45 protein-coding genes and 3 pseudogenes (1 of these 48 running past the window's edge) are annotated in these 57,671 nt (G+C 66.5%); 20 read left to right on the forward strand and 28 right to left on the reverse strand.

The window, feature by feature from the left end; genetic code table 11:
* The 11 genes and pseudogenes from DIE13_RS24940 to DIE13_RS24990 form a co-directional block, all read right to left on the reverse strand.
* Window positions 1-95 (reverse strand): annotated as a pseudogene (locus tag DIE13_RS24940) (Asp/Glu racemase); the annotation flags it as partial.
* A 49-nt stretch (window positions 96-144) separates the two neighbouring features.
* Window positions 145-1,110 carry an amidohydrolase family protein gene (locus tag DIE13_RS24945; RefSeq protein WP_233410004.1) on the reverse strand — a complete coding sequence of 322 codons (966 nt, stop codon included), beginning with the start codon at window positions 1,108-1,110 and terminating at the stop codon, window positions 145-147.
* 79 nt (window positions 1,111-1,189) lie between these two features.
* Entirely contained in the window at window positions 1,190-2,407 is a 1,218-nt protein-coding gene (locus tag DIE13_RS24950; protein WP_124829765.1) for a 2Fe-2S iron-sulfur cluster-binding protein, read from the reverse strand.
* Window positions 2,408-2,429: 22 nt separating this feature from the next.
* A complete protein-coding gene (locus tag DIE13_RS24955; RefSeq protein ID WP_124829766.1) occupies window positions 2,430-3,260 on the reverse strand; it encodes a xanthine dehydrogenase family protein subunit M in 831 nt (276 codons plus the stop codon).
* Entirely contained in the window at window positions 3,257-5,668 is a 2,412-nt protein-coding gene (locus tag DIE13_RS24960; RefSeq protein WP_124829767.1) for a xanthine dehydrogenase family protein molybdopterin-binding subunit, read from the reverse strand. The genes DIE13_RS24955 and DIE13_RS24960 overlap by 4 nt, the downstream gene beginning before the upstream one ends.
* Before the next feature lie 55 nt (window positions 5,669-5,723).
* The gene (locus tag DIE13_RS24965; RefSeq protein WP_124829768.1) at window positions 5,724-6,233 is read right to left on the reverse strand and encodes an aromatic-ring-hydroxylating dioxygenase subunit beta; all 510 of its coding nucleotides are present in this window, start codon (window positions 6,231-6,233) and stop codon (window positions 5,724-5,726) included.
* Window positions 6,233-7,525 carry an aromatic ring-hydroxylating dioxygenase subunit alpha gene (locus tag DIE13_RS24970; RefSeq protein WP_124829769.1) on the reverse strand — a complete coding sequence of 431 codons (1,293 nt, stop codon included), beginning with the start codon at window positions 7,523-7,525 and terminating at the stop codon, window positions 6,233-6,235. Before DIE13_RS24970 ends, DIE13_RS24965 begins: the two co-directional genes overlap by 1 nt.
* Window positions 7,526-7,568: 43 nt before the next feature.
* Window positions 7,569-8,894, reverse strand: a complete 1,326-nt coding sequence (locus DIE13_RS24975; protein ID WP_244108846.1) for an NAD(P)/FAD-dependent oxidoreductase — start codon at window positions 8,892-8,894, stop codon at window positions 7,569-7,571.
* Window positions 8,819-9,124 (reverse strand): non-heme iron oxygenase ferredoxin subunit, encoded by a 306-nt coding sequence (locus tag DIE13_RS24980; RefSeq protein WP_124829770.1) that lies wholly within the window; start codon window positions 9,122-9,124, stop codon window positions 8,819-8,821. Before DIE13_RS24980 ends, DIE13_RS24975 begins: the two co-directional genes overlap by 76 nt.
* An 83-nt stretch (window positions 9,125-9,207) precedes the next feature.
* Window positions 9,208-9,696 carry a hypothetical protein gene (locus DIE13_RS24985; protein WP_124829771.1) on the reverse strand — a complete coding sequence of 163 codons (489 nt, stop codon included), beginning with the start codon at window positions 9,694-9,696 and terminating at the stop codon, window positions 9,208-9,210.
* Between the two features lie 22 nt (window positions 9,697-9,718).
* On the reverse strand, window positions 9,719-10,423 hold the full coding sequence (locus DIE13_RS24990) for an SDR family oxidoreductase (RefSeq protein ID WP_124829772.1): 705 nt from the start codon (window positions 10,421-10,423) through the stop codon (window positions 9,719-9,721).
* A 130-nt stretch (window positions 10,424-10,553) separates the two neighbouring features.
* On the opposite strand from DIE13_RS24990, the gene gcvA reads away from it, so the two are divergent.
* A complete protein-coding gene (gene gcvA, locus DIE13_RS24995) occupies window positions 10,554-11,456 on the forward strand; it encodes a transcriptional regulator GcvA (RefSeq protein WP_124829773.1) in 903 nt (300 codons plus the stop codon).
* A gap of 94 nt (window positions 11,457-11,550) precedes the next feature.
* Here the strand turns inward: gcvA and DIE13_RS25000 are convergent, their stop codons facing one another.
* The 4 genes from DIE13_RS25000 to hflK all read right to left on the reverse strand — a co-directional run bounded on the left by DIE13_RS25000 (window position 11,551) and on the right by hflK (window position 17,599).
* A complete protein-coding gene (locus DIE13_RS25000) occupies window positions 11,551-13,536 on the reverse strand; it encodes a cation-translocating P-type ATPase (protein ID WP_124829774.1) in 1,986 nt (661 codons plus the stop codon).
* Entirely contained in the window at window positions 13,533-14,576 is a 1,044-nt protein-coding gene (locus DIE13_RS25005; RefSeq protein ID WP_124829775.1) for an SPFH domain-containing protein, read from the reverse strand. Before DIE13_RS25005 ends, DIE13_RS25000 begins: the two co-directional genes overlap by 4 nt.
* Window positions 14,573-15,610: a protease modulator HflC gene (hflC, locus tag DIE13_RS25010; protein WP_124829776.1), complete on the reverse strand. Its 1,038-nt coding sequence runs from the start codon at window positions 15,608-15,610 to the stop codon at window positions 14,573-14,575. The genes DIE13_RS25005 and hflC overlap by 4 nt, the downstream gene beginning before the upstream one ends.
* Window positions 15,611-15,703: 93 nt before the next feature.
* Window positions 15,704-17,599, reverse strand: coding sequence for a protease modulator HflK (gene hflK / locus DIE13_RS25015; RefSeq protein WP_124829777.1), 1,896 nt, complete (start codon window positions 17,597-17,599; stop codon window positions 15,704-15,706).
* A gap of 330 nt (window positions 17,600-17,929) precedes the next feature.
* Between hflK and DIE13_RS25020 the strand changes: the two genes are divergently transcribed.
* The 4 genes from DIE13_RS25020 to pal all read left to right on the forward strand — a co-directional run bounded on the left by DIE13_RS25020 (window position 17,930) and on the right by pal (window position 21,639).
* The gene (locus DIE13_RS25020) at window positions 17,930-18,526 is read left to right on the forward strand and encodes a hypothetical protein (protein ID WP_124829778.1); all 597 of its coding nucleotides are present in this window, start codon (window positions 17,930-17,932) and stop codon (window positions 18,524-18,526) included.
* Window positions 18,527-18,730: 204 nt separating this feature from the next.
* The gene (locus tag DIE13_RS25025) at window positions 18,731-19,984 is read left to right on the forward strand and encodes a porin (protein ID WP_124829779.1); all 1,254 of its coding nucleotides are present in this window, start codon (window positions 18,731-18,733) and stop codon (window positions 19,982-19,984) included.
* A gap of 232 nt (window positions 19,985-20,216) precedes the next feature.
* Window positions 20,217-20,843, forward strand: coding sequence for a ubiquinol-cytochrome c reductase iron-sulfur subunit (gene petA / locus DIE13_RS25030; RefSeq protein WP_124829780.1), 627 nt, complete (start codon window positions 20,217-20,219; stop codon window positions 20,841-20,843).
* 304 nt (window positions 20,844-21,147) lie between these two features.
* Complete coding sequence (gene pal / locus DIE13_RS25035) at window positions 21,148-21,639, forward strand: peptidoglycan-associated lipoprotein Pal (RefSeq protein ID WP_124829781.1); 492 nt, start codon at window positions 21,148-21,150, stop codon at window positions 21,637-21,639.
* A 321-nt stretch (window positions 21,640-21,960) separates the two neighbouring features.
* Here the strand turns inward: pal and DIE13_RS33525 are convergent, their stop codons facing one another.
* From DIE13_RS33525 to DIE13_RS25055, 4 genes are read right to left on the reverse strand one after another with little or no spacing between them, the layout of a single operon-like run.
* Window positions 21,961-22,965 carry a hypothetical protein gene (locus DIE13_RS33525; protein ID WP_260435137.1) on the reverse strand — a complete coding sequence of 335 codons (1,005 nt, stop codon included), beginning with the start codon at window positions 22,963-22,965 and terminating at the stop codon, window positions 21,961-21,963.
* Window positions 22,911-24,170, reverse strand: a complete 1,260-nt coding sequence (locus tag DIE13_RS25045) for a cytochrome c (RefSeq protein WP_124829783.1) — start codon at window positions 24,168-24,170, stop codon at window positions 22,911-22,913. The genes DIE13_RS33525 and DIE13_RS25045 overlap by 55 nt, the downstream gene beginning before the upstream one ends.
* A complete protein-coding gene (locus tag DIE13_RS25050; protein ID WP_124829784.1) occupies window positions 24,167-24,853 on the reverse strand; it encodes a (2Fe-2S)-binding protein in 687 nt (228 codons plus the stop codon). The genes DIE13_RS25045 and DIE13_RS25050 overlap by 4 nt, the downstream gene beginning before the upstream one ends.
* Entirely contained in the window at window positions 24,850-27,726 is a 2,877-nt protein-coding gene (locus tag DIE13_RS25055; protein ID WP_124829785.1) for a xanthine dehydrogenase family protein molybdopterin-binding subunit, read from the reverse strand. The genes DIE13_RS25050 and DIE13_RS25055 overlap by 4 nt, the downstream gene beginning before the upstream one ends.
* Before the next feature lie 513 nt (window positions 27,727-28,239).
* Here DIE13_RS25055 and DIE13_RS25060 point away from each other — a divergent pair.
* From DIE13_RS25060 to DIE13_RS25070, 3 genes are all read left to right on the forward strand, one after another.
* Window positions 28,240-29,790: a sensor domain-containing diguanylate cyclase gene (locus tag DIE13_RS25060; RefSeq protein ID WP_124829786.1), complete on the forward strand. Its 1,551-nt coding sequence runs from the start codon at window positions 28,240-28,242 to the stop codon at window positions 29,788-29,790.
* Window positions 29,791-30,050: 260 nt separating this feature from the next.
* Entirely contained in the window at window positions 30,051-30,338 is a 288-nt protein-coding gene (locus DIE13_RS25065; RefSeq protein ID WP_124829787.1) for a hypothetical protein, read from the forward strand.
* 231 nt (window positions 30,339-30,569) lie between these two features.
* Window positions 30,570-31,604: a succinylglutamate desuccinylase/aspartoacylase family protein gene (locus DIE13_RS25070; protein WP_124829788.1), complete on the forward strand. Its 1,035-nt coding sequence runs from the start codon at window positions 30,570-30,572 to the stop codon at window positions 31,602-31,604.
* Window positions 31,605-31,796: 192 nt separating this feature from the next.
* Here the strand turns inward: DIE13_RS25070 and DIE13_RS25075 are convergent, their stop codons facing one another.
* Both DIE13_RS25075 and DIE13_RS33530 read right to left on the reverse strand, forming a co-directional pair.
* A complete protein-coding gene (locus DIE13_RS25075) occupies window positions 31,797-34,175 on the reverse strand; it encodes a plasma-membrane proton-efflux P-type ATPase (protein WP_124829789.1) in 2,379 nt (792 codons plus the stop codon).
* A 286-nt stretch (window positions 34,176-34,461) separates the two neighbouring features.
* Window positions 34,462-34,818: pseudogene (locus DIE13_RS33530) on the reverse strand (tyrosine-type recombinase/integrase); the annotation flags it as partial.
* Between the two features lie 311 nt (window positions 34,819-35,129).
* Between DIE13_RS33530 and DIE13_RS33535 the strand changes: the two are divergent.
* Window positions 35,130-35,219 (forward strand): annotated as a pseudogene (locus DIE13_RS33535) (class II aldolase/adducin family protein); the annotation flags it as partial.
* Between the two features lie 57 nt (window positions 35,220-35,276).
* On the opposite strand, the gene DIE13_RS25090 reads toward DIE13_RS33535, so the two are convergent.
* The 5 genes from DIE13_RS25090 to DIE13_RS25110 all read right to left on the reverse strand — a co-directional run bounded on the left by DIE13_RS25090 (window position 35,277) and on the right by DIE13_RS25110 (window position 40,680).
* Window positions 35,277-36,596: an MFS transporter gene (locus tag DIE13_RS25090; protein ID WP_124829790.1), complete on the reverse strand. Its 1,320-nt coding sequence runs from the start codon at window positions 36,594-36,596 to the stop codon at window positions 35,277-35,279.
* A gap of 55 nt (window positions 36,597-36,651) precedes the next feature.
* Entirely contained in the window at window positions 36,652-37,860 is a 1,209-nt protein-coding gene (tcuB, locus tag DIE13_RS25095; RefSeq protein ID WP_124829791.1) for a tricarballylate utilization 4Fe-4S protein TcuB, read from the reverse strand.
* Complete coding sequence (tcuA, locus tag DIE13_RS25100; protein ID WP_124829792.1) at window positions 37,847-39,256, reverse strand: FAD-dependent tricarballylate dehydrogenase TcuA; 1,410 nt, start codon at window positions 39,254-39,256, stop codon at window positions 37,847-37,849. The genes tcuB and tcuA overlap by 14 nt, the downstream gene beginning before the upstream one ends.
* A gap of 96 nt (window positions 39,257-39,352) precedes the next feature.
* A complete protein-coding gene (locus DIE13_RS25105) occupies window positions 39,353-40,273 on the reverse strand; it encodes a LysR family transcriptional regulator (RefSeq protein ID WP_124829793.1) in 921 nt (306 codons plus the stop codon).
* Between the two features lie 20 nt (window positions 40,274-40,293).
* Window positions 40,294-40,680 carry an ATP-dependent protease gene (locus DIE13_RS25110; RefSeq protein ID WP_233410006.1) on the reverse strand — a complete coding sequence of 129 codons (387 nt, stop codon included), beginning with the start codon at window positions 40,678-40,680 and terminating at the stop codon, window positions 40,294-40,296.
* A gap of 268 nt (window positions 40,681-40,948) precedes the next feature.
* Here DIE13_RS25110 and DIE13_RS25115 point away from each other — a divergent pair, with 268 nt between their 5' ends.
* The 5 genes from DIE13_RS25115 (at window position 40,949) to DIE13_RS25135 (ending at window position 46,768) form a co-directional block, all read left to right on the forward strand.
* Complete coding sequence (locus DIE13_RS25115) at window positions 40,949-41,509, forward strand: GNAT family N-acetyltransferase (RefSeq protein WP_124829795.1); 561 nt, start codon at window positions 40,949-40,951, stop codon at window positions 41,507-41,509.
* A 51-nt stretch (window positions 41,510-41,560) separates the two neighbouring features.
* On the forward strand, window positions 41,561-42,502 hold the full coding sequence (locus DIE13_RS25120; RefSeq protein WP_124829796.1) for an ABC transporter substrate-binding protein: 942 nt from the start codon (window positions 41,561-41,563) through the stop codon (window positions 42,500-42,502).
* Between the two features lie 101 nt (window positions 42,503-42,603).
* Window positions 42,604-43,962: an LLM class flavin-dependent oxidoreductase gene (locus DIE13_RS25125; RefSeq protein WP_124829797.1), complete on the forward strand. Its 1,359-nt coding sequence runs from the start codon at window positions 42,604-42,606 to the stop codon at window positions 43,960-43,962.
* A 57-nt stretch (window positions 43,963-44,019) separates the two neighbouring features.
* Window positions 44,020-45,801 carry an amino acid ABC transporter permease/ATP-binding protein gene (locus DIE13_RS33710; protein WP_124829798.1) on the forward strand — a complete coding sequence of 594 codons (1,782 nt, stop codon included), beginning with the start codon at window positions 44,020-44,022 and terminating at the stop codon, window positions 45,799-45,801.
* A 34-nt stretch (window positions 45,802-45,835) separates the two neighbouring features.
* Window positions 45,836-46,768 carry an ABC transporter substrate-binding protein gene (locus DIE13_RS25135; RefSeq protein WP_124829799.1) on the forward strand — a complete coding sequence of 311 codons (933 nt, stop codon included), beginning with the start codon at window positions 45,836-45,838 and terminating at the stop codon, window positions 46,766-46,768.
* Between the two features lie 102 nt (window positions 46,769-46,870).
* On the opposite strand, the gene DIE13_RS25140 is transcribed toward DIE13_RS25135, so the two are convergent.
* Complete coding sequence (locus DIE13_RS25140; protein ID WP_124829800.1) at window positions 46,871-47,965, reverse strand: LLM class flavin-dependent oxidoreductase; 1,095 nt, start codon at window positions 47,963-47,965, stop codon at window positions 46,871-46,873.
* A gap of 100 nt (window positions 47,966-48,065) precedes the next feature.
* Window positions 48,066-49,031, reverse strand: coding sequence for an ABC transporter substrate-binding protein (locus DIE13_RS25145; RefSeq protein WP_124829801.1), 966 nt, complete (start codon window positions 49,029-49,031; stop codon window positions 48,066-48,068).
* A 299-nt stretch (window positions 49,032-49,330) separates the two neighbouring features.
* On the opposite strand from DIE13_RS25145, the gene DIE13_RS25150 reads away from it, so the two are divergent.
* From DIE13_RS25150 to DIE13_RS33025, 6 genes are all read left to right on the forward strand, one after another.
* Window positions 49,331-50,248, forward strand: a complete 918-nt coding sequence (locus DIE13_RS25150; RefSeq protein WP_124829802.1) for a serine aminopeptidase domain-containing protein — start codon at window positions 49,331-49,333, stop codon at window positions 50,246-50,248.
* Window positions 50,245-50,676: a MarR family winged helix-turn-helix transcriptional regulator gene (locus tag DIE13_RS25155; RefSeq protein ID WP_124829803.1), complete on the forward strand. Its 432-nt coding sequence runs from the start codon at window positions 50,245-50,247 to the stop codon at window positions 50,674-50,676. The genes DIE13_RS25150 and DIE13_RS25155 overlap by 4 nt, the downstream gene beginning before the upstream one ends.
* A 499-nt stretch (window positions 50,677-51,175) precedes the next feature.
* Window positions 51,176-53,203: a TonB-dependent receptor gene (locus DIE13_RS25160; protein WP_124829804.1), complete on the forward strand. Its 2,028-nt coding sequence runs from the start codon at window positions 51,176-51,178 to the stop codon at window positions 53,201-53,203.
* Between the two features lie 440 nt (window positions 53,204-53,643).
* A complete protein-coding gene (locus tag DIE13_RS25165; RefSeq protein WP_124829805.1) occupies window positions 53,644-55,281 on the forward strand; it encodes a methyl-accepting chemotaxis protein in 1,638 nt (545 codons plus the stop codon).
* Between the two features lie 600 nt (window positions 55,282-55,881).
* A complete protein-coding gene (otsA, locus tag DIE13_RS25170) occupies window positions 55,882-57,288 on the forward strand; it encodes an alpha,alpha-trehalose-phosphate synthase (UDP-forming) (RefSeq protein WP_124829806.1) in 1,407 nt (468 codons plus the stop codon).
* A gap of 109 nt (window positions 57,289-57,397) precedes the next feature.
* On the forward strand, window positions 57,398-57,671 hold the 5' portion of the coding sequence (locus tag DIE13_RS33025) for a hypothetical protein (RefSeq protein WP_175760021.1). Its footprint extends 8 nt past the window's final position; only the first 274 of its 282 coding nucleotides appear in the window; the start codon lies at window positions 57,398-57,400; the stop codon falls past the right edge of the window.

Below are 57,671 nucleotides of genomic sequence, written 5' to 3' on the forward strand. Positions count from 1 at the left end.
ATCGTTTCGCGCAACCGCAGCATCGCGGGAATCTCGGTTTCCATCGTCGTGTTGGAACTCGGCACGATCTGGCCGATACGGAATTGCTTGCTCATTTCATGTTCCTGCATTTAAGGAAAAGGGTCTTGATGTCGGTGCCCGGCATCACAGCTTGAAAATCCGCGCCGCATTGCCGTGGCAAACGCGTTGTCGCGTCGTATCGTCGAGCGGTGCGCGTTCAATGAAGTCAGCCGCAGCGGCCGTCGATTCGTACGGGTAGTCCACCGAGAACATCACCGCATCGGCCCCCATTTCGCCGATCGCGCCGACCAGCGCGGGCGCCGAACACACGCCAGACGTCGTGATCAGGATGTTTCGGCCAAAATATTCGGAGGGCCGGCGTGCGAGCGTCACGCCGTGCGAATAAACGGCGAACCGGCTGTCGAAACGCCAGCGCAGGAACGGTAGCCCTTCGCCCATGTGACCGAGAATCAGCTTGACGCGCGGGAAACGGTCGAACACGCCGCCAAACAGCAGCCGCAGCGCATGGGTGCCCGTTTCAACGCCCCACCCCCACGCCGCGCCCGCCAGTTCCGGATGTCCGTCGAACACCCGCGGCATCACGTACGCATCGGTCGGATGCAGGTACAGCGGCACGTCGAGTTCCTGCAGGCGTGCCCAAAACGGGTCGTAGGCCCGATCGTCGTAGTAGGTGCCGAACGTATGTCCGTTCACCAGCGCGCCTTTGAAGCCGAGCGTGTCGACCGTGCGAGTGAGTTCCTCGACGGCGGCGCCCGGCGAATGCATCGCCAACGTCGCGAACCCGCCAAAGCGGGACGGGTGTCGCGCGATCTGCGCTGCAAGATAGTCGTTGCTTTCCCGTGCACGGCTCACCGCGACAGCGCTGTCGTGCTCGCCCTGCACGCTTGGGCCGGTCTGCGACAGGATCGTGTAGTCGATCCCCGCGCGATCCATCTCCGCCAGCCGAAGCTCGTCGAAGTCGGCCAGACGCGCGCCGAGATCGGCCAGAACCTCCGGCGCAATATGTTGCGTAAAGCTTTTCGAGTACGCCTGAAACCCGGGCGTCGAAAAATGTTCTTCCAGTGCGATCTTGCGAATGCGGTCGGTCACTTCAGGCTCCATTTACTCAGCATACTGACAATTAAGTCGGCGTTTGACGGACGACTGTCCGTCTGCGGGCATCCCACTCTCAGTTCCGTCCGAACAGGCGCTTGATACGCCCCCAGACGACACTCCAGATCATCGCGCCGACATTGAATTTCGACGATGCCAGCTCCGTCGCCGGCGCGGCGTCGCCGCCCAGTTGCGCGGTGATTCGCGCGCCGAAATCGGCGATCATCCGCCGCACGAAATCCTTGACGAGCCCCGATCGGGAAAACTGCGCGAGCGGCCCTTGCAGCATGTATTCAAGCGTCACTGCGACGCGCGTTTGCGCACCACCCTGCTCCGGTGTCAGCGCATACGTGACGTCGCCGTTCGCGCGCGAGCGGCTGATATTGTCTTGGCCGGCACCGCGCATGACTGCGCGATGATTGGCGTCGTCGCGCTCGAGCCGCGCGGAGCCTGCAAAATTCGCGGACATCGGACCGAACTTGATCGCGATGCGCCCCTTGACCTTCTCAGCATCGTGCTCGATGAGTTCCGCCCCGGGCAGACACGCCGTCACCGACGGCAGATCGCCCATGAACGCCCATACGCGGTCAAGCGGAAATGGAGCGATGAAGCTGTCGTCGATCGCGGTCCACCCCTTGCGGTCGGTGGTGGCCGGTGCGGACGATGACGCGTCCGAGGTCCGTCCCGCAGATGCCTGCAGGGCGGCAGCGCCCGGACCGGGACCCGTCTGCTTCGCATCGAAGGTCGTGAATCCGGCCGCTGCGCGCACACCGCGGTCGATTGCCGCGACTGCCGGCGATGCCGGTGAAACGGGCTGCGCAAGCGGGCTGTGCTTGAGGTCTTCGAGCACCGAGCGGATCGCAGCGACAATGCCCATATAGCCGGTGCAGCGGCAAAGATTGCCCGACAGTTCGAGGCGCACATGGGCTTCATCGGCGTCCGGGAAGCGCCGCACGATGTCGCGTGCGGTGATCAGCATTCCCGGGGTGCAGTAGCCGCACTGAAGCGCATGGTGCTGCGAGAACGCGCGGCGCAACCGAGTCATCAACGCGTCATCGTCGAAGCCCTCGATGGTCCGGACTTCGCGTCGATCGCATGCCACCGCGAACGTGATGCACGAGCGCACTGGCTCGTCGTCGCATAGCACCGTGCATGCGCCGCAGACGCCATGTTCGCAGCCCAGATGGGTACCGGTCAGGTGTTGGGTGTCACGCAAAAAATCGCCGAGATGCACGCGCGGCGCGACGTCGCTGCGGATCGGCTTGTCATTGATCGTCAGTTCGATGGCAGACATGAATTCTTCCTGTCAAAGCGGTCTATCGGCCGAACGCGGAGGCAAGGCAGCGTGCGACCGCCGCCTCGTGCATGCCGCGGTCTATCGCGTCGGCATTGGGCATCACGCTCGCGACCGCTGCGGCAATCGCAACGGGCGTGGCCGCGGCAGGCCCATGGCGCGCAATCTCCGTCGCGAGGGCGTCGAGCGCCGCCGGCGGGCCGTCCAGTGCGCCTGCCACGACGCGCGCCAGGCCCGTCTGCGGATCGAACGCGGCGGCCGCACTCGCGTGCGCGAACTCGCCGGTCTTTCGGCACAGCTTGTGGTATCCCCAGCGTGCCGCTTCGCTTGTCTTCGGCACCAGCACCGCAGAGATGATTTCGCCATCGGCCAACTGGGTCGTGAATGCACCGAGCATGAATCCCGCGGCATGCACCTGCCGAACACCGGACGGCCCGCTCAGCTCGATCCGCGCGTCGAGTGCGCTCAGCGCAAGCGGCCAATCCGCTGCCGGATCGGCATGCGCGAGACTGCCCCCGATCGTGCCTCGATTGCGGATCGCTCGATAAGCGATACCTCCTGCAACGAACTGCAGCATGCCGCCGCGCAGCAGCGCAAACTTGCCGTCCTCGATCTCGGCGTGCGTGACCGCCGCACCGATCCGGACGTCGTTGCCAGCGTCGCCGACCTGACGCAACGCGTCGATGCGCGAAACGTCGATCACGCGCGCGGGCCGGGCCAGGCGCAGATTCAGCATCGGCCCCATCGACTGACTGCCGGCGATCGGCTTCGCATTTCCCGCTGCCTGCTGCAACGCATCCAATGCGTCGGCAATCGACGTGCACGCAACATATTCAAACGCCGCAGCCTTCATCGAATCGCCTCCTCTGTTGCGCCGACCGGTTGCTCGCCGGACGCCCGTGCCGCCTTCGCCGCTTCGATTGCCTGCAGCAACCGGCGCGGTGTGAGCGGCGTTTCCGATACCCGTGCGCCCAGCGGCCGAAGCGCGTCGTTGACTGCATTGAACAGCGCGGCAGGCGGTGCGATTGCGCCGCCCTCGCCGACGCCTTTCGCACCGAACTCCGTGTACGGCGATGGCGTTTCCATGTGATGAATCCGCAGTGACGGCAATTCGGTCGGCCCCGGCAACATGTAGTCGGCGAGCGTCGAGGTCAGCGGCTGCGCGTTGTCGTCATAGAGCGTTTCTTCGTAGAAAGCGGTGCCGATGCCTTGTGCCGTGCCGCCGATCGTCTGCCCTTCGACCACCATCGGATTGATCATCGTTCCGCAGTCCTCGACGATGACGTAGTCGAGAATGTCGACCTGTCCCGTTTGCGTATCGACAGCAACGACCGCCGCATGCGTCGCGTAGCTGAATGCGCCCGTATCGACTGCCGGCTTGAAGCCCTGGGTTGTCTCCAGGCCAGCCAGATCGACACCTTTCGGCAACAGGTCCGGCCGCATATACCAGGCCGCGGCGACGTCGGCGAGCGTGACGCAGCCGCTTGCGCCGACCACGCGCCCCGCATCGAATCGCACGGCGCTCTCCGCTTCGTTCAGCAAATGCGCGCCGATCCGGATCAGTCTCGGGATCAGCTCGCGGCAGGCCGCGGCGACCGCTCCGCCCGCCATCACGATGCTGCGCGACGCGTAAGTGCCCGTCGAATACGGCGTCAGCGCCGTATCCCCATGCACCAGCTTGATTTTCTGCACCGACACGCCGAGGACTTCGCTGGCAATCTGCGCGAGCGTCGTCTCCATGCCCTGCCCGTGCGAATGAATACCGGCACGCAGTTCGATTCCACCGTCGGCCGTAATGCGAACCGTCGCGAGGTCGTAGCCCGGGACGACAGGAAGCCCCCACGACGCGAACACTGATGTGCCGTGTGCCGATTGCTCGGTGAAGGTCGCGAAGCCGACGCCGACCAGCCGCCCGTCCGCCTCGCCCTGCGCCTGACGCTGTCGCCAGCGGGGCACGTCGATCTGCTCGACGGCCCGCCTCAGGCTCTCCTGGAAATCGCCGCTGTCGTAGTGCTTCTTCACGACATTCGTGTACGGCATGTCGGCACCGCGCACGAGGTTGTCGTGCCGAACCTCCCACGCTTCGCGGCCGACCGCGTGTGCAATCGCGTCCATCGTCAACTCGATCGCGAAGCACACACCCGTGCGCGCAACACCGCGATACGGCAGGAAACCCGGCTTGTTGGTCGCCGCGCACTGCGTACGGCACCGATAGCCGCGGAAGTCGTAAGGTCCGGGCAGGTTGCCAAGCGCCTGTCCCGTCTCGAGGCCGATGGTGAACGGCCACGCCGAATAGGCACCGCCATCGATCAACAACTGCGCATCGAGGGCCAGCAGTCGGCCGCGATCGTCCGCATACGCGGTCAGCTCGTAGTGGTGCTGACGCGTATTCGCGCCCGCGATCAGATGCTCCCGTCGATCCTCGATGAACCGGAACGGCCGCTTGTAGGTCAACGCGAGCCATGCAATGCACAGCTCTTCCTGCTGGAGCACGCACTTGTAGCCGAATGCACCGCCTACGTCCGGAGAAATGACCCGGACCTGCGCCTGATCCAGCCCGAGACACTGCGCGAGAATCGTGCGGATCATGTGCGGCACTTGCGTCGACGTAATCACGACGAGCTGCGCCTGCGGATGATCCCAGTATGCGAGGACTGCCTTGCCCTCCATCGGCACCATGCACTGGCGAGCCAGGTCGACCTTTTGCGTCACGACCACGCTCGCGCGTTGCGCATGCACGTCGAAATCGACGTCGGCCTGCATGTCGAGAAACAGATTGTCCGGCCAATGCTCGTGCACGCGCGTGTCCGTTCGCTCGCGCGCCGTAAAGGCGTTCGCGAATGCCGGCAGCTCGCCCAGATCGAGCTCGATCTCCTCTGCGATGTCCTCGGCTTCCGCTCGCGTACCCGCGAAGCACATCGCGACCGGCTCGCCGACGAAGCGGACTTTTTGCGCGGCCAGTGGCGGATGGGCGGACGATTTGTAGCTGGGCAGGCTCGAATCCGCAACGATATCGGTCGCCCCGACCATGTCTTCACGCACGATCACCCGGTCCGCGAATCGCTCGGGCTTGCCGATCTGCCGAATGACCGCATGCGCGACAGGGCTGCGCAGGAACGCAACATCCTGCAGATCGGGAAATGCGTAGTCCGCGACAAATCGGCCTTTCCCGTGCAGATGCCGTTCGTCCTCGCGGCGCCGTACGCGTGCGCCGACGCCGCCGGTATCGACCGGCGCTTCCGTCTTCGCAGTTTCGTTCATGTGCTTTCCTCCCGGGCCGTCCTCGTCGAACGGCCGCTCGTTTGCCTTCCCGCCGTCAGACGGGGTACGCGAGATCATTGGCAATCAGCGCCGTGTCGTACACGGCCTGCCGCTCCTTCAGCAGCAGGGTGCTGCCATTGCGCGCGAAACGATCGTACAGCCGCCCCGCCTGATGAACCGACGTCGCGCCCTCGACAAGCGTTTGCAGCAGCACATAGTTGCTCTGCGCGACGATCTCCTCGTCGTTCGCGTCGAGAATCCGCACGTTGGTGACGAGATGCAGTACCCGGCGCGGTGCGAACATCTGCGTGCGCGAAATCGCGACCGCGCGATCGCGCAACATGTCGCGCCCTTCCGCATAGACGAGCCCGACCGGCAACCCGAGTTCCGCATTCTCGTATTCGGTCACGCGATACACGCACTGTTCGGCAAAGAACTCGGGCCAGCGTTCGATCTCCCCTCCGTCCAGCGTCGCGCAGTACTCGGCATGGAACGCCTCGACCGCCATGCGGGCCGCGATCGCAGCCTCGTATGCGATCGGCTTTTTGTCGAATCCTTTCAGCATCAGAACCCCATCACTTCCCGATAGTGTTTGTACATGGCGCGAATCGCCGCTTCCGAGATCAGGTTGTCCGCGGTGCCGATCTTGTCGCCGTCCAGCTTGATCACGCTGCGATCGGTCACGGAACGGCGCACGCCCTCCTGAACGAACTTCATCGCCTCGTTGTCCTCCAGCCCCAGAAAGCCCGACGGGCCCATCAGATTGCCCTGGCGCAGCCGATGGCGGACCATCTCGTCCGTGTCATCCTCGTAGCCGAACATCGTCCAGAGCATGATCATGCTGTTCGGCCCGTTCGGCACGATGTGGCGCACGCCCAGCGTGTTCATTTCGCGCTGCACGACCAGGTTCGGCCAGATCGTCTGCATGGTCACCGACCATTCCGAATCGAACTCCTTGACGAATTCCAGGAATCGCTCGTCGCGCAGCACCATCCCTTCGTGGAACGAGCGCATTTCCTTCTTTTTGTCTTCGTCGACCTGTGCGTAAAGATCGTCGCTCTTGGCCGATGCCATCGTGCCGTGAATGCCGTACTTGCTGTCCGCGATCATCGCGGAGCGGTTTCCCGCCACCAGCAGTCCGAACACCACGAGAAAAGAATGCAGCAGCGTCGCGTGATAGGGATCCTTCAGATTCTCGTGGTACATCTTCCAGTTGCACGGCAGCTCGTTCTTGTAGAAGCCGAGAATGCGCAAGCGCTTGCCGTTGAACACCGTATCGAAATCGTCGAGGATCTCCGGGGTCAGGTATTCCTCGAGCGGCTCCATGTCGAGCACGAACGACGCGAACACGACGCCGTTTCGTGTCGCGACCGCAAGCTTGCGCAGCCCGTGCGCGTCGTTGCGGAAATCCTTCGGCATGCCGCCCAGCTTGTTCACGCCGCGCTTGAACGGAATTCCCTGCAGGTTGCCCTTCAGGTCGTACGACCATTGGTGGTACGGGCACACGAATTCCTTGTTGTTGCCGCGGCTGTGCCGGCAGAATTCCGCACCGCGATGTGCGCACCGGTTCTCGAATACGTTGACGGAACCGTCCTCGGCACGCGATACCACCACCGGCGTCGGTCCCACATACGAACGCTTGTAGTCGCCGGCGTTCGGTACCTCGGCTTCGAGCGCGACGAAGTTCCAGGTGCGGCCGTGAAAAATGCGCTCGACCTCGCGCGCATACACGGCGTCGCTCGTATAAACCCAGTCGGGAATCGCATGAAGGCCTTCGTCAGGCCATACGAGCGATGCGACCGGAAGATTTTTTGCTTGCGGCGTCCCGCCGCCGATGATGGTTTCACACGAATACACGTTGTTCTCCGCTGAGGCGCGGCTCGCACGCCCGAATTGATGACTACGCCGCCCGCTGGTCGAGTTGCCGCAATTTGATCGCGGGATCCGCGAGCGCGGCCGGATCGACGGAAATCCCGCGCTCGACCAGCCTGCGCAACGCCCGCAACTCACCGCCCTGGTTGACCGCCAGCGCGTACGCGATCACGCCCTCGCGCAGTCCGATCAACAATGTCTTCCCGTCAGGAGACGGGCGTTCGATCCAATGTGCGATCGAATGATCCGGCATGCCGAGCATCTGGATGTTCCAGTCGTACTGGTCGGTCCAGAACCACGGCGTGGGCCGATAAGCGGTGCGATCGCCAGCCATGTTCCTCGCCGCGACGATGGCCTGCTCCTGGGCGTTCTGCCATGACTCGAGACGCAGTCGCTGGCCGGTCGCGCCGAACGGAAAGTTCGCGCAGTCGCCCGCGGCATAAACACCCGGTACCGAGGTACGGCAGTATTCGTCGACCAGGATTCCATTGCCGGTCGCAATGCCCGACGCGCGCGCGAGATCGTCATTCGGCGTCTGCCCGATGGCGACGACGCAGAAGTCGAAGTGGGCCGTGCCGCCGTCGACGGCCATTTGGACATCGTGTTCGTTCGGGGCGACGCGCAGCGCATCGGCATTGAAGACGAACCGCACGCCGTGCGACTCATGTTTCGCTCGCAACCGGTCCGCAAAGGCGGCCGGGACCGCTCGCCCCAGCAACCGTGGCGCGGTTTCGTAGATCGTCACGTCGAGCCCCCGCGAACGCGCACTCGCCGCGAACTCGAGTCCGAGAAAACCGCCGCCGATGACGGCAACCGATTTCGAGCGGGCAAGCCGTTCGCGCAACCGCATCGCATCCGCCAGTGTCCGCAGCGAATGCATGTGCGGGCCACCCGGCAGACCCGGCAAGCTCCGAGCGCGGCCGCCCGTGGCCAGCAGGCATTGATCGAAGCGGATCGGCGGCCCGTTCCTGAATTCGGCGATACGATTCACGACGTCGAGCCGCTCGACGCCATCGTCGCGCCGCTCGATGCGCGAGTCGACATAGAACGACTCGGGTTGCAGCCAGCCGGCAAAGCAATCCGCGTCGTTGCTCGCGAGCAGCACGTCCTTCGATAACGGCGGCCGCTCATACGGCAGCACCCGCTCATCCCCTGCCAACACGATGCGCCCGGCGAATCCTGTCGCGCGCAGTGCTTCAGCGGCCCGGCCGCCTGCCTGCCCCGCGCCGACGATAAGAATCGTCGGAACCATCGGTTGGCCGTCGGACCTCGGCGCACTCACAGGGCCACCATGATCGAATCGCCCTCGACGCGAACGTCGTAGACGCGTACCGGCGTCGTTGCAGGCGCACACATCGCGGCGCCGGTGCGGATATCGAAGCGCCCCTGATGAAGCGGACACTCGATACAACCGTCCTCCATATAGCCGTCGCTCAGCAACGCGAACTGGTGCGTGCACACGTTGTGAGTGGCATGAACGCTCCCGTCGAGCAGGTACAAGGCAATCCGTTCGTCGCCGATCGTCACCGGAAGCGGCTCGTCCTCGACCAGGTCGGTCAACTTTGCCGCGAATATGTAGTTCATCTGCTTGGCCTTATTTAATCAGTATGCTGATGAAATAAGGCTACCAGCTTCCGGAACGAAGTCAAGAAATGCAAAAAGAGCGTTTACCCTGAGCCGGTGTCGGTACCGGTGACGTGCGGGTCGACGATTGCGACGATGTGGATCGGTGGCACTTGTGCGGTGATCAAGAGTGCGTGGTTGCCGATCCGCGCATATTTTGGAAACGCCGGCGAAGCGCGATACGCGATACGCGCCCTGCGTCGTCGCCGGCGCATCGAGCTTCGGTCGGGCGCTATCGGATCAAGCAGGAATCGTTCTCGCTCCGAGCGCCGCAAGAACTCAACCTGCGTGGCGAAATCCGGCCGGCGGCGGTTTCCCGGCGTCGTGCGAGGCATGACGCCCGCTTTCGCCGAGGAAGCCCATGCGGAAATCCGAAGCGCCGTTGACCAGCGCAGGTTGCTCCACGAATCCGGACGTAGCTGGCCGCAGGCTTCGAGGCGACGTGCAGCACGAAGCCGCGTGCCTTCAGGCACCCTTCGATATCTCTTTGCATCTTCACCGCGAACGGATGCGGCGCGGGCGTTCGCACGCACGCCGCCCCGATCCTGGCTCGACTTACAGCGCCCGCACGATGCCGCCGTCGACGCGAATGTTCTGCCCGGTGATGTAGCCGGCGCCTTCGGACAGCAGGAACGTCACCGTTTGCGCGATCTCCTGCGTCTTGCCGAAACGGCCGACCGGAATGCGGGCAACGATTTCGGGCGTTTCCGGCCAGCTGTCGATGAAGCCCGGCAGCACCGAGTTGATCCGGATGTTGTCCTTCGCATAACGATCCGCGTACAGGCGCGTGAAGGAACTGAGCGCCGAGCGCAGCGCGGACGACACCGGCATGGCCTGCTCGGGCGCATCGGCCGCGAAACTCGAAATGTTGACCACCGCACCGCCGCCCTGCTTCAGGAAGACCGGCGTCACGCGGCGCAGCACGCGCACGACGTTGAGCACGATCAGATCGAGCCCTTCGTGCCACTTGTTGTCTTCGAGGGAGAGCAAGTCGCCCTTCGGCGGATGCCCGGTGTTGTTGACGACCGCGTCGATGCGGCCATACTTCGCGAGCGTCTCGTTGACGAAGCGCTCGATGTCGGCATCTTCGGTGACCGACCCCGCGATGCCGAAACCGCCGAGTTCCTTCGCCAGTTCGGCGGCACTGCCGGACGGCGACATCAGCGCGACGCGATAGCCGTTGCTGGCGAGATCCCGAGCGATCGCAGCACCCATGCCCTTGCCCGCCGCCGTCACTAAAGCCACTTTCTCTACAGTCATGCTGTTCTCCAGGATAGGTCGGCGGAACGCCGTATTCGATCTCGACATCAATCTATACGAGCACTCTAGGACTCTATAATGCAATTGTCGAACGATGATTTCTTCAGTCACCCTGTAGAATTTCTACTGCATGAAGGCTCTTTTGCGTACCCGCCGGTTTCCTCCGCTCAATGCGCTTCGCGCGTTCGAAGCGTCGGCGCGCCACCTCAATTTCCGGCTGGCCGCCGATGAACTCGGCGTGACCCAGGGTGCTGTCGCGCAGCAGGTCAGGCATCTTGAAAACGCTGTGGACGTTCAGCTCTTTCGGCGCTTGCCGCGAGGGCTCGCGCTGACACGCGACGGGCTCGAGTATTTCTCGTCGGTTCAGCGCGCGCTGCAGATCATCGCCGACGCAACGGAAGCGCTGGGCCAGCGCGCGACGATTCTCACCGTCAGCACGACGCCGTCGTTCGCGTCGAAGTGGCTGATTCCCCGATTGTCGGACTTCAGCAGACTGCATCCCGACATCGAGGTTCGCGTCATCGCCGACGAACGGCTCGCGACGTTCAAGGCCGATGGCGTCGACATCGCGATTCGACTGTGCAAGCCGCCGTTCCCGCCCGGTTTGACCGGCGAGTTGCTGTTTCCGCTCGATATCTTCGCCGTCGGCAGCCCGAAATTGCTCGATGGCAACCCGCCGATCCGGAAGCCCGCCGACCTGTCGAAACACGTGCTGCTGCACGACGCTCACGATCTGTGGCCCGAATTCATCCACAAGCTCGACGGAAAAGTTCGGGCCGATCCGACCAAAGGGCCGCGGTTCAGTCAGACCCTGCTCGCCATCGACGCCGCAGCCGCGGGGCAAGGCATCGCGCTGACCAGCGAGCCGCTGGTCGAGCGCGATATCGCGGATGGCCGGCTACGGCGCGCCTTCGACTTTTCCTTCCCGATGACGCTCGGGTTCCACGTTGTCTTTCCGCAAGCGAACGCACATTCGGAAGCGCTCGAGGCCATGCGCGACTGGTTGTTTGCGCAGTACGGAAACGCACGCTGATACGGCGATTCAACGCGCGTAAGGCGCTGCCGCGCCCAGATTCCCCGCCCTGGCTCCGATCGCCACTCGTTCGGCGATACCTGCGGAGACGGCCTCAGGCGGGTTTTTCGACGCCGTCGCCATCACCGCCAACGGCCCTGCCCGCCCCCGTCACCGTGCCATCGGCCTCGTCGATCCGCAGCAACCGGCCCGCGTTGGCAATCACGATGAACGTGCCAATGTTGTGCAGGATCGCGGCCCAGACCGCGCCGAGCACGCCGGTTGCGGCCAGCGCGATCACCGCGAGCGTCCATGCGAGCCCGATCGCCGCATTGGTCGTCGCCGTGTGCCGGCAGTGCCGGCCGAGGCGGATGCAGGTCGCAATCCGCTTCAGATCGTCGCCGAGCAGCACGACGTCGGCCGACGCGATCGCGATGTCGACGCCGCGCTCGCCCATCGCGATGCTGGTCGAGCCTGCCTTGATCGCCAGCACGTCGTTCAGCCCGTCGCCGACGACGAGCGGATGCCGGCCGGCGCCAATCTGGTGCATCACGTAATCGAGCTTGTCGTGCGGCAGCGCCTGCGCGACCACGGTCTCGATGCCGGTCTCGGCCGCGACCTTGCGCGCCACCGGCTCGCGGTCGCCGGTGAGCAACGTCTGCCGCGCGAGGCCCAGCGTCCGCAGCTCGGCAAGCGCCTCGTGCGCGTCGGGCCGCAGCGTGTCGGAGAACCCGAACCACGCGAGCAGCCGTCCGTCGAGCATGAGGCCGACGAGCGGCCCGTCGAAGCCGTCGGGAGGTGGCGGCAACGCGCCGGCATGGTCCGCGAGCAGCGCGGGCCGGCCGAGTACTGCGGTGCCGTCGGGTGTCTCGGCGACGACACCGAGTCCGCGCAATTCCCGCGTGCGTTCGAACGGCGCAACGGCGGCACTGGCAAGGCCGGACGCGACGGCATCGCGCACCAGCGCGCGGCTGGCCGGGTGCGCGCTGCCTTCGCCGAGCCGGGCGGCCAGCGCGCGGGCGTGCGCTCCGTCGATGCCGGGTTGCAGCCACACTTGCCGGACCTGCAATTCTCCGCGCGTGAGCGTGCCGGTTTTGTCGATCACGAGCGAGTCGACCTCGGCGATCTTGTCGAGGAACGCCGCGTTGCGAAACAGGATGCCGTGCCGCGCGCCCACCGCAATCCCGGCGATGGCAGTGGACGGCGCGGCGAGCACCAGCGCGCACGGACACGCGGCCACGATGACCGCGAGCATCGCCGACGCATTCGCGGACGTGAACCAGACGATCGCGGCGATCAGCAGCACGAGCGCGAGATAGGCGCCCATGTGCCGCTCGAGCACCTGCGTGACGGGCGGTTTCGCCCGTTCCGCCTGCTGCATCAGTGCGATGATCTTGCCGAGCGCCGAATCCTTGCCGGTGTGCGTGACCTCGATGCGCAGCACGCCGTCCAGATTCAGCGCACCGCCATACACGGCGCTGCCTTCGTCGACGTCGTGCGGCACGGATTCGCCGGTGATCGGGGCATTGTCGACGCTCGATGCGCCCGCTACCACGATGCCGTCGACCGGAATGCGCGCGCCCGCCACCACTTCGATCCGGTCGCCGGCATGAAGCGCGTCATACGCGACTTCGGTGACGCTGCCGTCCGTGCCGATGCGGCGTACGCGACCGGCCGTCAGTTGGCCGAGCGCGCGGATGGCTTCCTGCGAGCCCAGCACGCTGCGCTCTTCGAGCGCATGCCCGAACGTCATCACGATCGGCAGCAGCGCGGCCGTGGTCATATCGCCGATCGCCCACGCGGCCAGCATCGCGAGCGCGATCAGCCGGTCGGTCACGCCGTGCAGGCTCGGCGCACGCAGGCTGTGCCACGCGCTCGCAAAGACGGGCCCCGCGACGATCAGCGATGCGAGCGCGGCCAGCATCTGCGCGAGGGTGTCGTCGCCGGATGCCAGCGTGCGCCACGCGAACGACAGCACGAGCAGCCCGCCCGCGAGCAGCGCCAGCGCGATCTGTCGCGTGATCGTGCGGCGTTCGTCGGTGGACAGCGCGTATACCGTCGGGGCGTCCGGCTTCCCGGCCGGTTCGGCGAGCATCTTCATCGGGCATTCCCGGGCAGGATCAGGTTAGAGGTGTCGCGCGGATCGATCGTCGTCACGCGCCCTGCCTTTGCCAGCATGCGCTGCACGCGATCGCGATAGAGCCGTGCCAGCAGCCCCGGATCGCCGTTCTCGCGCAGCGTTGCGTCGAGTTGCCGGATTTCCAGCGTGTCGGTCTGTGCGGTCGCGACGCGCTCGGTGGCGCGCGCCTGCGCTTCCTGGACGATCCGATCGGCATCCTGCTGCGCGTCCTGCCGCCGCTGCTCGGCGGCGGTGCGTGCTTCGGCGATGGTCCGCTCGGCGAGCTGCAGCGACGTCAGCACCGAGTTGAACGCATCGGCGGCCGCGCCGGGAAACGCGGGCTGCACGTCGACGCGCGCGACTTCGACGCCGAGTCCGGCGTGTGCCGCGTCGAGCGCGCGCAGGTGCCGCGCGATCGCGTCGGCGAGATCGCCGCGCAACCGTTCGCGACGCGCGGCCATCTGCCGATCGGCGGCGATCTGCTCGGGCCGTGCGACCAGGATCGCATCGAGATCGCGGGCCGCCGCGACCTCGACGGCCGACGCGGACACGATCCGCTCGAGGGCCGCGTCGAGGCGGTCCTGCTGCAATACATACGCGTACGGATCGCTGACCCGGTAATAGAGAACCGCGCTCAACGCGACGGCGCCGCCGTCGCCCGTCAGCACATAGCCGGAGCCGGCGAGCGCGTCGGGCAGCCGCGCGACACCCGCCGCGGACGAGGCGAGCGCCCGCGGATCGCGGTCGAGCGAACGGATCTTCTGTTCGAGCACGCGCGCGGCGCCCGGCACGAGCCGCACCGACTCGAACGGCCGCGGCCATGCGATCACGAGCCCGGCGTCCTGGGTGCGCACGAGCGCGCCAAAGCGCATCACGACCGCGCGGCTGTCGGCCGGAATCCGCCGGATGTTCGAACTGGCCCACGCGCACGCGGCCAGCACCGCGAGTGCGGCAATGAACCAGAACGACAGGCGCACGGCCTGGGCGCCGGGCCCGAGCGGCGGTGCAGGCTGCGCGCTCATCGTGCGGCCTTGTGCGGCTTCGGCGCGGGCGTGTTTTGCCCGCCCGCGTCGGTCGGCCCTTGCACGAGCACGCGGAACGGCGCGGCATCGGTGCGCAGGATCAGGTTGGTATTGGTGCCGACCACCGCGTTCAGCGTGTCTAGCGAACGCAGCATCGTGTACAGATGCGGATTGCCCGCATAGCTCTTGCCGTAGATGTCGGCCGCATCCTTGCGTGATTGCGCCTCGATGTCGGCCGCCTTGACGTTCGCGTCGGCGATCGCGATGCGAGCGTCGCGCTCGGCGTCCGAGCGGATCTGCGCAGCTTCGCGATTGCCGTCCGCGGTGCGCTGCGCCGCCACGGTCTCGCGCTCCGCGCTCATCCGGTCGACGGTCGCGGCGAGCGTGACCGCCGGCAGCGTGAGCCGTTCGAGCCCGACCTGCGCGACGCGCACGCCATAGGTCGCATAGAGCTGCGCGTCGATTTGCCGGCGCAGCGTGTCCTCGAATTCGCCGATCTTCACCTGGGCCGGATCGGTATTCACGAGCGATGCGAGGTCGTACCCGGCGGACGTCGTCTGCAATGCGGACCCGACGAGCGAGCGAATCTGCCGGGCTGCTTCATCGGGTTCGTTGCCGACCGCGCGCATGAAGCGCCCGATGTCGCGTGAATCGGCCGGCACGCGCCATGCGACGTAGGCCTCGACGATGATGCGCAGTCCATCACGGGTGCCGACGTCCTGCAGGCCGCTCGACGTCGTGTGCAGCCGCAGGTCGACGGGCGTCACCGCGTCGATCGGCGCAGGCAGGCGCCACGCCAGCCCCGGTTCGAGCAGCACGCGCACGGGACGCCCGAAACGCGTGACGACCGATGCCTCGCCGGCACGCACCTGCACGAAGCTCGCGACCGCGAGCGCGACGAGCACGCACAGCACCGCGACGGCGACGCGCAGCCGGAATGCGCCGGGCGGCTGCGGTGCGCCGTGATGCGCGTGGTGGTCGTGGCCATGGCCGTGGTGCGCATGATCATGCGCGTGCGAATGAAACAGACTCACGATGTCGTCCCGGGTGCGGCGTCGTCCGCGTGCGGTGCGGCGGCATGTGCTGCCGCCGTGTTGCGCCGCCCGCGCGGACCTTGCCGCGACATGTCAATGGATGCCGGCCAGATCGCCGGCGGGAGTGTTGCGCAGGTCGACGGTGGCCCGCGTGCCGTCGGCCAGCCGGTCGTCGATGATCGTCATGCGCGCATTGCGCAGGCCGTGCTGCAGTTTGTTCAGGTAATACTCGAACGGAAACGCGGGACCGCCGAGCCGGTACGCCACCAGGTCGGCATCGAAATCGATCCGCTGCACGCGCGCCGACGACAGCGTGTCGCCCGCCTGCGCTTCGGCTTGCGCGATCCGCACGAGCGCCTGCTGCTGCGCGTTGCCGAGCAGGCCGGCCGCGAAGCCGCGCGCCTGAGCGACGCTGCCCTGCGCGCGGATCTGCGCGGCCTGGACGTCGTGGAACGCGGCGGCCGCACCGGTCGGCGGATGCACGCTTTCGATCACGACCGCGACCACGTCGACGCCGCTTTGCAGCCGGTCGAGCTGCTGCTGGATCGCCCGCTTCAATTGTTCGGCCATGGCGGCCTGATTCGTTTCGAGCAGCGATTCGAGCGTATGCGAAGCGAGGTAATGAACCAGCTCGCGATTGGCGCTCACGCGCACCGTGCTTTCCGGGTCGCTCGTCCGGTAGAGCGCCGCACGGGCATCGGCATCGGTCGGGCCGAGACGGTAGTCGACCCGCACGTCGGCGTTGACGATCTGGAAATTCTGCCGGTCGCCGTTCGCGCCGGCGATCACCTGGGTGGTTTCCCATGGGTGCGCCACGTCCCAGAGGCGGTCGAGCCGCTCGGGAGTCGGGCCGTCGGCGGGCGCGGCACGCGTGTCGGCCGTATCGTCGCTCGCACTGCCGGCGATCGCGACCTGATGCACGGCGCCATTGTCGACAATGCGCGCGCGCCCGAACGGCCAGGGCAAGCCGACGTGCAGGCCGGGCTGCCAGACCGCGACCGGCGCGCCGAACCGTTCATATACCGCGCGCTGCTCCGGGTTCAGCACGACGACCGCGGTGAGCAGCCACGCGCACGCCACGGTCGCGCCGAGCGCGCCGGGCAGCAGCCTCACGAAGCTGCGCCAGCCCCAGCTTTGCCGCAGGTCGATGCCGTAGCGGTCGCGCAATTCGGCGTCGAGCGACGCCAGCGGCGACGGGCGACGGCTCAGCAGGCCCGCGATCGCGCTGGTCGGGACGGCGGCGCCGCGCGGCACGTCGAACCAGGACAGCACGCCGCGCACGGCCAGTTCTGCCCCGACGAGCGCGTTGAGCAGCGCGACGGCATGGACGAGGCCGTCCGCCGCGCGGTGCAGGAACACGAACCATGCGGCGGCCAGCGCGCCCGCGAGCGCAGTGACAAGCGCCATGCGCAGCATCGGGGTGAGCGACGCGGAAACCGTGGATGTGCCGGCTGTCGCCGCATGATGGCGTTCGGCGACGAGCGTGAGAAAGGCAAGGACAATGCATGCGGCACCAGCCGCGACCGTGGGTTCGGGCGCGGCCATCGCGCGGACCAGCACGACCGGCGCCGGCGGCAGCCACGCGAGCGCGGCAATCGCGGCGGACAGCACGGCGCCCGCGGTGACAGCCACCGGCCGCCAGTCGATCGCCGCGGCGATCGCCGGCCACGGGTTGTCGTATTGCTCGGGCTCCTGCTTGCGGCGGAACGCGCTGCGAAGCCAGTCGGCGAGCAGGCCGGCGGCCAGCCCCTGCGGCGGGTGGCGACGCGCGCGCTCGGCGAGTAGCACGCCAAGCGCGACGACGAGCACGTTGCACCATGCGCTCGCAAGCGGTGCGCACCAGCGCAGGTCGACCGGCAGCAGATCGACGACGCTCAGCGTCGCGAGCGCAGCGCCCAGCAATGCGGCGGCCCCTGCAACCGGTGCGAGTGCATCGCGGCCGGCCCGGCTGTCGGGAATGTCGTCGTTGCCGTGCGCCTGTTGCCCCATCGGGGTTCCTTACGTATTCATTACAGGATGCGCGGCAGCCCGCGCGGAATTCTGCGAGCGGCAATGTATCGCGGTGGACGATGAAACTCAAGGCGACCGGCGCGATTGCGGACAATTTGCGGGTAATCGCAGCCGGACGGACAAACCGTGCGCGCGTCATCCGTTGAAACGGAGCGCACCCTGTCCGGCTGAAACGATGGAATCCGCGGTCGCAACAACAGCGTGGCACGCAGGCCGCATTCCCGCCGCGCCGGACGGAAAACCGTGCCGGTTGCCACAACGCACGTCACGAATCCATACTGCGTCCACCGGCAACACACGCCCTTCCCGATGCACCACCGCCCCGACGATATCCGCCGCCTGCTCCTGAACGTACCGGCGCTCAGCCTGAATCGCCCGGGCCCGGCGGAATCGTTCCTGCGCGGCGTCGTCGACACGGGCGCCGAACTCGCTCACGTGTTGCGCGACTATCCGCAGGTCCGCTACCAGCCGCTCGACTTTCACTACGTTTGCCGGCAAAGCCTGTCCGCGCTGAGCGACGCGCTGCTGATCGACCTGACGCACGACCAGCAGCATGGATGGCCCGGTGCGCAATGGGCCGCGCTGTTGATCGCGCTGTCCGGCGACGCGCGCTATCTGCCGCATCTCGACGCCGTTCGATCCGATCGCGGCGTCGCCTGGACCGCCGAGCTCGCGGAAGCGGCCGTGAGCCCCGACGCGCGAGCGTCGACATGCCACTGCTGCCGCTTGATCGTCGAACTTCGCGAGCAGCTCGCGTCGATGCCGCGCGTCGGCGTACGGTTGCGACTGCAACCTTCGGCGGACGTCCTCTTCGCCCGGGCGGCGGCCGTGCGTGTCGCGTATCGCAGCGGGAATGTCGACATGGCGATCGAGATCGCCCGTCGCGCAGCCGACGCGGATCGCTGAGCGCAATCCCCCGGCACGAAAGCGCACGCCGTGCCTGCGCCGCTGCGACGCGCGCCGATTCCGCGCGATTTTGCACAGGACCTTTCCTGTGCGGCGCCTTAATCGCCCGTCGCACGATCTCCAATAATGGCTGCTCGATCCGCCGGCCGAGCGCGCCGACGCGCCCCATCGGCGATCGACGCCAGACCAACGATAAAAAATCCTATGCATTCCTACAAAACTAACCGACCCGCCAGCACCGCCGCGACGCACTCCGCCCGCCGCGGCCGGCTCGCATCGGGCAAGACCGCGGGGACGGTCATTGCCGCCTGCATCGCCCCGTTCATGCCCGGCATCGCACAGGCACAAAGCAGCGTCACGCTGTACGGCCTGCTCGACACGTCGATCACCTATGCGACCAACCAGCGCACGCAAGGCGCCGGTTCGCCCGGCAGCGGCAGCGTCGCGATGACGAGCGGCGCATTGAACGCATCGCGCTGGGGTGTGCGCGGCCGCGAGGATCTCGGTGGCGGCACGGCCGCGGTCTTCGCGCTCGAAAGCGGTTTCTCGGGGACGACCGGCAAGCTGTCGCAGAAAGGCGTCGACCTGTTCGGTCGTCAGGCGTGGATCGGCGTCAGCTCGCGCACGGCCGGCACGCTGACGTTCGGCCGCCAGTACGACGAGATCCTCGAGTTCGTGACGCCGCTCGGCGCGGCGGGACCCGGCTGGGGCGGCAATCTCGCGGTGCACCCGTACGACAATGACGACTCGAACCGCAACCTGCGCATCAACAACGCGGTGAAGTACACGAGTCCGACCTATCGCGGGCTGACGTTCGGCGCGATGTTCGGGTTCTCGAACAAGGCCGGCGAGTTTTCGAACAACGCCGTCTGGAGTGCCGGGCTCGGCTATGCCAACGGGCCGGTGAAGTTCGGCGCCGGCTACCTGAAGATCAGCCGCGATCGCAACGCGCCGAACCCGGACGGCGCGCTCAGCACGGTCGACGGGTCGGCGACGATCACGGGCGGCAACCAGCAGATCTGGTCGGTTGCCGGACGCTACGTGTTCGGCCTGCACTCGGTTGGCGCCGCCTGGTCGCGCTCGACGACCGACGGCGTGACCGGCGTGCTGCAGGGCGCCGGCATCACACCGCTGAAGGGCGAATCGCTCGTCTTCGACAACTTCACGGTCGACGGCCGCTTCGTCGTCACGCCGGCGTTCAGCCTGGCCGCCGCGTACACGTACACGATGGGGCGTTTCGACAGCCGCACGGGCCAGACGCGTCCGAAATGGAACCATGTCGTCGCGCAGGCCGACTACGCATTCTCGAAACGCACGGATGCGTATCTGGAAGGCGTCTATCAAAGCGTGAGCGGCGGCAACGGCAATCCGGCGTTCAACGCGACCGTCTGGACGATGACGCCTTCCGCCAACAGCAACCAGCTCGTCGTCGCGCTGGGGTTGCGCCACAAGTTCTGAAGGCTGCGTCGCTTCGCGCGCGGGCCCGCGTTTTAAGCCTCGCTTAATCGTCGCTGCCTACGCTGAAAGAGCCGCGCGCAGGCGCGGCCGTTTCGCTGCGATGCGCGTTCGCCCCCCGCGCGAAACCGGCAAGCCGGCGTGACACGCCCGCGATGCGGGCGCGGCGGCGCATGCTTGCCGCGCGCCGCGCGCACCCCGTGCGCGGCGCCTTTCGACGATGGCGGAGCCTGTCATGAACACGCCTTCCCTGCCGCTTGAACCCATCGACACGCACCGGCGCACGTTGCTCATCGCGACGACCGTCACCGGCGGTATCGGCTGCATCGCGACCGCGATTCCGTTCGTCGATTCGCTGTCGCCGCCGGCAAGCGCACTGGCGGCCGGCGCGCCGGTCACCGTCGATATCGGCGGGCTCGCCGAAGGCGCGATGATGACGGTCGGCTGGCGCGGCAAACCGGTCTTCATCGTCAACCGGACGGCGGCGATGCTCGACGCCGTTACGAAAGCCACGCCGATGGTCGCGGATCCGGACTCGCTGCATCCGTTCTCGATGCCGTTGCCCGACTACTGCCGCAACCCGTTCCGCGCGCGGGCCGACCGCCGCAATCTGCTGGTGGTCGTCGGCGTCTGCACGCATCTGGGCTGCACGCCGATTCCGCGCTTCCAGCCGGGCGCGCAGCCGAACCTGCCCGACGACTGGCCCGGCGGGTTCCTGTGCCCGTGTCACGGTTCGACCTACGATCTCGCGGGGCGCGTGTTCCGCGACAAGCCTGCACCGCAGAACCTCGACGTACCGCGTTATCTGTTCACGTCGCACACCGGACTCGTGATCGGCCGGGACGAACACGGCGACGCGTAACCCGTCACGAGCCCGAGCGCGCATTCCGTGCCGCTCGCGCGAGCAAGAACGCGTCCTGCGCTTCCCTGCCCCGAATAAACGGAGAAACTAGTCACGCTGTGACATTTTTCCTAAGCTAATTGCAGCGGCGCCATATTCCGGTGTTCCGGCCACGACAATCTTTCATATGGCGCATCGCCGGCTTACGAAAACACTCGCATCGCTGACGGAAAGCCGGCACTTTCGCGCCAGTCGCGACCGGATACGTGACGTGGCCGTTTGCACGCACGACGCTTTCCACGCAGTCAACCGCAGGAGACACACAATGAGCAAAATGAACCGATTTGCGGTCGTGGCAACCTTCGCGCTGCTGGCGGGTTGCCACCATGCGGCGAAAACGCCCGAGAACGCGGGAATGACGCCGCCGCCCTCGAGCCAGGCAGTGGCCACGGTCACGGCCGACGATCTCGACAATCCGAACAGCCCGCTCGCGAAGCGCAGCGTCTATTTCGATTTCGACAGCTACTCGGTGAAGCCGGAATACGAATCGCTGCTGCAGGCACACGCGAACTACCTGCGCAGTCATCCGGCGCGCCATGTGCTGATCCAGGGCAACACCGACGAACGCGGTACGTCCGAATACAACCTCGCGCTTGGCGAACGCCGTTCGCAAGCCGTGATGAGCGCGCTCGAAACGCTGGGCGTGCCGGGCTCGCAGCTGGAGGCCGTCAGCCTCGGCAAGGAAAAGCCGGTCGCGCTCGGTCACGACGAAGCATCGTGGGCGCAGAACCGCCGCGCCGATCTCGTCTATCGTTGATCGGATGCCGCCGCAACGGCGGCATCGTCTTCACGCATTACCCGCAGTGCAGCGACATCGCCGGGGCGAACCGCCCGCCCCGGCCGTCTGCCGCTGCGCGATCCGGATGCCTGCGGGATCGGTGCGGAACACGGCGGGAAGTGCCGCGGCCGGCGGCGAGATGCGACGATAGATCCAGAACGGAGGTGTCGCGCGGGCTTGTGCATTGCGGGGCGTCGGTCGCCGCAAGTCGGGTAGGACGGGCTGCGATCCGCTGGAGACGGGTCATCTCGTGACAGGACTATCGACCCGCGCCGCGCCGACTGCAAACGATGCGGATCGCTATGCGGGGCCGTCGCGCGCCGGCTCGCCGTTATCCGCCCGCTTCGCGCGTTCGAGCCGCCGATGCAGCCAGTGCGACATTACCGCCGACGTGACGAACGAATCGAGTATGGCGACGCCGTCGATGCCGCCGATCTCGTCCATGCCCAGCAGGAAGGCCTTCAGCAGCGCATAGCCGGTCATCGCGCTCGCGCCGACGATCACCCCGAGCAGCAAGAACCCGCGTCGCCGGATGCGCGTGCCGATCGCCCCCATGATGCCGCCCGCAACGATCGCCGGCAGGACATAGCCGAACAGGAACGACGCGACGAAGATCAGCGGCACCATGCCTGCGCAAAGCTTCAGCGTGTCCCATTGCGGGCCGTTGATCACGGACCACGCAACCAGCATCACGAGCGGCCATACGAGCGCGGCCACCAGCGGAGCACCGACGGCGAACGACACGCAGCCGAACACGACAGGCGCGGATAGACGTGACGATTTGCGCGGCGGGCGCTCGAGCGTGGCACTCATGGTTTCTGTCGTCGGAATCGGAATGGCGGCGTGCCGGAGTGTACCAAGCCGGCGCAGCACGCATCCGATCCGGCCCCGCGCGACGATAGGCAAAAAGCATGGAATAAACCGCCCGCCCGGATCGTCATCGCGCGGTCGCACGGCTCGAGCGAATCCGCTCGCCATGCGGCGCGTGCACTGCACGGAGATTGAAATGAAATCGGCGAGATTGGCCGCGGTGGCGATTGCGGCGCTGACGCTGCTGCGGTCGGCGGGATGTACATCGCCGGACTGCGGCACTTCGCGGGGTCCGGCATGAGCCGGTACGGCGGCGGCAGTTCGAGCGGCGGAGGCGGCGGCTACCGAAACGCCACCGGACAATCGCAGACGGAGCGCCCCGCGCAGGCACGGCCGGAAACCGGCCGCATCGCGCGCGACGCCCCGCCCTTCGTGACGGCTTAACGCATGGCCTTCACGTCCGCCGGCGTGACGCTGGCGGGCTGGCCGCCCCACGTCGCGCGCAGGTAATTCGCGAGCTGCGCGAGTTCGTCGTCGCTTAGCGTGTGCGCGAAACCCGGCATCGGCTGCAGGTTTTCAAGACCGGCGAACTTCTGCTCGTCGATGCCGTCGAGCATCGCGACCAGCAGGTTGCGCGAGTCGGCCTGACGCAGCGTCGAATTGCCGTTCATCGGCACCGCGACGTGCGGCTTGCCTTCGCCGTTGAAGCCGTGGCAGCCCGCGCACACCGCGAGATACACCGAGCGGCCGGCCGCGAGCTGCTGCGCGTCGGCCGACACCGGCTTCACCGGCTGCGGCGCCGGTGGCGTATCGCCGAGCAGGTACACGGACAGCGCACGCAAGTCGCCCTGCGTCATGTATTGCGTGCTCAGGTGCACGACCGGATACATTTCGCCGAACGCCGAGCCTTGCGGCGCGATGCCGACGCCGAAGAACGTCTGCAGGTCGGTGCCCGTCCAGCCGCGCGCGGCGAGGCCGGCCGGCGTGATGTCGGGCGCGGCCACGCGGCCGAGCGCGGCGCCCGCGAACGGTTTCGCGCCGTCGAGCTGGCCGGTGAACGCGCGCGGCGTGTGGCATTCCGCGCAGTGGCCGAGCGCACCCGCGAGATAGCGGCCGCGCTGCCAGTCGGCGGATTGCCCGCTCGACGCGTCGGGCAGGCTGTCTTTCAGGAACACCATGTCCCAGAACACCATGCCGAAGCGCAGGTTGTACGGGAACTTCAGATCGTGCTTGCGGTTTTCCTGCGCAACCGGCTTCACCGTCTGCAGGTACGCGTACATCGCGTCGGTATCGGCGCGCGTGAGCTGCCGGTACGACGTGTACGGCATCGACGGATACAGCCGCTTGCCCGGCGCCTTGCCGTCGTGCAGCGCGGCGTAGAACTCGTCCGCGCTCCAGTTGCCGATTCCATGATCCTTGTCAGGCGTGATGTTCGAGCCGTAGAACGTGCCGAACGGCGATTCGAGCGGTGCGCCGCCGGCGAACGGCGCGCCGTCCCTGGCGGTGTGGCACGCCGCGCAGTCGGCGGCTTTCACGAGATAGCGGCCTCGCGCGACCTGGTCGGCGCCCGGCGCGCCGGACGCCGCGCTCGATACCGGCGCGTCATGGCCGCCGCAGGCGGCGAGCAGCAGCGCGCAGGCGGCCGCGATCGCGGGCAAGCCCGCGGCCCGTGCGACACGATGGGCGAATGTGCGTTTCATGCGGCGTCCTTCACGAGTCCCGGCGTCGTCAAAATCACGTCCTTCACGGCTTCGTAATAGCGGACGTAACCCGTGCAGCGGCAGATGTGCGCGTTCAGCGCATCGGTAATCGTGTACTCGACATCGGCCTTCGCGATCGGCTCGCGCTTCAGACGCTCGATCAGCACGGTCGCCGCGTTGACGAAGCCCGGCGTGCAGTAGCCGCACTGGAAGCTGAAATGCTCGAGGAACTTCTGCTGGATCGGCGACAGCTCGACCACTTCACCGGCGTCATTGCGCTTCGCGTGGCCTTCGATCGTGCGGATCGAGCTGCCGTGGAAGAAGTGCGCGCCGGTGATGCAGGTGCGCATTTCCTCGCTGGTGCCGTCCGGCTTGTCGACGATCACGACGCACGCGTGACAGATGCCCTGCCCGCAGCCGAGCCGCGAACCGGTGAGGCCTGCGTATTCGTGCAGGAACTCGATCATCATCAGCCCCTCGGGCACCTGCATCGGGCCGACGGACTTGCCGTTGATGTTCACCGACAGCGGCTTCTGCTGGAACCGGACGAGCGGGCGCTCGACAGGTGCCGGCGCGGCAGCGGGTGCGGATGCCGGGGCGGCCGAAGCCGCGTTCGGCGCGGAAGCGCCGGTCGCAGCCGCGCTGGCGCTCGCGGCCGACGCGACGGTTTGGGCGGTCGTCATGCGAGCACCTCCTGGATCTTTTGCGGGGTCACCGGCAAATCGGTGAAACGATGGCCGATCGCGTGCGCGATGCCGTTCACGATCGCGCCGACGACGGGAATCATCACCACTTCGGCGACGCCCTTCGGCGGATCGGTCTCGGACAGCGGCGGCAGGATGTCGCCCGTCTGCGACCACACTGCGACGTCGGTCGCGCGCGGCAGCTGGTAACGGTTGAAGTTCCACGTGCCGTTGCCGGGGCCGTCTTCGTAAAGCGGCAGGTACTCGTGCAGCGCATGGCCGATGCCCATCGCGAGGCCGCCCTGCAACTGGCCCGACACGAGTTGCGGCGAGATCTGGTTGCCGCACTCCATGATCGAGTGATGCGTGAGCAGTTCGACCTTGCCGGTCGATTCGTGCACGGCCAGCTCGACGAGCGTGCCGACCGCCGTGTAGTACGTGACGGCCGCGTTGTTGCGGCTCGTCGGCGGAATGAACACGCGCTTGCGGTCCAGCACGCGGTAGCCGTTCGCGGTAGGCGCGAGCGTGCCGTGCATCGCGGTCGCGCCGGCCGGCGCGGCGGTGCCCGGAATCGGGCCGTCGTCGCCCGTCTTCGGCGCGCCGACGCGCAGCGACAGCGCGTCGATCGGCAGACGATCGACCGCGCCGCCCACTTCGAACTCGGCGTCGGTCCACTGCCAGCGGTTGAATACGTGCACGACGGCGCCCGTCGGCAGGCCGAGCGCATGCGCCTGCTTCGCGAGCTGCTCGAACGTCAGCGGCTCCAGGCCGTCGGCGGTCAGCTTGCCGTCGACCCAGCGCGCGTCCTCGAAGCGGATCGTGTACGGCGCCGCCTGGCCGCCGCCGAGGCCGCGCGTCCAGATCGACATCGCAGCCGGCCACAGCCCGTAGCGGAACACGGCGCGCGCGGCTTCGCGCGTGCTGTGCGTGAAGTAGTACGCGGAGTTCGTCGCGCTCGACGGCGACGCATAGCCCGGCGACCAGCGCGGATTCGCGCTCAGGCGATCCTGGTCGGCCTGCGACATCAGGTACGGATCGCCGCTCGTCTCGACCGGCAGGTCCGGCCACTCGGTCACGGCGACGCGCACTTCCGTCGCAGGGCGGCCGAGCCATTTCGCGACCGCGACGGCCTGCGACGTCGACATCCCGGTGCCGATTTCGGCGGCCGTGTGATGCAACGACACCTTGCCGTTCTCGTCGAATTCGACCTTCGCGAACGACGCTTCCGCACCCGTGCCGAAGTCCTTCTGCACGCACGCGAAACCGACGCCGTAGCGCTTGCCCGGGTTCGATGCCTCGAACTCGGTCTTGCGCTCGACTCGGTGCGTCCACAACGGATGCTGCTTCGCGCGCTCCAGCACTTCCGCGACGCGCAGCGCGCCGGCGGGAATCGCCCCCTGGGTGTTCTTCATCCCCGAGCGCAGCGCGTTGCGCAGCCGGAAATCGATCGGGTCGAGGTTCAGTTGCGCGGCGATTTCGTCGACCGCCATTTCGGTCGCCGCCATGCTCTGCAGCGTGCCGTAGCCGCGTGCCGAGCCGGCGTCGATCGCGCGCGACGCGATCGCGACCGATGCGAGGTCGCTCTTCGGGAAGTAGTAGATCGATTGCGCAGCCGTCGCGCCCACCATCGCCACCGACGGCGAGAAATTGCTCCGGCCGCCGCCGTTCGCCTCGAAGTCGCCCTTGAACGACTGCAGCAGGCCCGTGTTGCGATCGACCGCGATCCGGTAATGCATCTTGAACGCGTGACGCTTCAGCGACGTCTGGAACTGCTCGTAGCGGTCGTTCGCGAAACGCACCGGGCGGCCGTCCGCGTATAGCGCGCAGACGAGGCCGTAGAACGGCACGTTGCAGTGATCCTTCGAGCCGTAGCCGACCGTGTAGCACGGATGCACGAACAGCTTCTTCACGGGGAAGCGGCATTTCGCGACCATCGCGGCCGCGTTCTCCGCCACTTCGAGCGGCGACTGGGTCGGCACGACGAGGTGCATCGACTGCGTCGCGGCGTCGTACCAGCAGTTCGCGTTGTCGGGTTCGAGCGCGGCCGTATCGACCGACTGCGTGTTGTACTCGCGGTCGAACACGAGCCAGTCGGGCGACGGATGATCGAGTTCGGCGGCGATCTGCCCGGCGAGGAACATTCCCTGCTCGTCGAGCTTGCCGTGCTCCTTGCCGTCCGGCCAGACCGGCAGATGCTTGCGCATCATGCTCGGGAAGATCGGCGCGTCCTTCAGGCTCGAATAGACGTCGTCGTCATAGGCCGTCTTGCCGCCGACCCGCACGTAGCGGAAGGTGCCCCACGGGTCGCGCTCGAGCGGGCCCGTAACCGCGCCGTAGCGGATCACGTCGTCGCGGAACTTGAGCGCGTTCTTCGCGAAACGGAAGCGCGCGAAGTCGTGGTAGATGAGGATCGCGACCGCATGGCCGAGATACGCAGGCGTCTTGCCGGCGGGCAACAGCATGTCGTCGCCGTAGAACGTCGGGAACGCGACGCCGTCGCGCGCGAGATCGTCGGCCGTGACCACGCGGTCCGGCTTGAGCTCGTCGCCGAGCAGCGACAGGTCGAAGCCTTCGTACGTGCGGTCCGCCTGCGTGACGCGCAGGATCAGCGCATGCGACTGCTGCTGCGGCCAGTGCGGCATGTCGGCGGCGCGCACGTCGCGGGCGAACACTTTCGAGCCCGTAACCTTCGCGATGCCGTCGATGCGGAATTGAGGGACGCCGGTGACGCTATCCCATTTGACGGGGGTGAGGAGTTTTTCTTCGAAGAGCGCCGCGAATGCGCGGCTGCCGATGGGCGCGACGTAGACCGCGACGCCCGCCAGCACGCTGGCTTTCAGAAAACCCCGCCGTGACAGGCCGTGGTTTTTCATTGGGGGAACCTCCTGATGCGGCTCGGACGGCGATCGGGTGTCGCGACGTTCGGAGCGGCGCGCATTCTGGCATTGTTTTAGATATATCGCCTATAGTATTTCTCACATGAAATACTTATTGAATTTCTTATAACGGGATTCGGACAGGGCTCCGGCATCCGATCGCGGAGCGAAATTCGTGTGCGATTGCGTCGTGCCGGACGGGGCGCCCCGATCGCGGCGGGTCGTCGCGGACCATCGGCGCTCACGCGCGACGCACGGACAAGCCGGTCTGCGGCCGGCTACCCGATATCGTCCCGTTGGCAACGATCCTGCCCCCGCGCCGGCGAATGCGCAAGCCTCCCGCGGGCGTGGTTTACGACTACTCGCCCAGGCTTGTGCAGGCACGCGCGGCCCCTCCGCGCAACCCATGTTTCATGATAATGTCGTGCGCATCCGGGGCGCCGGCCATACCGCCACGTACAGTGCGGGGCCGCCGGCCATGAATCGACGTCGTGTCGAGGTCAAAAAGCTATGGCAGTCAGGGCACGCATCCTGAACTCCGTTCTCGCCACTCCTCCCTGCGGCAACCACCGCGTGACGGCCGCGCTGCGCCCGTCGATGCTAGTCACGCTGTTCGAAGACGTTCGACCGATGGCGCTGTCCGGCCTCGCGAGCGCATTCGTCGCGGCCATCGCACTGATCCGTCTGCATCAACTCTGGTGTCTCGTGTGGCTCGTCGTCGACGTCGGCCTGCTCGCCGCGCGGCTCGCGATCGCACGCGCGTACGCGGTGCGCCGCGACGCCGGCGACGATCGCGCCGAGTACTGGGCGCGGCGCTATGCGCCCGTGTCGCTCGCCGCATGCTTCGTGCTCGGTCTCGGCGTGATGGGGTGCATAGAGGCGTCCGACGTCGAGCTTGGCACGCTGTCGGTGATGGTCGCCGGCGGCGTGTTCGGCGGAATCGCGTCGCGCAATTCGGCACTGCCGCGGCTCGCGATGACGCAGGTGACGCTCGGCGTGGTGCCGCTCGGCATCGGCGCGCTGCAGGTCACGCGGCCCGGCGCGTGGCTGTTGCTGCCGCCGCTGGTGATCTATCTCGCGGCAATGCGTACGGTCGTCCAGCGCCATTACCGCGTGCTCGTTGCGCTGATCGCGGCACGTCAGCGCAACGCCGAGCTCGTCGCCCGCTTCGACGCCGCGCTCACCTATATGCCGCACGGCCTGTGCATGATCGACGGCGAGCGCCGCGTGATCGTCGCCAACCGGCGCACCGCGCAGCTGTTCGGCTCGCCGCGCGAGATCATGCTCGACATGCCGCTGCCCGACGTCGTCGCGGCGCTCGGCACGAACGCAGTGACCGATCCGCGCGATGCCGGCCTCGCCGCGCAGTGCGCGGTCTGGCTGGAGCGCGACGAACCCGCGCCGTTCGACATCGCGCTGGCCGACGGCCGCCAGCTCGAACTGACGCGCCATCGCGTGCCCGACGGAAACGCGGTGATCATCGTCGAGGACGTCACCACGCGCCGCGAAACCGAGCAGCACATCCGGCATCTCGCGCGGCACGATGCGCTGACGGGGCTGCCGAACCGCCACGAGCTGCACACCGAACTCAAACGGATGCTCGCGCATCGGCCACGCGTGCCGGGCCCGGCGCTCGCCGTCATGTATCTCGACCTCGACGGCTTCAAGGCGATCAACGACCGCTTCGGCCACCACGCCGGCGACGACGTGCTCACGCAGGTCGCCGAGCGGCTCGGCAAGACGTTGCCGCCGGGCGACATCGCGGCGCGCGTCGGCGGTGACGAATTCATCGTCGCGCTCGGCGATACGACGACATACGCGTGTTCGCTGCTCGCCGCGCGGATCATCCGGCAGATCTCGGCGCCGTATGCGCTGTCGGTCGGCGAGACGGTGAGCCTCGGGATCAGCATCGGCATCGCACTCGACGACGGGCACGAATCCCCCGACGAACTGATCCGGCAAGCCGACAGTGCGCTGTACGACGCGAAGTCCGCCGGCAAGGGAATCTACCGGTTCTATTCGGCCGGCAGCCGGCGCGTCGCGCCCGCCGCTGCGAACTGAGCGCGTTCGTCCGCGCCGCCGCATCGCCGGCACTTTCCTCAATTCAATTCCGAAACGCTTTGCGCCATGCGCGGCTTGACCCGTGTGCGCACATGTTTCGCCGCGGCAGTCCGTGTCACGTGACGTGTTCCGTAACATCGTCGCGCGCCGCGCATCACGTTCGCCGCAGAAGCCGGCACGATCGACGCGGCGGACGATATTTCATGACTGGCACTTTTATTGCTCCTTGTCCTTGAAACAGGATGTCAGGGAGCCCGCACATGAATACCGTCGAAGTCCTCAGCCGCACCGAGCGCATCGATCGACAGGAAGTGATCGACGGCGCATCGTTGATCCGCCGGCTCGTTTCCTCGCGCCGCCCGGCCGCCGCCCGCGAGACCGTTCGCGAAGCCGCATGCGTCGACAACCCGCCGCTGACGCTATACGGTGCGTTCCGTCAGGGCATCGCCGATTACGCGGCACGTCGCGCGAATCCATATCGCGGCGGCAGCCGTTTCTGGGTGCTGTGGGAGGAAGGCCGTCTCGAAGCTGAAACGTCGGGCCGCTGAAGCGGTGACATGCGTCGGACCCGCGCCGGCAACGGACTGACGCGAACCGGGGCGCGCCCCGGCTGCAGCACGCGCCGGCAGGCATCTCAGCGTTGCAACATCGCACGTGAGCGCCCGTGCAGCACGCCGCGCGTTCATACGCGGGCCGGCCGGCATCCAGTGCGCGCCAAGCGCCGCGCGGCGGTCTTTTCCCGATAAGATGGTGGATTACGTTCTTCGAACGCCGCCGCCATGACCGCTTCCTCCTCCCTCCGAAATCCCATCCACTGCGAAATCGACCTCGATGCCCAGGGCAAGCATGCGGGCTACCTGCGGCTGCCGCACTCCGTGCATCGCTCCGCCTACGGCTGGCTGCCGATTCCGATCGCATCGATCCGCAACGGCGATGGCCCCGTCGCGCTCGTGATGGCCGGCAATCACGGCGACGAATACGAAGGCCAGATCATCGTGTCGCAGCTGATGCGCGAGATCGACCCGGAGATGGTCAGCGGGCAACTGATCCTGCTGCCGATGGCCAACTTCCCCGCGGCCGACGCGGGCCTGCGTGTGTCGCCGCTCGACGAGGGCAACCTGAACCGCAGCTTCCCCGGCGACCCGACCGGCACGCCGACGCAGATGATCGCGCACTACATCGAGCATGCGCTGCTGTCGCGCGCGCAGTATCTGGTCGACCTGCATTCCGGCGGCAGCTCGCTGCTGTACCAGGGCGGCAACATGCTCGCGATCGATCCGCTCGATGACGACGAGGCAGCGAAGCTCAACGGGCTGCTCGGCGCCTTCGGGCTGCCGAATGCGCTGCTGCATGCGCCGAATCCGGTGCATTCGGCGTCGGCTGCGCGTCGGCAAGGCGCGATCTCGATCGTGACCGAACTGGGCGGCGCAGGCATGGCCGACCCGTCGCTGATCCGGCTCGGCCGCCACGGGCTGCTGCACTACCTCGGTTATATCGGCCTGCTGCACGGCGCGCTCGTGCCCGACGCGCCGCCGACCGTCACGCGCTTCCTGCGCGTCGACGGCGATCGTCACTTCGTCTATGCGTACGAACGCGGGCTGTATGAACCGCTCGTCGAACTCGGCGACCAGGTGAAGGCCGGGCAGCCGGCTGCGTGGGTGCACTTCCCCGATACGCCGCTGCGTGAACCGGTGCTGCATCGCTTCAAGGGCGACGGCGAAGTGGTGTGCAAACGCGTGCCCGCGCAGGTGCGGCGCGGGGATTGTCTGTTTCAGCTGGCGGAGGCGTCGACACCGGCAAGGGTCATCGGGTAACGAGTCCGATCCGATTCGTTCGGGAAATCATGAACATGGAATGCCCCGCCGGTGGCGGTGCCGGACCGATTCGCCGCACGCGCGAGATTTCGTACACTTTTACCGGTCATTTGGTGACAACGATCATCGAGTCTTTGAGTCGAGAGCCCGGCGACGTGCGTCGGCGCCATGTCTATGACGTGCGAGCGCCATTTACGCGCCGCTGAGCATGAAGCGCCGAAACACGACACTCTTGATTCGGTCGAGAAGAATAGCGAACAGGGCGACGGCGCAGATCAGGGCTCCGACGAGCGTCAGCGGGACAGCTGCCATCAACGTTCCAGTCACGGCCATCAAACTCACCAGGACGACGTCGATGGCGCTGGCCCACGCCATGAGAATCCCCGGGGCGAACGCCCACATTCGCCCGTCGTTGCGGAGTACGTAGATATTGGCCTGCGTGGTGAATACCAGCAGCAGGAACACCATCGTCTGCATCTGTTCGGCACTCAGCCCAAGCAGTGTGCGTGCCCCGCCATACAGCGAAAGCGTGAACGCAAGCGAAACTGCTGCGAGCACGGCCGCGGCGCCGACAAGCTGCCCGACTCGCCATTGTTGCGGCTGGACCGCCGGTCGAACGCGGTCGGCTGCGATGCTCATCGTAACGAAGTCGTTAGCGAACAGCAGCAGCACGATCAGCCGCGGTGAGATCACAAAACCTTTCGTGAGCCAGAGACCGAGTGTAAGAAAAACGACAATCTCAAGTGTCTTGACAATTTTGTTGAGAATATACGTGAGCATGCGCCGGTGCACTTCTCGCCCCGTACCGACCACAGTCAGGACACCGCTCAGGCCTGGATCGGTCAGGACAACGCCCGCTGCGGCCTTGGCCACATCGGTAGCACTGGCTACGGCGATCCCGAGTTCCGCCTGTCGCAGCGCGGGCGCATCATTGACGCCGTCGCCCGTCATCCCCGTCACGTGTCCGGCCCGCTGCAGAGCGCTGACGATGGCATGCTTCTCTTCGGGCAGCACGCGAGCGAAGATGTCGCATTTTTCTGGTTGTTGCAGGTCGTCTTCGCGCGGAACGCAGATACGTGTGCCCAACCCAAGTCTTTGTCCGATTGCCCGCGCTGTCTCCAGCGCGTCTCCGGTGGCCATGCAGACTCTCACGCCAAGCTGGCCGAGTTTTACGATGAGTTCGGCAGCGTCGTCCCGAGGCGGATCGGAGAGACCGACCAGGCCGAGAGGTCGGATCGCGCCCACCGGACCCGCGGCAACCGCGATCACGCGCGCGCCTCCAGCGGCCAACTCCCTTCCCGTGTCTTGCGCGGCCTGACGCTGCGCCGCGTCGGCACCGCAATGTTCGAATACTGCGCTGGTCGCGCCTTTCAGGGCATGCCACTCTTGTCCATCGACGACATAGATACCTTCGCTGAATCGTGTTGTCGGATCGAAGGGCAGAAAATTCGCGCGCGCGGGGAGAAGCGCGGCCTGCGCGTTTCTGCGATAAGCAGAAAGGATCGCAAGGTCGAGCGAGTCTTGCGATGCATCGTCGCAGGCCATCGCTGCAGCGCGCAGGACGGTGCCCTCGTCGACATCCGCCAATGCCTTGACCCCGGCGACAGACAGCGTGTTCTGCGTCAATGTACCGGTCTTGTCGGACAGAAGTGTGTCCATTGCCGCAGCTTCCTCTACCGCAGGCAGCCTTGTAACGAGAACCCCCTGTTTTGAAAGGCGTGTGCTCGCGATCGCCGTGGCCAGAGTGTAGGTCGCCGGTAAGGCGACCGGAACCGACGCGACGAGCAGCAACAACGCGAACACCACGGTATCGCCCAACGGCAGACCATGCGTCGCGGCGTAAAGGATGACCAGTACCACGAGCACGAGGTCGAATGCGACGAGGCGCTTGACGATCGAGAAAATCGTGCGCTGCATATGGCCGGGCGCGCTGGATGTGCGCACGAGCTCCGCAGTCCGGCCGAAGTAAGTTCGCGAGCCGGTGGCAATCACTTCGCCGCTGGCTTCGCCCTGATGCACGATCGACCCGGTGTACGCGGACTGTCCAGGACCCGCATCGACGGCGAGAGACTCGCCGGTCAGCGCCGACTGATCCAGCGTCACGGCTCCATCGAACAAAACCAGATCAGCCGGGACGATGTCGCCCGCTCGCACGTGCACCACATCTCCGGGAACCAGTTGCGCCGCGGAAAGACGGCTCCAATGCGAGTCGCGCAGCACGCGCGCGTTGACCTGCAATTGCCGTCGCAGCAAAGTCAGCGCGTCCTGCGCGCGACGCTCCTGCATGAAGGCGACAAGGCCGTTGAAAGCGAGCAGAAACAGGATGACCAGCGCCTCCTGGACACGATGAAGCATCACCTGTAGCACGATCACCGCTTCGAGCATCCAGGGCACAGGCCCCCAGAGCTTGCCGAGAAGCTGGCGCCATCGCGGCGTGCGAATCTCTTCGACAGCATTGACGCCGAATGATTGCAGGCGACGTTGCGCCTCGGCCAACGCAAGTCCTGCCGCGCGGTCGGTGGTCGGCAGTGCTTCTACGGCGTCAGCGGGCGGTTCAACAGCGATTGTCATTGTGAGGCATAGTCCGCGACAGTCGAGGTGTGCGCTGTCTGCGTCGGGCGCGACATGTGCCGAGCCCCCAAGCATATCGCGACGCCAAGCATAACGACGCTTCGGAGGCGGTCGCGGGTTTCAGCCGTTTGGGGGGTGACCAACACCGCAATCAAGTGACGTCCGTCGATCCAGCAGCGAAGCGGCACGCCGACGCTCAATGGCTGCGCACGGGCCGTAATGTAGTTTATAGCGGTCATTCAAACGCCGTTTGCGACGTATCGACGAACGCCCCCTCATGGCCGGCAAGCGACCGCTCGCCGGCCGCCGTGCCGTCAAACCTCGGTCTGCTCCACCATCTCGAGGGCATCGTCGACGTATGAATCCGGCTCGGGAACAGAAAATCCGCCGCCTTCAGTCCCCGCGCTTCGATCCAGGCTTCGAGGCTCTCACGGGTTTGTTCCGTGATCTCTAATTACACCGGGCGCTGGGTTTTCCGCTGCATGACTGTCGCTCAGGACGCCACATGGCTTCCGTGACAGATATCCTGGACCTGCAACCGCGTAAGGTCGCACGCCCGCAGCTTGCTATCCATCGCGAGATTGAACATCGCGAGTTCGCGGACGTTCGGCGTCATCTGCAGTCTTGTCCGGATCGCCCAGATTTCCCGGAGCTTTAACGGCCGCTTCTGCCCGGTGAGCTTGCCCTTGTTTCACGGCATGTGGTGGGCAGCGACGACTTTCCCGGCTTCCATGACAATCTCCTTTCAGGCAATATCGGGCGCTCAGCCATTGGCATGCGAGCCGGTAAAATCAGCTCGTCAACAGGTGATCGATAAATGCGGCCAATGCCAGCCGCACGTTCCGATGATCGTCTGCCGACATGCAGATGAAAAATTCCCGGCAAGCAAGCCCACTCGTCGGTCAGTCGAACAGGCCTTCAGCCCATAATCTGCGCTCCGGGCACATGAGCTGTCGGCCACAGACGCGCCGCTCCTACGGCAAGATGGAGTGGCCTGCGTTGCTGCGCAAGCTGGACCACATCGACCCTTCTTGTCGCCGCTGAAAAAGCGAAAGCCCGGTGCGAAGCCGGGGTTACGTAAACGCGCCGATGCATTCGCTATCAGGCCGACGATGCCGCCGACGCGTTGCTGCCCGGGCGACGACGGTACAGCCTGAGCGTCGCGCACAAGCTGCAGAGCGCAGCGAAGCTCAGCCAGTAGCCTGGTGCGGCCTTGTCATGCAGGACCTGGATCAGATAGGTCGATACCGCCGGCGTAAAGCCGCCGAACAGCGCCGTCGCGAGACTGAACGCCAGCGAGAAGCCCGCGACGCGCACTTCGACCGGCATCACTTCGGTGAGCGCGGCGACCATCGCACCGTTATACATGCCGAAGAAGAACGAGAACCACAGCAGAACGATCAGCATGCGCGCGAAGCTTGGTGCATCGGCGAGCCAGGACAGCGCCGGATAAGCCGTGAAGATCGCCAGCATGGAAATGGCGAGCAGCACCGGCTTGCGGCCGATGCGGTCGGAAATCGTGCCGCCGATCGGCAGCCAGACGAAATTCGATGCGGCCACAAGCAGCGTGACCACCAGGCTGTCGGAGGTGGACAGCTTCAGCACCGACTTCCCGAAGGTCGGCGTATAGACGGTGATGAGATAGAAGGTGGTGGTGGTCATCGCCGTCAGCAGCATGCCGCCGATAACGGTGCGCCAGTTGCCGAGCAGCATCGCAAGAATCTCGCGCACCTGCGGATGATGCCGCCGCGCTTCGAACGCTGCGGTCTCCTGCAGCGAACGGCGCAGCATGAACAGGAACGGCACGATCGCGCAGCCGATGAAAAACGGCACGCGCCAGCCCCATGCACCGATCTGCTGCGCGGAGAGCCACTGGTTCAGCCCGTAACCGATGGCTGCCGCCACGACGATGGCGACCTGCTGGCTCGCCGACTGCCAACTCGTGTAAAAGCCCTTGTTATCGGGCGTCGCCATTTCCGCGAGATAGACGGACACGCCGCCAAGTTCCGCGCCCGCCGAGAAGCCCTGCAACAGACGCCCGAGCAGCACGAGCGCCGGCGCGAGCAGGCCGATCGTCGCATACCCGGGCACGCAGGCAATCAGAATGGTGCCGCTCGCCATGATCGACAGCGTAACGATCAGCCCGGTGCGCCGTCCGACCTTGTCGATGTACGCGCCGAGAAAGATCGCACCGAGCGGACGCATCAGAAAGCCCGCGCCGAACACCGCGAAGGTGAGCATCAGCGAGGCGAACTCGCTGGTGGACGGGAAAAAGATCTTCGAGATCGATGTCGCGTAGAAGCCGAACAGAAAGAAATCGAACTGTTCGATGAAATTGCCGCTGGTCACGCGCAACACGGCGGCGGCCCTCGTCATGGGCGAAACGCCGGACGTAGCGGCGATCGATTCTGTGCGGTTCATTGCGTCTCCTGCTTCTTGTCTATAGTGATGGGCGCCCAAGGCGCCCTGACGACTGCTAATCCGGACTGAGGCTCGGTGTGTTGTGTTGCCGCTTCTCTACTGACGATTTGAGCAACGCCGCCGAGCGGAAGATGCCGTGCGCGAACTTGCCGTAAGGCAGCGTGGCGAACAGCGCCATCACGATGCCGAGATGAATCGCGAGCAGCGACGGCATCGCCGAGGTCGTGCGGAGCGCGAGCAGCGCGAGACCGGATGCGCTCGTCAGAAGCAGGAGCGCGATGAAGCCGCGGTCCATCGGACGCTGACGGGCATCGCCCCGCTCCGGAACGCGTTTCAGGTTCAGCCACAGCAGTCCCGCCGACCCCGCAATCAGTCCAATGCCGCCCGCGGTTCCCAGCAACACCGGCGCGCTCAGAAACGGATACGGCGCTTCCAGACCGAATGCATAGTGATAGAGCGTCGCAACTGCGGTTGCCGCAAAGCACAGCATGAAGCCGTAGAACGTCAGGTGATGGAAACGGCGCCGCGCCAGTGTGAAGGCATCGCTCTCTTCGTTGCAGCCGTCGCCGTGGCCGCCGTCCAGATACTTGAGGGTCAGCGCGTTCTTGGCCGCTTCCGCGACGGCTGGCGCGCTCGCGGTTCCTGCCGACACGTCGCGCCAGAAGCGCGTGACACCCACGCCGAGCGCGAGAATGGCGAACAGGAAAACGATGCCAAACATCGCCGCGAGCAGGTTGTGCGGGAAGATCGCGTAGAAGTTCGCTGGCGCGACATCTCCCGACAAACCGCCGTGTAATGCCATACCGAGCAGCAGAAACAGCGCGAGTCCGGCCGCCAGTGCAACCGACAAAGTCAGGCCGTTGCGTTTGTACAGCGCGCCGAACGACGCGGGAAATGCGTATTCGGTGTAGGTTTCGAGCCGGACTTCGGCCATCGCTTTCGGCACGTTCACGCCGAATTCGTGCGGCGACGCGTATTGGCACGCGTGATAGCATGCGCCGCAGTTGTGGCAGAGATTCGCCAGATAGTTGACGTCCGGCTTGCCGAATTCCAGGCGGCGCGTCATGGCCGGGAACACGGCACAGAAGCCTTCGCAATAGCGGCAGGCGTTGCAGATCTGCATCTGCCGTGCCACTTCGGTTTCGCCGGCGCTCATCGGCACAATGGGGATCACGCGCGCCGTGCTGCCGTGCGACGCTTTTTTCGTATCGACCGATAACGTCGTGCGCATGCGTTCGGGCGTGAGCGAGTCAGACTGCTGCACTGGTTGCCTCCGTCGTTTTGAGTGCGGCGCGCGCGGCCTGCGTCCCGGCAATGCGCCCGAAGGCCGTGCCGATCGACATGCCGACGCCCGCTGTATAGCCCTTGCCGAGCACGTTGCCGGCCATCATTTCACCGGCCACGAACAGGTTCTCACTGGCATTGCCGCCGAAGTGAACCTGCGCGCGGTCATTAGTCTTGAGTCCGAGATATGTGAACGTGATGCCTGGCCGCAACGCATAACCGTAAAACGGCGGCGTCTCGATGCGGCGCGCCCAGTGCGTCTTGGGCGGCGCAAGACCTTCGGTGTGGCAGTCGTCGAGCGCGGTGTGGTCGAAGGTGCCGTCGCGGCATGAATCGTTATAGCGCGTGAGCGTTTCCATGAAGCGCGCTTCCGGCAGCCCGAGTTTGCGCGCGAGTTCCGGCAGCGTATCGGCCTTTTCGCCCGGAAACACCGGCGGCATGAAGCGGCCGATGGCTTTCGAGTCGATGATCGAATAGCCGATCTGCCCCGGTTGTTGCGCAACGAGCCGTCCCCAGATTGCATAGCGCTTCGGCCAGAAATCCTCGCCTTCGTCGTAGAAGCGCTCGGCGTCACGATTCACCACGACGCCCAGCGACACGCAGTCGATGCGCGTGCAGATGCCGCCGTCATACAGCGGCGCGCGTGCATCGATGGCGACGCAGTGCGACTGTGACGGGTCGCCGATCATGTCCGCACCGGCGTCGGTCATATGCTTGATGAGCACGCCCTTGTTGAAGCGCGTGCCGCGAATCAGGAAGTTGTCGGCGGGCCATTCGCCCCGCTCGTTTTGCCCCCACGCTTCGCGCAGCCATTCGCGATTTGATTCAAAGCCGCCTGCCGCCAGCACGCAGGCGCGTGCCTCGAAGCGCTGGCTGCCGCTGCGGGCTGCGATGAAGAGGCTGCCGTCGAGTTCAAGCGAATCGACGGGTGTTTCATAGCGGATATCGACGCCGAGCGCTTCGGCGCTGCGGTAATACGCGTTGACGAGCGCCTTGCCGCCACCCATGAAGAATGCGTTGGTGCGTGCCACGTGCAGCGCGCCGGACAGCGGCGGCTGGAAGCGTACGCCGTGCTTCTGCATCCACGGCCGGCACGACGACGACGCGCGGATCGTCAGCCGCGCGAGATGCTCATTCGTGATGCCGCCGGTGACTTTCAACAGGTCCTGCCAGAATTCCTCTTCAGGATAGGCATCGACGAGCACGTCTTGCGGCGCATCGTGCATGCAGCGCAGATTGCGCGTGTGTTGCGAGTTGCCGCCGCGCCATTCGCGCGGCGCGGATTCGAGAAGCAGGACCGAGGCGCCCGCTTCGCGCGCCATCAATGCGGCGCACAGCGCGGCATTGCCTCCTCCGATTACGAGCACATCGACCATCAGACTTGTCTCCTTTTGGACAAATCGTAAAGGTCTCGTGCCCGCGTCGCTACCAGCCAGCCGTCAAGGGGGCTTCACTTTTTGTGAAGACCGAGGCTACCGCAGCCGCGCGCCGGGCCAGCGGCCTTCCTGCACCAGTTGACGGGCGACATCGGCGAGCACCACGCGCGCAGCGAGACCGGCGGGAGACAGTTCGTCGTCGGAGATGCTGGTGAGCATGTTGGGCCGTGTGGCGTATTTATCCGCGACGGGCACGCTCGTCAGTATCACGTTCTCGGGCCTTGCGAGCGCCGCGCCAGGCTGTATGGTCGCGCCGATGCCGGTGCGGACGAAGTCCATCAGGAGTGCAAGGCCGTCGACTTCGGCGACGATGTTCGGCTCGTATTCGGCGCGCCTGAATGCTGATAACAGCAGCGAACGCAGCCCGTGCGTGCCGCTGGGAAGAACGAGCGGAAGCCTGCCGAGATTTTTCAGCCGGACGGATGCGCTTATCGGCATGCCGTCGAGATCTCCCGCGCCGATCAGGAACAGCCGCTCGTCCAGCAGCGGCAGCACACTCCAGCGTTGCGCGGACTCCTCACGGAACAGCACGGCGAGATCGATCTGACGCGCGCTCAGCATGGACGCAAGATAGCCGGAGAGACTTTCGACCATGTGCAGCCGCACATCGGGATAGCGCGAGCGCATGGCCTGCATGAATGCGACACCTAGCACGCTCGCCGTGCTCGGCGCCATGCCGACGCTGACATGGCCCGACAGACGGGCTGAGCGTGCAGCGATCGCGGCATCGTCGATATGACGCAGCGCGAGTTGCGCCTGACGCCAGAACGCCAAACCTGCGTCGGTCGGAACGACGCCGCCCGAGGTGCGTTGCAGCAGACGCGTGGACAGTTCGCCTTCGAGACGGCTGATCTGCTGACTCAATGCCGAGGTCACCACGCCGAGTTCCAGCGCTGCCTTGCCCATGCTTCCATGTTCCACGACGCTGAGAAAATAGCGTAGTTGTCTGAGTTCCATGTCGCGATCGGTCAAGAGGATTAAGCGGGTATTTTGACAGAACGTCGTCGGACAATCCTCGGCTCACAGGTTCCCGGCGCGCTGCGCCGCCGGTTGACTTCCGTCCACAGCACATCGCTGTCGTCATTGCGCAGCACGACCATCCAGTCCAGTTGCTCGCCGGTCACGCCGAAGTATTCCAGGACTTCCCGGCGAACCGCATCGACGAACTGCGCGTATTCCGGGGTTGCCTGGGCTTGCGCGTGCAGGGCGTCGTATTCTGCATCGTCCGCGCCGCCACCGTGCTCGTCGATATAGCGAGAGATCCACTCATCTCGTTCGCGGTCGTAATCGGCCTCGGCGCGCATCGCTTGCACGGCCGTGTAGAAAGCATCGCCGCAAGCGTCAGGCCGGCACTCAAGCGCCAATGCCGACCACCGGTCGTGAATGCCTGCCCCCCTCTCCCTGCAAGCCTTCTGACTCCCCTCGCGAAATCCTTATCGAAATTGCTTCGTTCGCCTTTGCCGGCCGCGCCGCTAACGTGTTCGAAACGGCGGCGGCCTGCCGAATGCATCGCGGGATGCACACCGGCCGCCGTCATCACGACAACCGCGTCGCGATAACGGAACAGACCGGCCGGGCCATGTGCCCCGAGCCCGACAGGAACGTCCGCATCGCGCGCCCTTCGCGATGCCCATGGCCACGAACGACCGCATCATCGACACGACGCCGCTCGATGTCCGCGCCCAGCCGCTGATCGACGCGCTGATCGACGAATACGCGACACGCTACGACGCATACCGCCCCGACAGCCGCGCGTCCGCGCGCGACGAACTGGCCCGCTATCCGGCCGAGCTGTTCGCGCCGCCCGAAGGCGCGTTCGTGCTGTTGCTGCGCGACGGCGAGACGATCGGCGGCGGCGCCTTCAAACGCTACGACGCGCAGACCGCCGAACTCAAGCGCATCTGGACCCGCACGGACCTGCGCCGCCAGGGGCTCGCACGCGTGATCGTCGACGCGCTCGAGCGGCGCGCCGCGCAGCAGGGCTATCGGCGCGTGTACCTGACCACCGGCTTTCGCCAGCCCGAAGCATGGGCGCTCTACGACCGCACCGGCTATACGCGGCTGTTCGATTCGTCGATCGACCCGGAAGCGTATTTCCACCTGCGCTTCGGCAAGGATCTCGCCGATCCGTCCCGCACATCGACGCTCGCCGACCTCTGGGCGCCGCTGCCCGAAGCGGTGCTGCCGCGCTGAGCGCATCGCGTCATCCCGCTCCGTACGACACGACAACAACAGGACGACTTCATGCCACGAGCCATACCGTTCACGCCGCGTGCAGCCCGCACGCTGGCCGCCGCCCTGATCGGCCTGACCGCGATCGCCGCGGCCGCCGCCACGTTCGACCTGAGCCCCGAGCAGCTCACCCGCCCGCGCGGCAAGGCCGATGCAGCCGTCGAGCGCGCGGTCCCCGCGTCGTTCAGGTTCGCCGAAGCCGGCACGCTGACGATCGGCATCGCGCCGAGCCTGCCGCCGATCAGCACGTATGCGACCGACGCGCGCACCGTGGTCGGCTTCGACGCGGACGTCGGCCAGCTCGTATCCGACAGCCTCGGCCGCAAGCTGAAGATCGTGCCGCTCGCATGGGCCGACTGGCCGCTCGCGCTCGAGTCGGGGAAAGTCGACGCGGTGATCTCGAACGTCACCGTCACCGAGGAACGCAAGCAGAAGTTCGATTTCTCGACCTACCGCAAGGATCAGGTCGGCTTCTACGTGCGCAACGACAGCAAGATCCGGTCGATCCGCGAGCCGAAGGACGTCGCGGGGCTGCGCATCGTGACCGACGCCGGCACCAACCAGGAAAAGATCCTGCTCGCCTGGGACCGCGAGAACGTCGCGCACGGCCTGAAGCCGGTGCAGATCCAGTACTACGACGACCAGGCGATGCGGATCGTCGCCGTGCAGTCGGGCCGCGCGGACGCGGTGTTCAGCGTGAATTCGGTGCTCGCGTACCAGAGCGCGCAGCAAGGCAAGACGCGGCTGGTCGGCGCGATCAGCGGCGGCTGGCCCCGCACGGCCGACATCGCGATCGCGACGCGCCGCGGCAGCGGGCTCGCCGATCCGCTGACCGTCGCGCTGAACGCGCAGATCAGGAACGGCCGCTACCAGCAGGTGCTCGACCGCTGGAACCTTGCGTCCGAAGCGATCGACCAGTCACGCACGAACCCGCCGGGCCTGCCGAAGAGCTGAGCGCCGCCCCTTCCCGCTTGCTCAGGAACGTCGAACACCATGTCTTATTCGCTTTCATTGCTGGGCAAGACTTTTCCCCGACCATAACGCGTAACGCTCCCATGACGACCCGACGACCGATTCCCTTCGGCCTGATGCTGCAAGGCGCAGGCAGCCACATGAACGCGTGGCGGCACCCGAGCAACCCGCCGGACGCGAGCATCAACCTCGACTTCGCGATCGGCGTCGCGCGCAAGGCGGAAGCCGCCGGCATCGCGTTCGCGTTCGTCGCGGACGGCCTCTACATCAACGAGAAGTCGATCCCGCACTTCCTGAACCGCTTCGAGCCGCTGACCGTGCTGTCGGCGCTCGCGGTCGCGACGAAGAAGATCGGCCTCGCCGGCACGATCTCGACGTCGTACAGCGAGCCGTTCACGGTTGCGCGCCAGCTCGCGTCGCTCGACACGATCAGCGGCGGGCGCGCGGGCTGGAACGTCGTGACGACGCCGCTCGAAGGCACCGCGAAGAATTTCGGCAAGGCGCATCCCGATCACGCGTTGCGCTACGAGATCGCCGACGAATACCTCGACGTCGTGCAGGGGCTGTGGGACAGCTGGGACGACGACGCATTCGTGCGCGATCGCGCGACCGGACGCTTCTTCGATCGCGACAAGCTCCATACGCTCGACCATCACGGCCGCTTCTTCCAGGTCGCGGGCCCGCTGAACATCCAGCGCTCGCCGCAGGGCCAGCCGGTGATCTTCCAGGCCGGCTCGTCCGACACCGGCATCGGGCTCGCGGGCAAATACGCGGACGCGGTGTTCACGCATTCGCCGTCGCTCGACGAAACGGCCGCGTTCACGCGGCGCGTGAAGCAAAGCGCGGTCGGGCACGGGCGGCAGCCCGGCGACGTGAAGGTATTCCCCGGCATCGGGCCAATCGTCGGCCGCACGGCGGCCGAAGCGGAGGACAAATACCAGGCGATCCGCAACCTGCTGACGATCGACGAGGCGCTCGCGTATCTGGGCCGCTATTTCGATCACCACGATTTCACGCAATACGCGCTCGATGCGCCGTTCCCGGAACTCGGCGATATCGGCCGCAACAGCTTCCGCTCGACTACCGACCGGATCAAGGCCGACGCGAAGCGCCAGAACCTGACGTTGCGCGAGACGGCGCTCGCCGTCGCGACGCCGCGCCCGAACTTCATCGGCACGGCGGAGCACGTCGCCGACGAACTGATCCGCTGGCACGATGCGGGCGCAGGCGACGGCTTCATCCTCGGCTTCGCGGTGCAGGCTCAGGGCGTCGACGATTTCATCGAACAGGTGATCCCGGTGCTCGAGGCGCGCGGCCGCTACAGCCGCGACTTGCCGGGGAGCACGTTGCGCGATCACCTCGGCCTGCCGCGCAAGGCGAGCCGCCATGCGGCGCACAACGCAGCGCAAATACAGGACAACGCGGCCGAAGCGCACGCCTGATGCCGCCGCGTCGCCTTGCGCGGCGCGCTCCCGACCGACTCGAGGACATTCACCGACATGAGCGACACGACCCACCTCGGCGGCGCAATGCCGCCGCTCTCTTCCCCCGGCGCGCGCGACGCCGGCACGCACCTGCGCATCGTGCCGGCCCGCCACCGGTCCCGCACGGCCGGCACGGTGCTCGCGCTCGTGCTGATCGCGCTTGCGCTGCATTCGATCCTCGGCAACCCGCAATGGGGCTGGCCGGTGTTCGCCGAATGGTTCCTGTCGCCGCCGGTACTGTCCGGACTCGCGCGCACGCTGGTGCTGACGCTGCTCGGCGCGGTGTTCGGCTTCGCGCTCGGCGCGTTCGTCGCGCTGGCCCGGCTGTCGCGCTCGCGCCTGCTCTCGGCGAGCGCGTGGACCTTCGTCTGGCTGTTCCGGTCGATTCCGCTGATCGTGCTGCTGCTGATCCTGAACAACCTCGGCTACCTGTACGAACACGTGCGGATCGGCGTGCCGTTCACCGACATCGTGTGGTTCGACACGCCGACCACCGACCTGATCAGTCCGTTTTTCGCGGCCGTGCTCGGCCTCACGCTGAACCACGCGGCGTTTTCCGCGGAAGTGATCCGCGGCGGCATTCTCGCGGTCGACCAGGGGCAGCTCGAAGCCGCGGCCGCACTCGGCCTGCCGCGCGGCCGCCAGACGTCGCGGATCGTGCTGCCGCAGGCGATGCGCGCGATCCTGCCGACCGCGTTCAACGACCTGATCACGCTGGCGAAAGGCACGTCGATGGTCTATGTGCTCGCGATGCCGGAGCTGTTCTACACGGTGCAGGTGATCTATCGCCGCAATCTCGACGTGATTCCGCTGCTGATGGTCGCGACCGTCTGGTATCTGATCATCCTGACCGTGCTGTCGGCGATCCAGGTGCAGGTCGAGCGCCACTATGCGCGCGGCGCGCTGCGCAACCCGCCGCCGTCGGCACTGACGTTCGTGCTGGCGCGCGTCAGCGCGCTGTGGCGGCGTGCGACGGCTGCCGTGCCGGCTCACGGCGCCACCGCCGACGCATCGGTGGCGCCGCTGTCGGCGCGCACCGGCGGCGAAGTCGTCGTGCACAACGTGTCGAAGCAGTTCGGCATGCAGCGCGTGCTCGACAACGTGTCGTTCGTTGCGCCGCGCGGCAGTGTGACGGTGATCGTCGGGCCGTCCGGCTCCGGCAAGTCGACGCTGCTGCGCACGATCAACCACCTCGAACGCGTCGACGCCGGCTTCATCGACATCGACGGCGAGCTGATCGGCTATCGCCGCGACGGCGACGTGCTGCACGAGTTGAAGGAACGCGACGTGCTGAAGCGGCGCACGGCGGTCGGCATGGTATTCCAGAACTTCAACCTGTTCCCGCACCTGACGGTGCTCGAGAACCTGATCGAGGCGCCGATTGCGGTTGCCGGCGCTACGCGCGATGCCGCCGAACGCACCGCGCGCACGCTGCTCGCGCGCGTCGGACTCGCGGACAAGGCCGATGCGTACCCGCGCCAGTTGTCGGGCGGCCAGCAGCAGCGCGTCGCGATCGCGCGGGCGCTCGCGTTGCGGCCGAAGGTGCTGCTGTTCGACGAGCCGACGTCGGCGCTCGATCCGGAACTCGTGAACGAAGTGCTCGATGTGATCAAGGAATTGGCCCGCTCCGGCACCACGCTCGTGATCGTCACGCACGAGATCGGCTTCGCGCGCGAAGTCGCGGACAATGTGCTGTTCATGGAGCGCGGCCGCATCGTCGAGTCGGGGCCGCCCGCCGCCGTGCTCGACGCCCCCGCCCATGCGCGCACGCGCGCATTCCTGTCGCGGGTGCTGTGATGCACGCCGCTCACGACTTCAGGGACACCGCACGATGATCGACCGACGCCACTTCATGACCGCCGCGCTGGCCGCGGCTGCCGGCCTGCGCTGGCATGCGGCGGATGCCGCCGCCGCGACGGCGGACCTCGATCCGCGCCAGGCCGGCCGGATCCGCGCGTCCCGCGACGACGCGGCGATTCGCGCAGCCAGCGGCTACCGCTGGGTGCGCGACGGCGCGTTCACGGTCGCGATCGCACCGCATGCGCCGCCCGTGTCGACCTATGCGACCGACGCCCGCACCGTGGTCGGCGCCGATCCCGACTATGCGCAACTGGTCGCCGATACTCTCGGCCGCACGCTCGTACTGCTGCCGATCGCATGGGCCGACTGGCCGCTGGGCCTCACGTCCGGCAAGTACGATGCGGTGATCTCGAACGTCGGCGTGACCGAGAAGCGCAAGGAGAAATACGACTTCACGACCTACCGGCTCGGGCTGCATGGCTTCTACGTCCGAACGGCCAGCCCGATCGCGAAGATCGACGGGCCGAAGGACATCGCCGGCTTGCGCATCATCACGGGCGCCGGCACGAGCCAGGAGCGCATCCTGCTCGAATGGAGCCGGCGCAACGTCGCGCAAGGGCTGAAGGCGACCGAACTGCTCTATTTCGACGACGATGCGGCGTCGCGCGTCGCGCTGCTGTCGGGCCGCGCCGATGCCGAGCTGAACCCGAACGCATCGCTGGCGTACGAGGCCGCGCGCGACGGCAAGATCCGGCGGGTCGGCGTCGTCAACGCGGGCTGGCCTGCAACCGCGGACGTCGCGATCGCGACGCGCCGCGGCAGCGGGCTCGCGCCGGCGCTCACGCTCGCGACGAACGCGCTGATCGGCAACGGCCGCTACGGGCAGGCGCTCGCGCGCTGGGGGTTGCAGAGCGAGGCGATTACGCGTGCGGAAACGAACCCGCCCGGCTTGCCGTCGTTCTGATGCGATGGACCGAGTCACCGCCGTGACGACGCCCGAAACGAAATCGCCCCGGCCCTCCGCAACGGAAATGCCGGGGCGAATCGCGGTAGCAGCCGTTTTTGTCTACGCGGTCACCGCCGCATCGTACCGGTCGAGCTCGGCAACGTGCGCGTGGACCGCCGGAATCAGCTTGCGCCCGTAATCGAGCGCGTCGTCGAGCGGATCGAAACCGCGAATCAGGAACGTCGACACGCCGAGCCGGTAGTACGCGCCGAGCGCCCGCGCGACCTGTTCGGGCGTGCCGACGAGCGCGGTCGAATTCCAGCGCGCGCCCGTCAGGTTCGCGACGCCCATCCATAACCGCTCGTCGAGCACGTCACCCTGCGCGGCCGCGGCCATCAATCGTTGCGAACCCGCATTCTGCGGTGCATGCCCGTCGATCGGCTGGCCGTTCGCGAGCCGGGCCGCCCGCACGCGCGCGCGGATCGCCTCGGCCTTCTCCCATGCAGCGGCTTCGGTGTCCGCGACGATGGGGCGAAACGACACGCTGATGCGCGGCGCGCGTCCGAACGGCGCGGCAGCGGCCCGCACGCGCGCGATCTGCTCGCGCACCGATGCGAGCGGTTCGCCCCACGTCATGTAGACGTCGGCGTGCTGCCCCGCGACGGCCAGCGCGGCCGGCGACGACCCGCCGAAGTAGATCGGCACGTGCGGACGCTGCGTGCCTTTCACGAGCGGCGACGCGCCGCGGATCCGGTAGAACTCGCCGTCGTGGTCGACCGGCGTGTCGGCCAGCCAGATGCGCTTCAGCACGTCGAGATATTCGCCGGTGCGGCGGTAGCGCGCGTCGTGCGGCACGAAGTCGCCGTCGCGCTGCAGATCGGCGTCGTCGCCGCCCGATACGACGTTCAGCGCGAGCCGCCCGCCGCTGAATACGTCGAGCGTCGCGATCTGTCGCGCGGCGGCCGACGGCACGATCACGCCCGGCCGGTGCGCCAGCAGGATGCGGATGCGTTCGGTCGCGGCGGCCGCGAACGATGCGACGACGAAGCCGTCCGCCGCGTTGCTGAAATGGCCGACCAGGATCTGGTCGAAGCCGGCCGTTTCGTGTGCGTGCGCGAAGCGCCGCACGTAGTCGGGCTGGACGGCGACGCCGCCCGGTACGTCGACCTCCGCGCCAGGTGTCGCGGTGATCATGCCGATGATGTCGACGGGCATGTCGGAGTGTCCTTCTGGTTGTCGACCGGAAATGGCCGGAACAATGGCCGGGATCGCGAACCCGCCGTGCGCCGCCGGCCGGCGCGGCACGGCGGCACGGTCACTGTGCGGCGGCCGTCTTTTGCGCCGGCGCCGCGAACGCGCCCGCATACGAGCGGTCGAGCAGCTTCGACGTGTCGTAAGCAGCCGGAATCACGCCTGCCTTGTGCAGGAAATCGGCCGTGTTCTGCGCATCCTTCGCCGCCGTCTCGTCGACCGGACCCACGCGCTGATGCGCGTTGTTGAGCCAGCGATACGCGACGTCGGGTTCGAGCTTCGCGCGCTTCGCCCACAGGTCCGCGTACTCGCGCGGATGGCTGTCGACCCACTGGCGCGCGGCAACCACGCGCTTCAGGAAATCCGTGATTTCCGCGCGCCTGGCCGTAGCCGCCTGCTCGTTCGCCGCGATGAAGCTCAGCGCGGGCATCAGTCCTTGCGCGGTCGTCACGGGCCGCGCGCCCTGCCGCAGGGCGAGCGTGCTGACGAACGGCTCCCACAGCGACACGGCATCGACCGAGCCGTTCGCGAGCGCATTGGTCGCGTCGATCGGCATCAGGTACGCGTACTTGACGGAATCCGCGCGCAGGCCCGCGTGTTCGAGCGCGCGCAGCACCAGCTGCTGGCTCCACGCGCCGCGCCAGACCGCGACGGTCTTGCCCTGCAGGTCGGCGACGGTGCGCACCGGCGAATTTTTCGGCACGAGGATCGCGACGCCGTCGAGACTCTGCCGCGACACCGCGACGACCTTCACCGGCGCGCCGCGCGCGGCCAGCGTGAGCAGCGCGGAATCGCCGAGAAAGCCGAGGTCGATCGCGTTGCCGTTCAGGCTCTCGGCGACGGGCGCGGCGGCCTGGAAGTGTTTCCACTCGATCGTGTAAGGCAGGTCCTTCAGCACGCCGGACGCCTCCATCGACGCCTGGATGTTGAAGTAATTCTGTTCACCGACGCGCAGCGTGACGGTGTCTTTCGCGAGGCCCGGCTGCGCGGCAAGCGCGAGCAGGAGCGCCGTGACGATTCGGCTCAACAACGTGATCTCCCCGGAGGTTGGCAGGCTGCCGCGCGACGGCGGCGCCCGGTTGTCCGCCGCGCACGATGGCCGGCGGACGGGATGGAACCGATGAAGATACGTCGATCCTCATCATGATACAAACGCAATATTCTGATATACAAAGATGCAAATATTTTATGAATTGCCGATCACGGCAGAGGCCATGCGACGCACTTCGCGACGCGCCGTTCGAATGAATCCTCGATAGATATTTCGTGTGCGAAATAAATCCCGGACTATATTTCGCATGCGAAATAACCCACCGAATGAGGGCCGTCATGACATCCGAACCCATCGAATTTGCCGCCGCCGACGGCTATACGCTGCGCGGCACGCTGTGGTCGCCGGACGCCGCGCCGCGCGCGCTCGTGCTGATTCATCCGGCCACGGCCGTTCCGGAACGGTTGTACGCGGGCTTCGCACGCTTCCTGACCGAGCTCGGGTTCGCGGCGCTGACCTACAACTATCGCGGCATCGGCGCATCGCGTCCCGCGCGCCTGAGCGCGTTGCAGGCCCGGATGCGCGACTGGGTCGAGCTCGATGTCGGCGCCGCCACCGCGTGGGCGCGGCAAGCGTACGGCGGGCTGCCGCTGCTGGCCGTCGGTCATAGCGTCGGCGGACATGCGATCGGGCTGTCGGCCGGCACCGCGCATCTGCGCGCGGCCGTGCTCGTCGCCGCGCATGCGGGCAGTACGCGACTGATTTCGCGCGCGGCGGAGCGCCTGAAGGTGCGGCTGATCCTGCGCGTGGCCGGTCCGCTCGCGTCCGCGCTGCTCGGCTACGTGCCCGGCAAGCGGCTCGGGCTCGGCGAGGACTTGCCGGCCGGCGTGTTCCGCGAATGGAGCCACTGGACCACGCTGCCGCGCTACTTCTTCGACGATCCGACGCTGGGTGCCGCCGAGCGTTTCGGGAAACAGCAGTTGCCGATCCTCGCGCTCGGCTTCGACGACGATCCGTGGGCAAACCCGCGCGCGATCGACCTGCTGGTAAGCTACCTGACCCGGGCGGCCGTCGAACGCCGCCAGATCGATCCGCTCGCGGCAGGCAGCGGACCGGTCGGGCACATGGGTTTCTTTCGCAGCCGGCCCGGCACAGTGCTATGGCCCGGTGTCGCCGACTGGCTCGCGCAGGTGCTCGATGCGTCACGCGCCGCGGATCGCCCATCCCTTTCCATTGCTACCGGGAACCGAGCTTGAGCGAAGACCGACGACTGTTTTTCCTGTTGAACATCGGCCAGCGGCGCGTGCAGCGCTGGATCGACCGCCAGGCCGAGACCGATACGCGGGCGAGCGCCGCCCAGGCCGGCGTGCTGTTCTGTCTCGCGAAGCAGGACGGCGCGCTGATCGGCGAAGTCGGCGCAGCGCTGCAACTGGCGCCGTCCGCGATGACGGGGCTCGCGGACCGGATGGCGAAAGCCGGCTTGCTCGCGCGTCACGCGGATTCGGACGACGGGCGGGCGACGCGCCTGTTCCTGACCGACGAAGGTCACGCGGCGCTCAAGCGCGCACGCGTGCTGCTGCGCGAACTCAACGGCAAGCTGTGCGACGGGTTTTCCGACGAGGAGCTCGAAGTCGTCGCGCGCTGGCTGCATGCGTTGCAGGACCGGTTTCCGGCGGAGCGCTGACGGGCGATTCGTTATGCGCGTTACTGTCGGGCGGCGGTCGCAGCGCGTTGCGAACCCGTCGGCATCCCGTTGATTTACCGAGAAAAATGCAAGGCGCGACGTCGCACGATCCACGGTGTTCGCGTAACCCGGCAAGCCTCGCCGACACACGATCCAGCACGCTCCCCCGCCGTCGCCCCCCTCGTTCCGCCGGCATTTTCCGCCCCGGCTTCCATTTCGTCGATCCGACAAAAACCCTACAACGACCTCCGTTTCGTTTGGAATTTGAAATGATATAACATATCATTTAGCATGCTCGTCCGCCTCGGATGCCGTTTCTACCGGGTGGCCGGGCCTCGTCGAGTCATGTTCCAGCGGGTTATTGCGCGTCGCATACGCAACAATATATCGTATCCATCGATGGCCCGCATGCCTCGTTTTCAATCCGATTCCAATCGTTTCACCGACCATGCGCGACCTCCCTCGTCTACCGCTTCGCCCGCTCCCGCCCGTTTCGCTGATGCTCTTCGCCGCCGTCGCGCACGCGCAGACCGATACGACCACCCCGGCGAATCCGCCGGCGGCCACGACGCTCGCACCGATCTTCGTGACCGCGAACCCGCTCGGCGACTCCGAACTGGTTGCGCCGACCACGCAACTGTCCGGCGACGCGCTCACGCGTCGCCAGGCCGACTCGCTCGGCGAAACGCTCAACGGCCTGCCTGGCGTGTCGACGACCACCTACGGGCCGATGGTCGGCCGGCCGATCATCCGCGGAATGGATGGCGACCGGATCAGGCTGCTGCAGAACGGCGTCGCGGCCTACGATGCGTCGTCGCTGTCGTACGACCATGCGGTGCCGCAGGATCCGCTGTCGATCGAGCGCGTCGAGATCGTGCGCGGGCCGGCCGCGTTGCTGTACGGCGGCAACGCGGTCGGCGGCGTCGTCAACACCATCGACAACCGGATTCCGCGCGAAGCGATCGAAGGCGTGACGGGTGCGCTCGACGCGCGCTACGGCGGTGCGAATTCGGTTCGCGCAGGCGCAGCGCAGGTCGAAGGCGGCAGCGGCGGCTTCGCGTTCCACGTCGACGCGTTCGATCGCGAGGCGAGCAAGCTGCGGATTCCCGGCTATGCGCGCAGCAGCGAGCAGCGCGCGATCGACGGCCCCGACACGCCGCAGCCGTACGGCAACGTACCGAACAGCGACGGCCGCGTGCACGGCGGCGCGGTCGGTGCGTCGTACACGTGGACGGACGGCTTCGCGGGCCTGTCGTACAGCGGCTACGAATCGAACTACGGTTCCGTCGCCGAGGACGACGTGCGGCTGCGGATGCGTCAGGAACGCCTCGCGTTCGCGTCCGAGGTGCGCAACCTGAGCGGGCCGTTCACGAAGCTGAAGTTCGACTTCGCGTACACCGACTACCGACACAAGGAGGTCGACAACGGCGAGACGGCGACCACCTTCCGCAATCGCGGCTACGAGGCGCGCATCGAGGCGCAGCACCGCAAGATCGGTCCGTTCGAAGGCGCAATCGGCGTGCAGTTCGGCCAGAATACGTTCTCCGCGCTCGGCGACGAAATGCTCGTGCCGTCCACGCGCACCAGCAGCGTCGCGCTGTTCGGACTCGAGGAATGGCAGGTCAATTCGGCGCTGAAGCTGAGCCTCGGCGGGCGCTTCGAGCACGTGACGGTCAACCCCGATCCGGCCGGCGTCGAGAAATTCGCGGGAGCGCAGCCGCGCGACTTCAATGCCGGCAGCGTATCGGCCGGCGCGCTGTTCTCGCTGACGCCGGTGTGGTCGGTCGCGGCGAACGTCGCATACACGGAACGCGCACCGACCTTCTACGAGCTGTACTCGAACGGCCCGCACGACGCGACCGGCCAGTTCCTGATCGGCAACCCGAACGCATCGAAGGAAAAAGCCGTGTCGACCGACCTGTCGCTGCGCTACGCGAGCGGCCCGAACCGCGGCAGCGTCGGCGTGTTCTACAACCGCTTCTCGAACTACCTGACCGAGTACAACACGGGCCGCGTCGTTGACGACGACGGCGAACCGGTCGCACCCGGCACCGATGGCGCGCTCAACGAAGCGATCTATCGTGGCGTGCGCGCCGAGTTCTACGGCGTCGAGCTGGACGGCAAATGGCGCGCGTTCTCGCGGCGCGGCCACACGGTCGACCTGGAACTGACCGCCGACTACACGCATGCGCGCAACGTCGATACCGGCCAGCCGCTGCCGCGCATCGCCCCGCTGCGCGCGACGCTCGCGGCCGACTACGGATACGGCCCGTTCGGCGCACGCGCGCAGGTCACGCATGCGTGGTCGCAGCACCGGGTGCCCGAGAACGACTTCTCGACGGACGGCTACACGTCGCTCGGCGTGATGCTGACGTACAAGTTCCGCATGCGCGCGACGCACTGGCTCGCGTACCTGCGCGGCGACAACCTGACGAACCAGGACATCCGCTACGCGACCTCGGTCGTGCGCGGCTTCGCGCCGGAAGGCGGACGCAGCGTGATGGCCGGCCTGCGCACGACGTTCTGATCGCCCCAGGCCTGCGGCGCCTGCCGCGGGCCTGTCCGGCGCCCGGGAAACCGGGCGCCGGTTTTCGTTTACCGGCATCGCCTGTTCCGCTGCCGCGCACCGCTCCGGCTTCATCTCGGCCCCGATTCGGCGCCGCCATCCGAATCGGATAAATCACCGATGCGGGTTATTGGAGCCCCCCTTTAAACGCCTTTGCTTTAAATGCAAACGATAAAACCCGCCTCGAATTCCGCGTATGAACAGATTCTCCCGCCAGTAATTTCATATTTTTGATAGAGGTCAAAAACACCCGCCGGGCGGGGCTTTCAGCAAAGTAACAAATTGGCATCAGGGTTTTCGACGAGTAAAGAAATATCAGGAATTCCCGTTAATGACGGCACGAGCCTGTATCCGCTCGAACAATAAATCCCCATCGCCAACCACTCGCACAGAGGCACATCGTGAAAATCGCCAGAATAAGCATCAAGGCAAAGCTGCTTGGCGGCTTCGGTTTGCTCGCCGCGGTCGTCGTGATCGTGTCCGGCATGGCGCTCAAGGCGCTGTCCGATACCAACGCCGAGTTTTCCCGGTACATGAACGGCATCAACGCGCGCGCGAACCTGTCGGCGCGCATCCGAACGGCGGTGGATCGGCGCGCGATCGCCGCGCGCAACCTGGTGCTCGTAACCAAGCCGTCGGACATCGCGCTCGAACTGGCCGAAGTGCAGCAGGCGCACAAGGACGTGCAGGACAACCTCGCAAAACTGAAGGACATGATCGCGAATGCGACCGACACGACCGATCGCGCGCGCCAGCTGGTCGGCGACATCGTGCGCGTCGAAACCAGCTACGGGCCCGTCGCGCTGAACATCGTCGGACTCGCGCAGGCCGGCAAGAAGGACGACGCGACCGTCGACATCGATGAGCACTGCCGTCCGTTGCTCGCGCAACTTGTTCAAGCGACCGATGCGTATGCAACCTATACGCACGAACGTGAAATCGCGATCGCGCAGGCATTCGCCGATCGCTACACGGCCGAGCGCAACCTGTTGTCGGCGATCTGCCTGGCCGCGATCGCGGTCGCGGTGGGTGGCGGCCTGTGGTTGACGCGCAAGATCACAGCACCGATCGGCGCGGCCGTCGACGTCGCGCGCACGGTGGCCGACGGCGATCTCGGCAGCCGTATCAGCGTGAGCGGCAACGACGAGACGCGCGATCTGCTCGAAGCGCTGCACACGATGAATGCACGGTTGATCGGCATCGTCGGTCACGTGCGCGATTCGTCGAACAGCATCGCGCATGCCGTCAGCGAGATCGCGTCGGGTAACCTCGACCTGAGTCAGCGCACCGAGGAACAGGCGGCGTCGCTGCAGGAAACCGCCGCGACGATGGAGGAATTCACGTCGACGGTGCGCCTGAACGCCGAGAACGCGCAGCAGGCGAGCTCGCTCGCCGCGAATGCGTCGGATGTCGCGCAGCGCGGCAGCGCGGTGGTCGGCCGCGTCGTCGACACGATGACGGAAATCGGCCACAGCTCGTCGAAGATCGCCGACATCACCGGCATCATCGAAGGCATCGCGTTCCAGACCAACATCCTCGCGCTGAACGCGGCCGTCGAAGCGGCGCGTGCCGGAGAACAGGGCCGCGGCTTCGCGGTCGTCGCGAGCGAGGTGCGCAGTCTCGCGCAACGTTCGTCGACCGCCGCGAAGGAAATCAAGGAGCTGATCACCGCGTCGGTGCAGACGATCCGGGACGGCTCGGCGCTCGCGGGCGAAGCCGGCAAGACGATGTCGGACGTGACGCAGGCCGTCGCGCGCGTGACCGACATCATGGGCGAGATCGCCGCCGCGTCGGCCGAGCAAAGTCGCGGCATCGATCAGGTGAACCTCACGATCACGCAGATGGACGAGACGACGCAGCAGAACGCGGCGCTCGTCGAGCAGGCCGCGGCCGCGTCGAAATCGCTCGAGGCGCAAGGCCGCGAGCTGTCGGAGACGGTATCCGCGTTCCGGATGCCGGCCGGCGAACACGCGAAGTCCGCGCACGCACGCGCGCATGCGGCAGGCGACGCATCGCACTGGCAGGCCGCTACCGCGTAACGGCGAACACGATGGCGCGGCCACGCGGAACGACGCCCGGCCGCGCCATCCGCATCGTGCTCGCGTGGGCGGTCGTTGCACGCGAGCGAGTGAAGCGGAACACCGCGAACACTGAATCGAACGAACCACTCCCCTTGCATGCGCTGACCAAGCATCCGCGCTCACCCCGCTTCCGCCCGGCACATCGCAGTCGATCAGCGCGACGCATTCGACCGAATCGACGCAATGCCGACGCGATTGCACTCGACGCGGCAGGTGCGCGAGCACGATCGTTCACACCACCGGCGACGCCTCTTCTCCTTCGTCCGCATCCCTATGCACACGCTGCATCTGCAGCACTGCGCAATTTCCGGTCCCGGCCGAAAAGCGCGATATGCAGCGACTGGCACATCGCTTTTACATGTCCGTTGATCCCGGTCATGCACTTTTAAATCAGCCGAATGACGAGTATGCTTAAAAAGCACCTCACGTTCGAACGGCGAATCGCATGCCCTGACTCCCGTCCGATCGTATCGCGGCCCCATCGCGCATTCTGCGTCGATGGCGGCGTCCGCTTCGCGCCCTGGCCGCATGAATTCCCCAACTATCGCAGGAGAACCGGTGAGCCGACTCGTCGTCGTATCCAATCGCATCGCAGATCCCCGTAAAGCCGCGGCCGGCGGGCTCGCCGTCGCCGTGAAGGACAGCCTGCAGGAGTCAGGCGGCGTCTGGTTCGGATGGAGCGGCAGGCTGCGAGGCGAAGGCGAGCGTCCCACGCACGGCGATGACGTGCAGATCCAGAACGTCGGCGGCATTCAGCTCGCGACGATCGATCTCGATCCGCAGGATTACGACGCGTATTACCTCGGCTACTCGAACAACGTGCTGTGGCCGGTGTTCCACTACCGGCTCGACCTCGCGCAGTTCGACCGGCGCTTCGCAGACGGCTACCGGCGCGTGAACCAGCTCTTCGCGCGCAAGCTGGGCACGCTGCTGCGCCCCGACGACACCGTCTGGGTCCACGACTACCAGCTGATTCCGCTCGCGGCCGAACTGCGGGCGATGGGTTGCCGGAATCCGATCGGCTTCTTCCTGCACATTCCGATGCCGCCGCCGCCGATCATGGCCGCGATTCCGGAACACGAATGGCTGATGCGTTCGCTGTTCGCGTACGACCTCGTCGGCTTCCAGACCGAATCGGACCTGCTGCACTTCGAGCACTACGTCGAAGCCGAAGCCGGCGCCGCACGATTGCCCGACGGCCGCCTGCGCGCGTTCGGCCGCACGCTGTCGGCCGGTGCGTTTCCGATCGGCATCAACGTCGACGAGTTCGCGGCGCTCGCGGAGAATCGCGACGGCATCGACATGTTCGAACGGATGCGCGACGAATACTCGCGACGCCAGTTGCTCGTCGGCGTCGACCGTCTCGACTACACGAAGGGGCTGCCGCAACGCGTGCATGCGTTCCGCCAGTTGCTCGAGCAGTATCCGGAGAATCGCGATCGCGCGACGCTGATCCAGATCGCCGCGCCGAGCCGCGAGGATCTCGGCGCGTACGACGATCTGCGCCGCGAGATGGACAGCCTGTGCGGCGCGATCAATGGCGACTACGGCGAGCTCGAATGGATGCCGATGCGCTACATCCACCGCACGGTGGCACGCAAGCGCCTGCCGGGCCTCTATCGCGCGAGCCGCGTCGCGCTCGTCACGCCGCTGCGCGACGGGATGAACCTCGTCGCGAAGGAGTTTCTCGCGGCGCAGGACGAAACCGACCCGGGCGTGCTCGTGCTGTCGCGTTTCGCCGGCGCCGCTGAACAACTGAAGCCGGCGCTGCTCGTCAATCCGTACGACACGCAAGGCACCGCGCAGGCGATCCAGCGCGCGCTCACGATGCCGCTCGAGGAGCGGCGCCAGCGTCATGACGCGCTGATGGCGATCGTGCGCAAGACCGACGTGCACTGGTGGCGCACGCGCTTTCTCGACGCGCTCGCGGAAGCGGCCGAAGTCGCCTCCGCGACCGAGTCCTGACGCGTCGCATCCACGTCTTGCCGACCGACAACGTGACGGCCATCGCACCGACGCGCACGCGCCCCGCATCGTTCTGCATCATGCCGACGTCGATACGCGCGCTGACCGGTTGCAGATCGACGCGCTGTTTTTCCAGCGCGAACGACAGGCTCGCCGCGAGCAACCGGACCGGGTTCGGCCCGCGCCCTTCTTCGCCGAGCGGCGGCGGTTGGTCGGTGAGCACCGGCGACAGATCGGTCCCGGCAAACGGGACTTCGAAACCGAAACGCGCGTGCTGCGCGATATCGACCGATACGTGCGCCTCGCTCATGGCGGCTCCGCGACTCGCAGGAGAAAGGGAAAGGAAACATCGGCACATGCGAATCGCAGCACCGGCGTGACGC

The sequence above is a fragment of the Burkholderia sp. Bp9016 genome, assembly GCF_003857765.1.
Taxonomy (GTDB): domain Bacteria; phylum Pseudomonadota; class Gammaproteobacteria; order Burkholderiales; family Burkholderiaceae; genus Burkholderia.

Bases quoted from the DNA above. Each gene is read 5' to 3' on its own strand.
- DIE13_RS24950 (WP_124829765.1), bottom strand. From the start codon at position 2,407: ATGTCTGCCATCGAACTGACGATCAATGACAAGCCGATCCGCAGCGAC.
- DIE13_RS24955 (WP_124829766.1), bottom strand. From the start codon at position 3,260: ATGAAGGCTGCGGCGTTTGAATATGTTGCGTGCACGTCGATTGCCGAC.
- DIE13_RS24960 (WP_124829767.1), bottom strand. From the start codon at position 5,668: ATGAACGAAACTGCGAAGACGGAAGCGCCGGTCGATACCGGCGGCGTC.
- DIE13_RS24965 (WP_124829768.1), bottom strand. From the start codon at position 6,233: ATGCTGAAAGGATTCGACAAAAAGCCGATCGCATACGAGGCTGCGATC.
- DIE13_RS24980 (WP_124829770.1), bottom strand. From the start codon at position 9,124: ATGAACTACATATTCGCGGCAAAGTTGACCGACCTGGTCGAGGACGAG.
- DIE13_RS24990 (WP_124829772.1), bottom strand. From the start codon at position 10,423: ATGACTGTAGAGAAAGTGGCTTTAGTGACGGCGGCGGGCAAGGGCATG.
- gcvA (WP_124829773.1), top strand. From the start codon at position 10,554: ATGAAGGCTCTTTTGCGTACCCGCCGGTTTCCTCCGCTCAATGCGCTT.
- DIE13_RS25000 (WP_124829774.1), bottom strand. From the start codon at position 13,536: ATGAAGATGCTCGCCGAACCGGCCGGGAAGCCGGACGCCCCGACGGTA.
- DIE13_RS25005 (WP_124829775.1), bottom strand. From the start codon at position 14,576: ATGAGCGCGCAGCCTGCACCGCCGCTCGGGCCCGGCGCCCAGGCCGTG.
- hflK (WP_124829777.1), bottom strand. From the start codon at position 17,599: ATGGGGCAACAGGCGCACGGCAACGACGACATTCCCGACAGCCGGGCC.
- DIE13_RS25020 (WP_124829778.1), top strand. From the start codon at position 17,930: ATGCACCACCGCCCCGACGATATCCGCCGCCTGCTCCTGAACGTACCG.
- DIE13_RS25025 (WP_124829779.1), top strand. From the start codon at position 18,731: ATGCATTCCTACAAAACTAACCGACCCGCCAGCACCGCCGCGACGCAC.
- petA (WP_124829780.1), top strand. From the start codon at position 20,217: ATGAACACGCCTTCCCTGCCGCTTGAACCCATCGACACGCACCGGCGC.
- pal (WP_124829781.1), top strand. From the start codon at position 21,148: ATGAGCAAAATGAACCGATTTGCGGTCGTGGCAACCTTCGCGCTGCTG.
- DIE13_RS25045 (WP_124829783.1), bottom strand. From the start codon at position 24,170: ATGAAACGCACATTCGCCCATCGTGTCGCACGGGCCGCGGGCTTGCCC.
- DIE13_RS25050 (WP_124829784.1), bottom strand. From the start codon at position 24,853: ATGACGACCGCCCAAACCGTCGCGTCGGCCGCGAGCGCCAGCGCGGCT.
- DIE13_RS25055 (WP_124829785.1), bottom strand. From the start codon at position 27,726: ATGAAAAACCACGGCCTGTCACGGCGGGGTTTTCTGAAAGCCAGCGTG.
- DIE13_RS25060 (WP_124829786.1), top strand. From the start codon at position 28,240: ATGGCAGTCAGGGCACGCATCCTGAACTCCGTTCTCGCCACTCCTCCC.
- DIE13_RS25065 (WP_124829787.1), top strand. From the start codon at position 30,051: ATGAATACCGTCGAAGTCCTCAGCCGCACCGAGCGCATCGATCGACAG.
- DIE13_RS25070 (WP_124829788.1), top strand. From the start codon at position 30,570: ATGACCGCTTCCTCCTCCCTCCGAAATCCCATCCACTGCGAAATCGAC.
- DIE13_RS25075 (WP_124829789.1), bottom strand. From the start codon at position 34,175: ATGACAATCGCTGTTGAACCGCCCGCTGACGCCGTAGAAGCACTGCCG.
- DIE13_RS25090 (WP_124829790.1), bottom strand. From the start codon at position 36,596: ATGAACCGCACAGAATCGATCGCCGCTACGTCCGGCGTTTCGCCCATG.
- tcuA (WP_124829792.1), bottom strand. From the start codon at position 39,256: ATGGTCGATGTGCTCGTAATCGGAGGAGGCAATGCCGCGCTGTGCGCC.
- DIE13_RS25105 (WP_124829793.1), bottom strand. From the start codon at position 40,273: ATGGAACTCAGACAACTACGCTATTTTCTCAGCGTCGTGGAACATGGA.
- DIE13_RS25115 (WP_124829795.1), top strand. From the start codon at position 40,949: ATGGCCACGAACGACCGCATCATCGACACGACGCCGCTCGATGTCCGC.
- DIE13_RS25120 (WP_124829796.1), top strand. From the start codon at position 41,561: ATGCCACGAGCCATACCGTTCACGCCGCGTGCAGCCCGCACGCTGGCC.
- DIE13_RS25125 (WP_124829797.1), top strand. From the start codon at position 42,604: ATGACGACCCGACGACCGATTCCCTTCGGCCTGATGCTGCAAGGCGCA.
- DIE13_RS33710 (WP_124829798.1), top strand. From the start codon at position 44,020: ATGAGCGACACGACCCACCTCGGCGGCGCAATGCCGCCGCTCTCTTCC.
- DIE13_RS25135 (WP_124829799.1), top strand. From the start codon at position 45,836: ATGATCGACCGACGCCACTTCATGACCGCCGCGCTGGCCGCGGCTGCC.
- DIE13_RS25140 (WP_124829800.1), bottom strand. From the start codon at position 47,965: ATGCCCGTCGACATCATCGGCATGATCACCGCGACACCTGGCGCGGAG.
- DIE13_RS25150 (WP_124829802.1), top strand. From the start codon at position 49,331: ATGACATCCGAACCCATCGAATTTGCCGCCGCCGACGGCTATACGCTG.
- DIE13_RS25160 (WP_124829804.1), top strand. From the start codon at position 51,176: ATGCTCTTCGCCGCCGTCGCGCACGCGCAGACCGATACGACCACCCCG.